Consider the following 57671-nt stretch of genomic DNA (forward strand, 5'->3'; position numbering starts at 1 on the left):
ATTGTGTTTTTCCTCAACGGCCTGACGAAGAATAACTGGACGGACGCCCTGCTCTTCGCCGTCTCCGTCGCAGTGGGCCTCACGCCGGAAATGCTACCGATGGTCGTAACCGCAAATCTTGCACGCGGCGCGGTAGCCATGGCCAAGCGCAAAACAATTGTTAAGCACCTGAACTCAATCCAGAACTTCGGCGCAATGGATATTCTCTGCACAGATAAGACCGGCACCCTGACACAGGACAAGATCATCCTGGAAAAACACCTCGATATTTATGGCGAAAAGAATCTGGACGTGCTGAAATACGCCTATCTCAACAGCTATTACCAGACGGGCCTGAAAAACGTGCTCGACGTAGCCGTCCTGAATTTTGGCGATGATTACGGTATGAATGCCATGCAGGTTGAATACCGTAAGGTGGACGAAATTCCGTTCGATTTCGTGCGCCGCCGCATGTCCGTCATCGTGCGCAGCGACGCTCCGCGCAACCTGCTTGTCTGCAAAGGTGCGGTGGAAGAAGTACTGTCCTTGTGTGTAGAAGCGGATGATTTCGGCAAACAGGAAGAGACCGACACCGCACATCTTGAGGAGAAGCGTAAAAATCCACGTTCGCCGAGCCTCACGCTGGATGAAGAAAAGCGCAAGGAAATCCGCAAAATCGCGCGCGAATTAAATGAAGAAGGTTTGCGCGTTCTGGCCGTTGCCTACAAATGGCTGCCACCGGAAGACCGCACCTACAATATTCAGGACGAAACCCAGATGGTCCTGGCAGGCTATATCGCTTTCCTCGATCCGCCGAAGGAAACAGCCCTGACCGCCATCTCTGCGCTGAAGGAACATGGCGTCGCCGTCAAGATCATTACGGGGGACAATGAAATCGTGACCCGCAAAATCTGTAAAGAAGTAGGACTCGATCACACCCATATCATCATGGGCAAGGATATCGACACATTCTCGGACGAAGAGCTTGCAGGCAAGGTGGAAGAAACCACCATCTTCGCCAAAATGTCTCCCATCCAGAAATCCCGCATCATCCGTTCGCTGCAAAGCCTTGGCCATACGGTGGGCTACATGGGCGACGGCATCAATGACGCCGCAGCGCTCCGCGACGCAGATGTCGGTATTTCAGTCGATACGGCCGTGGATATCGCCAAGGAATCGGCAGATATCATCCTGCTGGAAAAAAGCCTTATGGTACTGGAAGAAGGCGTGCTGGAAGGCCGCAAGACCTTCGGCAACATCATCAAATACATCAAGATGACCGCCAGCTCCAATTTTGGTAACGTCTTCAGTGTATTGATCGCCAGCGCCTTCCTGCCCTTCCTGCCGATGCTTGCCATCCAGCTGCTCGTGCAGAACCTGCTGTATGATATCTCGCAGATTTCCATTCCCTGGGACAATGTGGACATGGAATATATGGATAAACCGCGCAAATGGGAGGCAGGGGGCATCGCCCGCTTCATGATGCTGATCGGCCCGCTCAGTTCCATTTTTGACGTGATCACCTTCTGCGTCATGTGGTATGTCTTCAAGGCAAATACGCCCGAGCATCAGGGGCTTTTCCAGTCCGGCTGGTTCGTGGAAGGCCTGTTATCGCAGACGCTGGTCGTGCATATGATCCGCACACAGAAGATTCCCTTCTTCCAGAGCCGCGCCGCCCTGCCCGTCATCACACTGACGCTCGTCATCATGGCGATCGGTATCTATATTCCCTTCTCGCCGCTGGGTGAAAGCCTGAGGCTGGCAAGCCTGCCGCTTGCTTATTTCGGCTGGCTGGTGGCGATTCTGCTGGGTTATTGTATAGTGACACAAACGGTAAAAACGTGGTATGTTAAGAAATTCGGGGAGTGGATGTAACCGCCTATGCATGAAAAACGCCTGACCCAACGCCTGACCGAGTATTGGGACCGCTTACGCAATGAAGCTCCTCTTCCGCAGATTGAACGCTTCAATCACGGCGCCTTGGAAGATGTGATCGGCAAATGCTGCCTCTGGCGTGTGGAAATACGCGACCCAAGCGCCAAAACAAGGCTCTACACCTATGAGTTTGTCGGAGCGGAGATGCAGCAGATCATCGGCTCTTCGGATTTGATCGGCACGACTCTTTCACCACATTTCAAGGACTTCCCTGCCGCGCGCATTATGGGCAAAATAGGCAATGCTGTGGAAAATGCAGCTATCGTTGTGGATGAGGGGCAATTCGTCAATACGAATAACAAGGTCATTAAATACCGCTCCTGCCTCCTGCCCTTCGGCACACAGGATGGCCGCGTAACGAACGTTCTGCTCGGCATTTCCTGGAAAGCTTTTTAAGCAAATTCCAAACTACATCAGAAACAGAGGATACTATGAGACATAAATCGTCGGTTCCTTATCTGCGCCTTTTGCAAACCTGCTGGCATTATGCCGGACCGGGAAGAGGGCTCATGATCGTCTTTTACCTGATGACCATTGGCGCCAACCTCACTTCCATATGGCAGCCCTTCGTTATCGGCAAGCTGATCAACCGTTTGCAGCAGGGTGGCGGCGATTTGCTCCATGATGCCATATTCTGGCTTGCCGTCTATGTGCTGCTGACGCTCGGCTTCTGGCTCCTGCATGGCCCTTCGCGCCTGATTGAGCGCAATATCGCTTTCAATGTCAGGAACAATTTCCAGAAACATTACTACAACCTGATTACGCATCTGCCCATGCACTGGCATCAGGAGCACCATACCGGCAACACCGTCAACCGCATCAGCAAAGCCTCACAAGGGCTTTATAATTTCGCAGACGAGCAGTTCATCTATATTGAAAATATCGTAACGGCAATCTCCGCTTTCGCCATGCTTGCCTTCATCGCACACAGCATCGCACTGATCGAGATCGTATTCGCTATCGCCATCATCACCCTGCTGATCCGATACGACCGCGTACTGATTCCCATCATCCATACGCGCAATGAACGCGAGCACCAGTATTCTTCGCTCTTCTTTGACTTTGCGAGCAATATCGTAAGTGTCATCTCATTCAATCTCGCCGGATATACGCAAGTAAAGCTCAACAATGCCTTGCAGCATATAGCCGAGCCGCTCAAACGCGAGATCGTGATTAATGAGTTGAAATGGTTCACCATGATGATGCTGATCGTCATCGCCGAATTCACGATCATGGTGCTCTATATCTATAAGATCCTCTCCACAGGCAACAGCCTGATGCTCGGCAGCCTCGTTGCGATCTATCAGTATATGCACAATCTGAACCGGCTGTTTTTCAACCTCGCCTCCAATTACTCGCGCTTGCTGCAGCAGACCACCGATCTCGAATCAGGCGAGCCGCTCGTAAAAGCATTTGATTCATTGGCCATGAAGGATGAAGGAAAGCCGAGTCTTGCCGTGACGCAAGGCGAGATTGCGTTCGACCACATTAATTTTACCTATCCCAATGGCAGGCATGTGTTCAACAACCTCCATTTGACCATAAAACCGACGGAGAAAGTAGGCATTGTAGGACGTTCCGGCGCAGGCAAGACCACACTGATCCACCTGCTGCTGCGCTTCCATGAGACTTCCGGCAACGGCATATGGATCGACAAGCAGAATATCAATCAGGTCAGCTATGCGAGCCTGCGCGAGTCCGTTGCGGTTATCCCGCAGGATACTTCGCTGTTTGAAACCACACTGATGGAAAACATTCGTTGCGGCAGGCTGGATGCTACGGATGAAGAAGTGATCGCAGCGGCAAAAAAAGCCCATGCGGATGAATTCATTACCCAGCTTCCGGAAGCCTATCAGGCGCTTGTCGGCGAACGCGGCATTAAACTCTCAGGCGGCCAGCGTCAGCGCATCGCTATCGCCCGCGCCATTCTCAAGAACGCTCCCATTCTTGTGCTGGACGAAGCCACCAGCGCGCTCGATTCAGAATCGGAAAAACGCATTCAGGAAAGTTTCTCCGAACTCATGCGCGAAAAAACCGTAATCGCCATCGCCCACCGCCTCTCCACCATCGCGCATCTCGACCGGCTTGTGGTGATGGATAGCGGGCAGATTGTGGAAGAAGGAACCCATGCGGAGCTGCTGGCAAAGAACGGTTACTACGCAAAACTCTGGGCGATGCAGTCGGGAGGCTTTTTGCCGAACTAGAATCCACGCGCCATGGCGATCATGCAGAATAATACCCCGGCGATCATCACCAGCTGCAGTCCCGCTAGTTTCCTGATTTTCGCATAACCCGCAGTACCGATATCGCCCATCTGCTTCGCGCGAATAAGCTTTACCGTTGGATAAGCGGAGATTAATCCTGCTGCGAGAAACAGCGCCATCGCTGCATGAAAGAAGGGATTTTCGGAATAATATGCACCACCTTTCTCCAGAAATATCCGGGCTACTCCCGTAGCAATCATCAGACCGGCGCTGATGCCGTATCCGATGTCGATCCGCTTGAGCAGTTTAAACATGGCCTCATTAAGCGGACCGGCACACAGCAGAAAAAGTTCACCTGCCAGACATGCCACTAGAACCATCGCCCCCAGAAAATGCAGATAGGTAAACAGGAATGTCATAGGACTACCGTACGCTATAATGGCTCTCAATATACTGCTCAAGCATCTGCTGGAACTCTTCCGCGATACGGTCGCCACGCAGCGTCGCCGTCTTCTTGCCGTCTACGAATACCGGCGCGACCGGAGACTCACCCGTTCCAGGCAGGCTGATGCCGATATTGGCGTGCTTGCTTTCTCCCGGTCCGTTCACGATACAGCCCATTACGGCAACATTCATATTCTCGACACCTTTATATTGCGTCTTCCATACCGGCATCTGATCGCGCAGGAAGCTCTGGATCTTTCCGGCCAACTCCTGGAAATACGTGCTCGTCGTGCGCCCGCATCCGGGGCACGCCGTCACCATCGGCGTAAAAGAACGCAAGCCCGTTGTCTGTAAAATTTCCTGTGCAACCACGACTTCCTTCGTCCGGTCGCCACCCGGCTCCGGCGTCAGCGAAACACGGATCGTATCACCGATACCCTCCATGAGCAGCGTTGCCATCGCCGCCGTTGAAGCCACAATGCCTTTGCTGCCCATCCCCGCTTCGGTAAGCCCAAGATGCAACGCATAATCGCAATCCTTCGCAAGATCACGGTATACATGGATCAGGTCCTGCACGCGGCTGACCTTACATGAGATCACAATCCTGTCGGAAGGCAGTCCGATCGCTTCTGCCTGCCTGGCGCTGGAGAGCGCGGAATAAATGAGCGCCGCGCGCGATACTTCCTCCGCGTCTTTCGGCTCCGGCAATTTAGCGTTTTCATCCATCATGCGCGCTACGACCTGCGAATCCAGACTGCCCCAGTTCACACCGATACGCACGGGCTTATCATACTTCAATGCGCATTCGATCATCTGCGCAAACTGCGTATCTCGCTTATCCGAGAACCCGACATTGCCGGGATTGATGCGGTATTTCGCAAGCGCCTTCGCACAATCGGGGAAATCAGTCAGCAACCGGTGGCCGTTATAATGAAAATCCCCCACAATCGGCACATCGCACCCCTGCTTGTGGAGCGCTTCCACAATAAATGGAACTTGCGCAGCCGCTTCTTCATTATTGACCGTCACACGCACGATCTCGGAACCTGCACGCGCCAGGGAAAGAATCTGGCTGACAGTGGAGTCCCTGTCTGCCGTATCGGTATTGGTCATGGATTGAACGACAATGGGGGCATCGCCACCCATAGTTACATTTCCAATCTTGACTTTATGGCTTTTTCTGCGTGTACTCATGCAAAACCCCTATACCAGAGGAACGCCGCTTGTCAAAATCTTTAGAGCTTTCATTCGAGTTCTTCCCTCCCAAAACACCGGAGCTGGAAGGCAAGATGTGGGACGCTATTGAACAGCTTTCCTCCCTGGAACCCGCATTTGTTTCCGTTACATTCGGCGCAGGCGGCAGCACGCGCGACCATACGCACCGCATCGCTACGGATATCCTGAAACGTACCAAACTCAAAGCAGCCGCGCATTTGACCTGCGCCCGCGCGACCCGTGCGGAAGTAGATGAAATCGCCCGCTCCCACTGGGCGGCGGGCATAAACCATATCGTGGCGCTTCGCGGCGATCCTCCGCGCAATGTCTTTGAATATGTGCCGCCTAAAGAGAGTTACCGCTACGCGACCGACCTTATTGAAGGATTGCGGAAAATCGGCGATTTCGAAATCAGTGTTGCCGCTTTCCCGGAAAAACACCCGGAATCCCCGTCTTTCGAGCAGGATATCGAGGTGCTGAAGCGCAAGGAAGCCATGGGCGCCAAACGTGCGATCACGCAATATTTCTTCGATAACTCCCACTATCTGCGCCTGCGCGACCGTGCAGAGGCCGCAGGTGTTAAAATACCCATTATTCCAGGAATAATCCCCATCAACCATTTTGCCAATATCAAGCGCTTTTCCGAAATGTGCGGCACTTCCGTCCCTGCCAGCATGGAAAAACGCTTCATCGGGCTGGATGAAAATCCCGTTGCCCGTGATCAGGAAGCCATTGCATTTGCTGCCGAGCAGTGCCAATCGCTGATTGCAGAAGGCGCAACCCGATTCCACTTTTACACAATGAACCGCGCCGACCTGATACAGGGGGTTTTCGACGCGATAGGCAGTAGAAAATCTGCCGCATTCGCGTAAAATCTATCTAAAATATGGTTATATTCCGTGATTAAAGTTGTGTAATCGTTAAAAATATGTTTATATTAACCATTGCCATTAAATAATATTTAATTTGGGAGATAATAATGCGCGTCCTGCTCGTAGAAGACGACTCGTCAACCGCTAAGGCGATAGAGCTTTCACTCGCATCCGAAGGCATTATATGCGATACAACCGAGCTCGGCGAAGAAGGGCTGGAAATCGGAAAAATTTACGATTACGACATCATCATCCTGGATCTTATGCTCCCGGATATTGACGGATATGAAGTACTGCGCCGCTTCCGCGCCGCCCGTATCACCACTCCCATTCTGATTCTTTCCGGCCTCTCCGGCCCGGACCAGAAAATCAAAGGCCTCGGCTATGGTGCTGACGACTACCTCACCAAACCGTTCAATAAAGGCGAGCTTATTGCCCGTATTCAGGCAATCGTACGCCGCTCCAAAGGTCATTCCGATTCCGTCATTCGCACCGGCAAACTCTCCGTCAACCTTGATACACGCTCGGTTGAAGTGGACAGCAAGCCGCTGCACCTGACCAGCAAGGAATATGCGATCATCGAACTGCTTTCCCTGCGCAAAGGCTCCACGCTTACCAAAGAAATGTTCCTCAATCACCTCTATGGCGGGGTAGATGAACCGGAACTCAAAATCATCGACGTCTTCGTCTGCAAGCTACGCAAGAAGCTGACCATCGCTGCGGGCGGCGAAAACTATATCGACACTGTCTGGGGCCGCGGCTATGTGCTGAAAGAGTTCGACGGCAAGCCGGTCGATGTGGACGCTGAAGTGGAAGAAGAAGTATAGTTCCATGCGTCGTATTCTCATCCTATTTACAACTATCATAGCGGGGTTTCTCGTGGCAAAAACTGCATCTGCTGCTGACCTGGAAAACACCTTGTACATGGATCTCAAATCAGGCCGCGTCGTGATCCAGATGCGCCCGGATCTGGCTCCCAAAACCGTTGCGCGTATCAAAGAACTGACGCGCCAGAAATTCTACGATGGCATCAAATTCCATCGCGTGATCGAAGGCTTCATGGTGCAGGGCGGCGACCCGACCGGAACCGGCTTCAGCGGTTCGGGCAAAAAACTGAAAGCTGAATTCACCAACACTCCCGCCGTGCGCGGCGTAGTGGCCATGGCGCGTGCGAATGATCCGGACAGCGCAGACAGCCAGTTCTTCATCGTGACCAAAGATTCACGCTTCCTGGACAACCAGTACACCGTCTGGGGCCAGGTCACCAGCGGCATGGAATTCGTTGATAAAATCAAGAAAGGCGACCCCGCCCGCAACGGCGAAGTGTCCGATCCCGATACAATCGTAAAAATGCGCCTCGCATCGGACGAAAAAGCCGGGCTGGATTTTTAGTCAGATCACCGCTTCTTACACAACCATAACAGTGGTTAATCTGCGTGCATGATACGTTGATTCACTATATCCCCTATATCATAGGCGGAATACTGCTGCTGAATATTCTGACGTTTATCCTCTATGGAACAGATAAGCGCGCCGCGAGAAACGGTGGCTGGAGGATACCGGAAAGCACATTGCTATTTCTATCTTTATTAGGAGGTAGTCCCGCAGCGCTCATCGCAAGCAGATACTTTCGCCACAAAACGGCTAAGAACGCTTTCAGAGTAAGATTTATTTTGATCCTGCTGCTCCAGGCATGCCTGATAATATATTTTATATTGCGGCAATAATTCTCAGCGGCTGCGGCTCTGGTTCACTTGAACTCCCAGATAAACAGCCGTTGCTCCCAAAGCAACTGCAAGCACCGTTCTAAAAATGGAACCTGTTCTATCTGGTTTCCTCCCTCCCCCAAGCACAGCATTATTATATACCGCTTCCTTGTTTTCCTCCTCATAGGATTTACTCGCTCCTACTGCAGCGCCAACCGCAGCAGCACCGGCTGCCGCTGCCCACATATAGCTGGCATCATTATTCGATGTCTGATTCTGCGTAGAATTACGCCCCATTCTCTGACGCCAATTCTGCCCTCTGCCATTATTTGGCGGAGGCGGTACAGGCGATTGTGGCGGTTGTCCTCCAGAGGGAGGCTGTACAGGAGGTTGCGGAGGCGAACCGCCAAATGGAGGCGACACAGGAGACTGCGGAGGCGGACTGCCAACCGGGGGCGGCGAAGGAGGCTGCGGAGGCGAACTGCCAAACGGAGGAGGCGAAGGAGGCTGCGGAGCTGGACTGCTAAACGGAGCCGGTGCAGGAGACTGCGGAGGCGGACTGCTAAACGGAGCTGGCGCAGGAGACTGCGGAGGCGAACTGCCAAACGGAGGAGGTGCAGGAGGCTGCGGAGCTGGACTGCTAAACGGAGCCGGTGCAGGTGACTGCGGAGCTGGACTGCTAAACGGAGCCGGCGCAGGAGACTGCGGAGCTGGACTGCTAACTGGAGACTGCGCAGGACGCGCAGGTAATGGTGCTGAATTAGCTACATATGCCTCATTCCACCGGCTGCGATCAGGCATCGCAGAACGGTCGCCATTTTGAAAAACCGCCTCAAACCACCCTTGGAGTCCTTTGGGAATAAAAGCTTCATCGCGATGACCACGCTTTACACGCTTCGCAACATATTTATCTGCATCTTCGGCAGTCTGGTCTTTATATACAGAGCAATCATTCCGCATATATTCCAGAACTTCCTGATAGGGATGGTATCCGGCCAAAATGTTGAAGCTCAAGACCGCTAAAGAAAAATGGTCGCTTTCATCTGTGAATACCCCGTGTGCCGCCCGAGGATCCCTAATCTTTTCTTGAACTGTTTGTCCAAGCCACTCTTTTCCATTAGCTCTAATCTGGAAGGAATCCGTGTCAATGATTCTGGGTTCTAACTTTCCCGCTGCCGTGCGCACGACAAGTATATTATTCTCATTTAAATCACATGCCTGGACACCATTTGCATGTAAATATTCCACCGCTTCACTCAGAGAGCTTATAAAATGCTCTAAATCATCCCTGGTAATAGGAGGGTTTGCTTTTTCCTGTCCCTTAGGAGTCATTCGGGCAACGAGGCTTTCGCCTTGCTGGACCTGATCCATCCAGTATCCTGCCCTTTCGCCGTTTTCGTATACCACCCCTCGAGGCAAAACAAGGCAGCGATGCGATAACCCCTGCAGAGCAGCTATTTTACCCTCAATATCCTCATCAAAGCGAGTTTGGCGGACATTATGCCCATTGCCGTCATCTTCCTTATATAATTTTATAGCTTTGCCATCCCGGAAGAATACATCCGCTTCCAGTCCACTCGCGTCCGGTGTATCCATATTAACTTGATACTGGGACTGCGTGCCAACACCACTGCCTGTTAATTCTAATACCGCCATCCTGGTCCCTTTTACCCAGTACTTTTATCCCACTCTTTATATGGATATCATAAAACTATTACAGTTTAATGACATAACCGGACAATAATGATGACATTCGTGTTAAAAACCGTATTTGCACATTGTCATATAATATTCATATAAAACCCTTCCTGTCCCATGGTATAGTAAAGGCGATTACTTGTGTTCGCGCATAGATAGACTGAGACTCTCGAGTTGCATGTTGATTCTGCGGACCCTGTTATCGGTGAGTGTGTTACCTGACGCTCATCGCACCACCCGCAGAATCTCGCACAGCAATGCGCGAGCGAAGCTTTACCCGCGGTCCGATACCGCACCTGCGACTCACGACGACGAGCCGCATTCCATGTCAGAGCGCATCTAAGCGCCATCCCCCAGGGAGTAGCACATGTTCGGCAGCGAAAGCGTGTTCATGACGGGCTCGTACCTTCAGGACACCCTCAGCACCTCTGACCTCGGCGGCGTGTTCTCCGGCTTCCCGGCGCACTACACCATCGAGAGCGGTCAGATCACGGTCCTCTCCGGCAACCCGGCGTCCCAGTTCATCGAGAACGCCGACACCGACGGCATGGGGTCCACGATCTTCGGGCTCGACGTCAACATCGACGCCTCCGGCAGCATGCGCAGCTCGATCCGGCAGCTCATCGCGCTGGCCCACGCGCTCGTGCAGAAGATCGCCAACTCGCCGTACGCCGACGCCACGATCGTCCGGTTCAACCTGTTCAACGGGACCGGCATCCACAGCTCGGAGTACGTCCTGGCGAGCGAGATGAACCTCATCGTCGACACCCTGGACAAGCTCGTCACCGACGGCGGCGAGTCCATCGGGACGCTCGACGAGGTCGCCCAGATCGAGGAGATCATCCGCTCGGGCAAGATCCCCGTGGTGGGGTGCACCCCCACCAGCTTCATGCTGATGAAGACCCGGGGTGACGCCAGGGACATGGCCGCGTGCGCGCGCCAGATCCTGGGCCGTCACTTCGTCCACATCAGCGCGACGCTCACGGACGGCGGCGAGATGGGCAGCCCCCGGTTCACCGCCGAGGACGTGCGGGAGGACTTCGCCGAGGAGATCCAGCTCGGCGGCGACCTGCCGTTCAAGCTGATCGAGCGCAGCCACGGCCTGCTCGTCTACGTGGGCCGCACCGACGTCAGCGTCTGCCGGAAGTACGCCAAGGCCGCCGGGTTCGAGTTCGCCAGCTCGCTGGAGATCGACCCGGAGGGCATCGCCGACCTCATCGCGAACTTCGCGCTGACCAAGTCGGCCTACGCGGCGGCGAACCCGCCGGTGGCGAACTGACGCAAGTCCGGCCACGGTGTGGGGCGCGACGAGACGACCGAACGAACGGTCTCTCGCGCCCCACCCCGCGGCAACTACAAGTACGCGGGGGCGGAAGCATGCAACACGGCATCCGCCCCCCTTCGTCGTTTAAGGAGAGCAAGTGAAACGACACGGAATGGTCATGCGGGCAACCGCGAAGACCACCGCATGCGAAGACACGGGGTTTGGGATTAAAACCAACACCGGCGCCTTCGCGGGTGTGTTCGACGGCAGCAGCCTGTCCAATGTCTCACGCAAGCAGTTTCCGCTGTTGCGTACGGACATGGGAGCTGCCATCATCGGACGCGCCGCGGCAAACGCCGCAATGAGCGTGCTCGGCGGAGTCCAGGTGGACGACGTCGCACAGCACATCCAGCAGGAGCAGCTCAGTGCCCTCGACATCGTCGGACCGGTCCTCGGTTTCAACACGATGGAGTGGGCCGCAACCTCCGTGTGGGGTCTCGTGAACGACGGCTGCCTCTCCATGCACATGCGTGGTGACGGTGCCTTCGCACGGGAGATCCGGCACGGTGAAAAGCAGCTCCTCTGCCTGACCCGCTACGAGTTCAAGGGCAGCATGCCTCCGTACCTCAGCATGACCGAGGAGGAGTACATCGCTGCCATGGGAGGCGACGAGAACGCCGAACTCGTGACCGAAACACTCGCGTTCATCGAGCGTGGCGAGAACGGGTACACCGACAGCGGTTCAGTCAAGACCCGTACGCGTAAGCGTTCTCTCAAGTTCGCGGCGCACGGCGTCAACCGGACGTACCGCGACCTGAGCACCACCCTGTCCTACGGGGTCGCCACCGACGGTGTCTGCGACATCACCGGGATCGAGTGGTGGAAGGTGCTGGCGGCAGCATGGGACGTGCGTGTGAACGCGCTGCTCGAACCGCTGCTCGTCGAACGCCTCCGGAAGCTCATCGGCGGCGCCCCCCTCAACCTGGGGGACGACGTCGCGATCGAGAAGGTCGTTCTGTAGGAGGAAGCAGCATGATACGCTGTCATTCTCCCTGATCTCCCCCCGCGACAGTGGGTGGGAGGGGGCCAGAGGGGGCGGTTGGTTCGTTGAAACACGACCACCGTACCCTCCCTCCCCTCCAAACATACAAATTAATCAGCATATTCATAAATTTTTAACAATTCTGTGCTACTAATGATGATATTAAACCTTATCAGCAGAGGGATACCATCATGCAAGTTGCTACAGAAACACATAGCGTTTCCAACGGTCACAGGGCCAGTGCCGGAAAAACGCCTGCAAAAGGCAAGTCGCGCATTGCAACGATGAAGGACGCTGCCGTAGCCGCAGCCGTGGAAGGGCGTTTCCGCTTCGCCACCGAGCAGCAGGCACAGGAAGCACTGGATAAGATATGCAGCCGCTTCATCATTTCCAAGGATTCCCCTGCCCCGAATGCATCCGGCAAGCATACGGAAATAAAAATCTGGATCCGTGGCTATGATGTCACAGAGGAAGAAAAGGAAAAAGGCGCACGCGGTAATTATGCGCTGATTAAAATCAAGCGCGTCAATGGCGGACGGTATGCGCTGCTTGCGGAAAAACTGCATGTCGATGTCGGCCATCATCCCGAAAAGGAACGCCCGAAAACCCGCCATCCGAACTGGGGTCACCCTGTATTGCGCGCAGTGCTCGCGGAAAAGAAGTTCGATACGCTGGAAAAAGCCTACAGCCAGCTCATGGCACTGCATTATGAATATCCGGAAACCACGATTCCGGGCGCGGATACGCTGCATGTGATGGTCTATAGCCATAAAACCGACCATTCCATGCCGATCGAACGCGTAGTAATCAAAATCAAGGTACTTTCGGAAGGCGGCGTGCAGTTGTCGCTCAAGGGCAAAGGCCAGAAAAAGACGGAAATGAAGGAAGCTCCGCCGCTTGCCCAGAAAATTGAAGCAGCCTATGCAGCCAAACCAGCCACCCAGGTCGTGGAACATGGCGATGAGGCAGTGGAAGCCCCCTCCAAACCAGGAAGATTCACCTCCATGGTGGTTCAGCGCCGCAAGAAACGTGCCCCGGTAAGGAAGCCTACTACAAGCGAGAGCTAATCCCAGTATTTCAGCCATTGTGCGAGGAATCCATCCTATAGCGGTATGGTTCCTCTGCAACCCTTTTGCACCAAACACCCGCAACACAGAAAAGACCTTTGCATAATGGGTCATAATCGGCTTATATGGGCGCAAATTGCCTGTCGATTTCGGGGTGTATACCCGGATTCGCCGGACAGCATTAAGGGGCAAGCGCTGAACCTATGAAACAGCCAGTCATACTGCAGGTATTGCCACAGCTGCGGGCCGGTGGCGTCGAGCGCGGCACGATTGAGATCGCCGGAGCCATCGCCCGTGCCGGTATGCGCGCGCTTGTGGCATCCGCAGGTGGCTCCATGCTGCCCAATCTTGCTTACGCAGGTGGAGAGCACATCACCATTCCGCTCACAACCAAGAACCCGCTCACAATCTGGAGCAACGCGGCGGAGCTGGAAAAAATTATACGCAAACACAAGGTGGACATTATTCACGCCCGCTCTCGCGCACCCGCCTGGAGCGCGCTGATTGCCGCCAGACGCACCAAAACTCCCTTCGTGACAACATTTCACGGGGTTTACGGCCTGTCGCCTGAATTCAAGAAACATTATAATGCCGTGATGACCCAAGGGGACCGCGTGATCGCCATCTCCAATTTCGTCGCCGAGCATATCATAGCAAATTACCCGATCGATCCTACGCGAATGCGCATCATCCATCGCGGCGTCGACATCAACAGCTTCGCTCCTGAACGCATCCGCCATCAGCCGATGGTCGAACTGGCCGCAAAATGGCGCGTTCCTGATGATCTTCCGCTTATCCTGATGCCGGGACGCATTACGCGCTGGAAAGGCCAGCATGTGCTGGTGGAAGCGCTGGCCAAACTGCCCCACCGTAATTTCTTCTGCCTGCTGGTGGGTGACGATCTCGGCCATCCTGCTTATCGCAAGGAACTGGAAAAAATGATCTGCGATCTGGGACTGGAAAGCAACGCCCGTATTGCAGGCAATACCTCTTCCATGGCGGAGGCCTACACACTTGCGGAAGTCGTGGTATGCCCTTCCGTGGAACCCGAGGCATTCGGCCGCGTTCCGGTGGAAGCGCAGGCAATGGGCCGCGCGGTGATCTCCACCAATCACGGCGGCGCTTGTGAAACGATCATTGACGGCGTAACGGGACTGCTGGTAAAACCGGGCGATGCAGACGAACTTTCCAAAGCCATCGAGCGTATATTGGAAATGCCTGCGGAACAAAAACAGCAGCTGGCGGAAAACGCCATCTGGCATGTACGCAATAATTTCTCTGCCGAAATCATGTGCAGTAAAACCATAGAAGTATACCGGGAACTGTTATGAGCAGAATTCTTGTCATCAAACATGGTGCCCTGGGAGACGTGGTACTGGCCACAGGCGCATTCCAGGCCATACGCCAGCATCACAAAAACGATCACATCACGCTGCTGACGACACCGCCCTACGCAGGCATGCTGCGCGCAAGCGGTTATTTTGACGATATCTGGATCGATACGCGCCCGAAACTCTATCACCCGATCGACTTCTTCAAACACATAGAGAAAATACGCTCCGGCGGATTTTCACGTGTCTATGACCTGCAGACTTCCGAGCGCACTTCATGGTATTTCTATCTGATGCGCAAACCCGTGCCGGAATGGGTGGGAACCGCCAAAGGCGCGTCGCACCGTCATAATACACCGGAACGCCGCAGCCTTCATACATTAGAACGTCAGAAACAGCAGCTTTCCATTGCCGGAATCGAGAATATGCCCGCGCCGGATATAAGCTGGCTGAAATCGAGCATCGGCCACTTTAACCTCCCGGATGCATATGCCCTAATCATTTCCGGCGGCTCCGAACATCGCCCCGGCAAGCGCTGGCCCGCCCATAACTACGGCACGCTCTGCACCTGGCTCAAGGAAAAAGGCATTGCGCCAGTCCTCATCGGCACCCAGTCCGAAAAATCGGTCATCTCCATTATTGAAGCGATCTGCCCGGATACGATCAATCTGCTAGGCAAGACCAATCTGCTCGAAATAGCCGAACTTGCACGACACGCACGATTCGCCATCGGCAATGATACCGGCCCAATGCATATTATCGCGGCCACAGGCTGCCCATCGCTTGTGCTGTTTTCCCGCTTTTCCAATCCCGCGCTCTGCGCCCCGCGCGGCCCGAACGTCAGCGTCATGCAGAAAGAAGCGCTGAGTAACCTCGCCCTGGAAGACGTGCAGGAATGGGCCGCACGCCACATCCAGCCGGCTTAAACTGTAAACGGAGAATAGTATGACACATTTGAAGAGCGGCGACGCCGCACCTGCTTTCGATTTGCCGACGGACGGCGAAGGCCATGTAAGCCTGAAACAACTGAGCGGAAAAAATGTCGTCCTCTATTTCTACCCGAAGGACGATACACCGGGCTGCACGGTAGAGGCTAAGGAATTCCGCGACCATATGGCCGAGTTCGAGAAAACGAATACGGTGATTATCGGCGTTTCCAAAGACAGCGTGAAAAGCCACGACAAGTTCAAGCAGAAATTCTGCCTGCCCTTCATCCTGGCTTCGGATGAAGACATCAAGACCTGCAACGATTACGGCGTATGGGTCGAAAAAAGCATGTACGGCAAGAAATACATGGGCATCGACCGCGTCACTTTCCTGATCGACGGCAAAGGCAAAATCGCGCATGTCTGGGAAAAGGTCAAACCCGACGGCCATGCAGGCGCAGTGCTGGAAGAAGTGAAAAAACTGAGCGGAAAATAATTATCGTTATGGATGCAGCCCCTTTTCCTGAAACGGAAAACAGGGGCTGCTAATTGGGCGTTAGCCGTGGAAAGAATAGTAAACCAGCGTTCTTTCAACGAAGTTGAATATCAGGATCAGGATAACCGGAGAAATATCGATACCGCCAAGGTCCGGCATGTATTTGCGGATCGGGCGCAGAAGCGGATCGGTCAGTTTGAAAAGCGCGAGATTAATCTTCTGCACCGCAGGCTGGTAACGGTTCACAATATTGAAAGCGATCAGGAAACTCAGGATCATCCAGGCAAACAGCACATAATTATACAGGTGCATGATGGTCAGTATCAGATCGACAATCGGGTTCAGCATATATAACCTCTAAGGAATTTCGTCATAATATGAACAGTTTTCCGCTTTTATGCAACCTTGTTAGCAGGGTTAGGAGCGTTGTTTGGTAATCCAGCCACCACCCAGGACGCGATCTCCCGCATAGACAACGCAAGCCTGCCCCGGAGCCACGGCTTCGCGCGGATCAAGCAGCGTCACTTCCGCCGCCGCTTTACCCTCTGCGGCCTTAATAACCGCTTCCACCGGCATCTGGCTGGAGCGCACACGTACCTGTACTTCCGCTCCATGCTCCAGAAGTGTATTCCCTCCCAGCCAATTCAAATCACGCACCAGGAAACGCTTGGTCAGCAAAGCTTCACGCGGCCCCACCACCACCTGCTTCTTTTCAGCATCCAACCTGATGACGTACAGCGGTTCAGCAGCAGCAACCCCCAGTCCCCTTCTCTGCCCGACCGTGTAATGAATAATACCTTCGTGACGTCCAATCACCTGACCGTCTACATGGACAATGTCGCCCGGGTCGCATGCACCGGGCCGCAGTTTCTCAATCACCCCCGCATAATTACCGTTGGGCACGAAACAGATATCCTGGCTGTCCGGCTTTGCAGAAACCTGCAAAGCATATTTCTGTGCAAGCTCGCGCGTATATTCCTTATGAAACCCGCCCAGCGGAAAACGCAGGAAATCGAGCTGCTCCTGCGTGGTCGCAAACAGGAAATAGCTCTGGTCCTTATCTTTATCGATCGCGCGATGCAGTTCCGCCCCGGCGCTTCCCATTTCGCGGCGCACATAATGCCCCGTCGCCAGCGCATCTGCCCCCAGGTCACCCGCCGTGCCAAGCAAATCGCGAAACTTGACGGACTGGTTACACTTCACGCATGGCACTGGCGTTTCACCGCTCAAATAACTGTCCACGAAATCATCCATGACCGATTCACGGAATGTATTTTCGTAATTCAGTACATAATGGGGAATGTTGATTTGTGCCGCCACATTACGCGCATCCGCAATATCCTGCCCCGCGCAGCAGGCACCTTTTTTACCGATAGCCGCGCCGTGATCGTAGAGCTGGAGTGTGATGCCAACCACATCATACCCCTGATCTTTCAATAGCGCAGCCACGACGGAACTATCCACCCCGCCTGACATCGCCACCACGATGCGGGTATCCGCAGGTGCTTTATCTATACCGTATTCATTCATGTTGAATATATCTCTTCAAGCATTTACAATTCTTTAGACTTTAAGCAGGTCTATTAGCATAACTTCTGATATTCTGTAAATGATATGTCCAAAAAAATTAATGACGATATTGAACTAGAATATAAGAAAAAATTTCCTTTTTTTGAACTTTTACGTGACGAGGCAGAATTCATATTAAATAGGAAGATACAAAAAGAAAAAATAAAAGTTCATACAATTGAAAAGAGAATAAAAGATGTAAAATCACTACTAAGAAAATGTGACCGCCAAACTGACACAGAAAAGGTTTCAAATTTTGATCCCTTTATTCAAATTAAGGATATCGTTGGCTTAAGAATCATTTGCCTCTTCAGAGAAGACATCAATAAGATTGAAGAGTTTGTAAAGAAAGAATTTGATGTGGTATCTTATGAAGATAAGGTGAACCAAAGCACGGATTCTTTTGGTTATATGTCAGTACATTTTATTCTCCAATTAAAGAAAGAATTAAATGGCGCTCGCTATGATGATATAAAAAATATCCAATTTGAGTTACAAATACGAACAATCTCTATGCACGCATGGGCAGTGATTTCACACTTCATTGACTATAAAAGTGATGCAGATGTCCCTTCACATTTAAAGAAGTCTCTCAATGCATTAAGTGCATTATTCTATGTAGCAGACACACAGTTTGAGAATTTCATAAAAGACAGAAAAGCAGCCCTTATAGAATTAGAAAACAAGTCTCCTGAGAAACTAAGCCAGCAAGAAATCAATTTAGATAGTTTAAATACATTCTTGAATATTCAGTTCAGCAAAAGGATCAATCCTAATAATCATCCAAGTCAATCTGAATTAGTAGAAGAATTAAAACGTGCTGGTTATAACACTATACAAGAAGTGCATGCAGATCTTGAACGCGGCAAAAAAGCTTTTGAAAAATACGAAAAAGAACACCCCCCAGCAAATGATTCTAAATTTGCAGCAGTCGGCGTAGTAAGAGTAACCCTATCTATAGTTAACCCAAAATTTAGAGAAACACGCAATAAAAGTGATACACGTAAGAATCTATATCAGCAGTATGAAGAGTATATAACTTAATCTCTAAGCAACAAGCTCGCGCTTGACCTTCTCTGCATCTGCAGTATTCAGGAATTGCTTGATATTACGAATAGCCTGGCGCAGGCGCTGGCGGTTTTCCACCAGTGCAATACGCACATGGCTGTCACCATACTCGCCAAAACCGATGCCCGGCGCAACAGCGACCTCGGCATGTTTCAGCAGCAATTTGGAAAACGCAAGCGAACCCATATCGCGGTACGGCTCCGGTATCGGCGCCCACGCAAACATGGAAGCCTTTGGCTCCGGTATCTGCCAGCCCGCTTCAGCAAGGCCCTTGATAAGAACATCGCGGCGCTCTTTATAGAGGTTGCGCACCTGCAGCACACAGTCCTGCGGCCCATTAAGCGCCGCCGTTGCCGCAACCTGGATCGGCGTGAACGCACCGTAATCAAGATAAGATTTAATACGTGTCAGCGCCTGGATCAGACGTTTATTACCCACGGCAAACCCGATACGCCAGCCCGCCATGGAATAGGTCTTGCTCATCGTCGTAAATTCGATTGCGACATCTCTGGCGTTCTTGATCTGCAGGATCGAAGGCGGCGGATTACCGTCAAAATAAATTTCGCAGTACGCTAAATCGGAAAGAATAAATATCCCGTGCTTTCGGCACAATTCGACAATCGGCTCGTAGAATGCAAGATCAACTGTCTCCGCTGTAGGGTTACAGGGATAATTCAGCACCAGCGCCACCGGCTTCGGCGTGCAATGCTTTATGGCGCGCTCAAGCTGCGCCATAAAATCGACTCCAGGCCCTTTCGGTAGATGCCAGATAGACGCGCCCGCAATCACAAACCCGAACGGATGGATCGGATAGCTGGGATTGGGAACCAGTATAATGTCGCCAGGGCTGGTGATGGCTTGCGCAAGGTTGGCAAGCCCCTCCTTGGAACCGATGGTCACAACGACTTCACTGTCAGGATTCAGCTCTACACCGAAGCGGCGCTGGTAATAAGCAGCCTGCGCCTTACGCAGACCATAGATGCCCTTGGACTGGGAATAGCCATGCGTCGAACCGTCCGCAATCGTTTCGCATAATTTGTCCACGATGTGCTTGGGCGTCGGGGAATCAGGATTACCCATGCCCAGATCGATAATATCACGGCCTTCGCTGCGCAGTTTAGCTTTCGCCCCATTTACTTCAGCAAACACATACGGGGGCAGTCTCTTAATCCGGTAAAAATCTTCTTCAGCCATATTCGCGGGTTCTTAAACTTCGATGTTAGTTGTTGCCGAAAGAATCGTTCTGGTGCTGGGAAGCATAGCGCGAATTGTTGATATAAGCACCCGAAGCATCATCCCTCGGCGGGGTCAGCTTGACAGGCTTCTCGTCGGTAAGTTGCGAGATGTCAGGAAGCTGATTGCCTTCGATAGCGGCCGGATTATTGGCATTAGCAGGTGCACCGGCATCGGCTGCTGTAGCAGCAGGAGGAACAGGCGCAGCCGCGCTGTTTTTCGCTGGGGTAGCATTAGCCGCAGGTTTAGCACCGGTATTCTGTGCCTGCTGTTCGTTCATCCATGAACCATTGCCGGAACTCTGCTGCGCAGGAGCAGCACCTTCATTGACTTTCACAGGCGGCAGCATAACGGGAGCCGCATTGGCGGAAGTATTTGCCTGTGGAGTCATCAGGTCCATAGGCTGACGGGGAGCTTCTGCAACCGGAGCCGGAGCAGGTTGTGGCGCAGGCTGGTAAGCAGCCGTGGCCTGGGCCTCAGCCGGAGCAGGTGCGCTGCCTCCCGCAGTGGGGTAATGCAGCGAGGGGGCTACATCGCTCGACTGGATAGCCGCGTCAGATGCACCATTATTCATTGCCACAGGCTGCGCATTCCCTGCCGGCATTGGGCTGGTATCGACCTGCGCATTTTCAAGCGGTGCCTTCCTGACTTCCATCGTGGGTGCAGGCATAGGCGTTGCAGCATTCAGAGCATCCGCGTTGGTGGTTGAAGTCGCGGCAGTAGGAGCTTCGGGCTGTTTCTTCTTATCGGAGGAAAACAGGTTATGCACCCAGGAGACAAAACCCGGATCGCTTTTATCTGCCACTACGGGTTCAGCAGGCGCGGCTGCATTCTGTGCATCCATCGGAGCGGCAGCTGCAGACTGCGCTGCCATCTGCTGCGGCTGGGCAGGTGCAGCGAAAGGCTGCTGGGTTGGATCATTCAGCATCGGCACGGCACCGGCAGCAACGTCCGGATTGGTAACAGCCTGACCGGTCTGCGGCGAAGTCATGACCGTGGCATTCGGATCGTTCATCAGAGCCTGGCGCTCCGTGTCGGAAGCTTTCTGCTGCGAGGACAACGCGCCGAAATTATTTTTGATGTTGGTGCCCGATGGCGTCTGCGGCGTCTGCGGCACGCTGGAGAGTGACGGATAGGCGGAATTATCCGCTACCGGCGCAGGTGCTGCGGAAGGAGGCGGCACATCGGCAGCAGCCACAGGCACTACCGGCTCTTTCATCGTGGAAGGATAAATGGCAGACGGCGCAGCAGAACTGCCTACGACCGGTCCGCGCATCGGTGCGGGTGATTGCGCCATAACTGCAGCCGGCAGCCCCGAGCTGCCCAGATTCTCTTCCGCAGGAACGCGGCGCAGGCCAATCTTGCCTTCCACCGGATTCATCATCGGCGCATGGCGATTGCTGAAATCAACTGTCGAACCGTCCGGCACCCTGCGGTCAGGGGCGAAATAGCTGTCGACCTTCTGCATGTCGCATCCCGCAAGCGAATGCATGATCAGCAAAGAGCCTGAGAGCATCAACAATTTTTCTCTACGGTTCATAATAATTCGCCTCTATTCTTAAACATATCATTGCACTATGCGTGGGTGGCCGTTATGATTACCGAAATATAATATATGTTCAAGTTATTTGGATATATAAAACTGTAAAATGAAATAAAATATTTACCTACTATGTCCGAACCGCAAGCCGACGCGGCGACGTTCGCCGCAAATTTCGCTAAAATTGCCGAGCAGTCGCAAGCGATCTTCCAGGAATTCATGGCACGTAATTCCCAGTCCAACGCCTTTGGAACCGGGGATCCGCTGCATATCGGCAGCGCGTTTGCGGAATGGTTCACGCACATCATGAACAACCCTCAGAAAGTGGTGGAAATCCAGATGAATCTCTGGCAGGACACCCTGAATCTGTGGCAGCATACGATGCAGAAGTTCCTAGGCGAGGAAACCGCTCCCGTCATCCAGCCTGACAGCCGCGACAAACGCTTTAAGGATACGGCCTGGCAGGAAAGTGTTATTTTCGATTTTATCAAACAGTCCTACCTGCTCACGGCACGCTGGATGCAGCAGAGCGTAAGCCAGGCACAGGAAATGGACCCGCAGACACTGCGTAAGATCGATTTTTACACACGCCAGTTTGTGGACGCGATGGCACCGTCCAATTTCCTGCTGACCAATCCTGAAGTGCTCAAGAAAACATTGGAAACCGGCGGCGAGAATATCGTGCGCGGCCTCACCAATATGCTGGAGGACCTTGAAAAAAGCAAAGGCGCGCTCCGGGTCAGCATGACCGATCACAGCGCCTTTGAAGTGGGCAAGAATCTTGCCGTTACCAAGGGCAAGGTCGTCTATCAGAATGACCTCATACAGCTTATACAATACGCGCCGTTGACCGAGAAGGTCCATGCTGTTCCGATGCTCATCATTCCGCCCTGGATCAATAAATATTATATTCTCGACCTGCAGCCGGAAAATTCCCTGGTGCGCTGGCTGGTAAGCAAAGGCTTCACCGTCTTCGTTATCTCATGGGTGAACCCGGATGAAAATCTGGGCCATAAGCGCTTTGACGATTACATGCTCGAAGGCATTATTGCCGCGCTCGATGCCATTGAAAAAGCTACCGGCGAGAAACAGATCAATGCGACCGGCTACTGCCTTGGCGGCACGCTGCTGGCGATCACACTGTCCTACCTGAAGGCAAAGAAGCTTGCGGATCGCATCAAGTCCGCCACTTATTTGACTACGATGGTGGATTTCAGGGAAGCGGGGGAACTATCTGTCTTCATCGACGAGGAACAGCTTAAATCGCTCGAATCGCGCATGTCCGGCAAGGGTTATCTCGACGGCGACGATATGGCCGTCACTTTCAATATGCTGCGCGCCAACGATCTGATCTGGTCCTTTGTCATCAATAATTATTTGCTGGGCAAGGACCCCTTCCCGTTCGACCTGCTGTACTGGAACTCGGATTCCACACGCATGCCCGCGGCCATGCATAGCTTTTACTTACGCAATATGTATCAGAAGAACCTGCTCATCGATCCGGGCAAGATTACGATCGCAGGCGTACCGGTTAACCTGCAAACCATTGATACTCCTACCTATATGCTCTCCACTCGCGAAGATCACATCGCTCCGTGGAAGTCCACCTATGCCGCAACCCAGATATATAAAGGTATCAAGCGCTTCGTGCTGGCGGCCAGCGGCCATATTGCAGGCGTTGTAAACCCGCCTGCCAAGCAGAAATACAGCTATTGGATTGCCGACAGCCTGCCGCAATCGCCGGACGAGTGGTTCCAGAAAGCCTCTGAAATCAAGGGCTCCTGGTGGGATGACTGGGAAAAATGGCTCGAGACCTATAGCGGCGGGAGTGTTCCTGCGCGCGAACCCGGAAAGAGCGGCCTGAAAGCCCTGGAAGAGGCTCCCGGCAGCTTTGTGAAAGTCCGCAGCTAGGAAAGAAGCTTTTCACTTGACATACACCCGAAAATGAGTAGTTTTCCACGAAACCTGAGAGAATATTGAGTTAATGTTATGGCAAAGAAAAATATCGTTCTTGTAAAACTCGCTAGCACCGCTGACACCGGCTTCTTCTATGTAAAGAAGAAAAACCCGAAGAAGCAGACTGAAAAGCTTTCCTTCCGTAAATACGATCCGGTTGCGCGCAAGCACGTGGTTTTCAACGAAACCAAGCTGAAATAAGCTCGCGTCCGCCCTTCCTCTTTTACGCCCGCTTTCAAGGGAGTATACTATGTTCGTTTCGACTGCTCTTGCGGCTGATCCTGCAGATACCGCCGCTTCTGGTGGAATTCCCCAGCTTATGAGCGGCGCGCTGCCGATGATCCTCATTATGGTGGTGTTTTACTTCTTGCTCATTCGCCCGAACCAGCAGAAAATTAAAGAACATGACACTATGGTCAAAGCCTTGCGCCGCGGCGATAAGATCGTCACGTCCGGCGGCATTATCGGCACCATCAGCAAAGTGGAAGATGATAATATTGTCGTGCTGGAAATCGCCGAAAACGTAAAAGTCCGTGTCATGCGCGATACGATCTCCCACGTCCTCACCAAAACCATTGCCAACGATAACAAAGCCGAAGACAAGAATTCCGGCAGCAAACTGACGGAAAAATCTGGCGGCAAATAACATATAAGGATTTCCGGGATGCTGGATTTTTCGCGCGGGAAAATAGTTGCTGTATTTTGTGTCTGCCTGCTTTTCATTCTTCTAGCTATTCCCAATCTGCTTCCTGAAAAAACCCGCGAAACCATTCCGGGCTTCCTTCCTTCTCGCACCGTAAATCTGGGCCTGGATCTGCAGGGCGGTTCCTACCTGCTGCTGCAACTGGAACTTGACCGCTATATGCACGAGCAGCTGGCCGATATCGTGGACAGCCTGCGCACGGCGATGATCTCTAAGAAAGTCATGTACCGTGGATTGGGCATTACCGGTGCCGGCAATAATGAAACGGTAAGCTTCACATTGATTAACAACAGCAATGTGAATGTAAAAGACATGGTGCGCGAGATCAGCCCCGAACTGGAAATCGTGAGCCAGAAAGACGGAACCTATAATATCGGCTACTCACAGGAAGCGTTGAAGACCAAAAAACTGCACCTGCTGGAACAATCCATCCAGATCGTGAATCGCCGCGTCAATGAAACCGGCACGCGCGAGCCGATCATCCAGCGCCAGGGTGACGACCGTATCGTGCTGCAGGTTCCCGGCCTGCAGGACCCGGAAAGGCTGAAAGCCCTGCTCGGCAAAACCGCGAAAATGACTTTCCACCTCGTAGAGGAATCGCTCAGCATGAGCGATCTTGCCAGCGGCAAAGTGCCCGCCGGCGTTCACGTCATGTACGAAGACGAGCGCGGAGGCACGAAAGAAAAGCCGATCAGAATGCCGGTAGGTATCAAGACCAAGGTTATGTTAAGCGGTGACCTGCTGGTGGATGCTTCCGCAACCTTCGACAATCAGACGAACGAACCCGTCGTGAGCTTCCGCTTTAACACGGTCGGCGCACAGAAATTCGCAGAAATTACGCGAGAGAATGTTGGAAAGCGCTTCGCTATCGTCCTGGACGGCAAAGTCATCACCGCTCCTGTTATCCGTAGCGCCATTCTCGGCGGCAGCGGCATCATCTCCGGCAATTTCACCTCCGAATCCGCCAACGATCTCGCGGTTCTCCTGCGCTCCGGCGCCCTGCCCGTTCCTCTCAAAGTGGTGGAAGAACGCAGCGTCGGCCCGAGCCTCGGCGCGGACTCCATCAACGCAGGCAAACAGGCATCACTGCTGGGCGTCGTACTGGTCATGGGCTTCATGCTGATCAATTACGGCATCTTCGGAATCTTTGCTAATGTCGCCCTGTTCTTCAACCTCGTATTCATCATGGGCGCGCTCTCGCTCTTCCAGGCAACGCTGACGCTGCCCGGTATCGCTGGCATGGTATTGACGCTCGGCATGGCGGTGGATGCAAACGTGCTGATCTATGAACGTATCCGCGAGGAACTGCGCAACGGCAAAACACCATTTACCGCCATCGACCAGGGCTTCCGCGCTGCACGCGGGACCATCATGGATGCGAACGTAACCACGCTTATCGCAGCCATTCTGCTATTCTACTTCGGGACCGGAACGGTTAAGGGCTTTGCTGTCACGCTGGCCATCGGTATTCTGGCGTCGATGTTCACCGCCATCGTGCTGACCCGCCTGATGGTGTCGGTATGGCTGCGCCGTACACGTCCTAAGATCGTACCGATCTAAGCGATTGTTTATAGCTCTTTGATGCCAGCACCCGCGCGGGACACTGCATCCTTATCCCCACCACCCTATAGTGCAAACACCGTTTAGGTACTTAAAAAAACTCCAAAGCAGAAAGGTGGTTTCTTATGAAGAAAGCAATAACAGCATCGCTTGTTTCCGGTATCCTCTTGCTCGCAGCTTCCTCGGTATATGCATTGCCAAGCTCCAGCATGCCGGATGGCTCTACCTCCAACGGCGGCGTCAATGGCAGCGTTGACAGCGGTGCCAATGGTGACGGCGCGGATAGCGGAGCCAACGGCAGCATTGGCGCAACGAGCGGCGGCCGCTAAAACGAACATGGGCAGCGGTAAAAAACAACCGCTGCCCATTTTATTCAATAATTGTTATTTCCCCCAGCGCCTGTGCACCCAGAACCATTGCGACGGATATTCGCGAATCCAGTTCTCAAAACATGTATGTAACTCCTGCATCGCCACCACTGGATCCACATCCTGTGCATAATGACGCGGAGCTTCCACAGATACGTGGAAATGGACGCCATGCGTCCTTACCACACGCACCATGAACACCGGAACCTGCATTTTAGCCGCCAGGCTGATCACAGCGGTCGCCGTCATTGCTTCACGTCCGAAGAACTTCACCGGCAATCCATCATTCAGTTTCTGATCGACCAGCATTCCCACCGAACGCCCGCTCTTGATTTCCTTCAATATACTAAGCGCTCCGCCCCGCCCTTTAGGATACATCGCCACACTATAGGGCGAACGAATGCGGCGGATTACCTTATCCACAAACGGGTTATTCGCAGCCCGGTAAATAAGCGCCATTGGCATATTGTGTATTGCAGCCGTCAGCGGGATGATCTCCCAGTTTGCAAAATGGCCGGAGGCAAAAAACGCTCCCTTACCCGATTGTTTGATATCGCCAAGATATTCCAGCCCATCCACCGTAATGCGCCGTCTCATGATAGGCCGCGACAGATGCGGATATTCTCCGATCACACGCCCCATATTGTCCCACATGCCACGCAATATCTGATGCTTCCTGTAAGGTGATATATCAGGAAAAGCCATTTCCAGATTCTTCGCCGCCGTCCTATGCGCCCCTGAAAGCGGGCCTAATATGCGCGCGAGCCGTCCCCCGAGGGAGGATGCGACATCCAGCGGCAGCAGGCGAAAGAAAGCAAGTCCCAAAAGCAGGATAATCGCTTCAAATAAATAGCGGACTTTACGCAGCATCAAGCAAGCAGCACCTTGAGCAAGGCCTCCCTGTCACCGAATACGACTTCGATCGGCACGGTTGCCACTTCCGTTCGCATCTCGGCAGGCAGGCGGACATAATCTTTCTGGGTCGTCACCAACGTGGCTTCCTGTTCTGCAGCCTTTTCACGTAAAAAGCGTAGATCCTCAGACTTGAATACATAATGATCCGGATACGCCACATATTTGCGGATCGAACAACCAATCTCCTGCAGCGTCCGATAGAATTTACGCGGCGCGGCAAGACCGCAGAATGCGACCACAGCTTTATCTTTCAGTGTGTTTGCCGCTGCGGTGGGCTGCACCTTTGCATGCAGCACAGGCGTGCCCGGAAGCACATATTTCAGCACATTATGCTTATCTTCCCCGATCATAATGACGGCAGAAACGCGGCCCATCGCCTGTTCGATATTTTCACGCAATGGCCCGGCGGGAATCACGCGCTCATTGCCTAAACCGTAATGCCCGTCAATGACCAGCAGCGAAACATCCTTATGCAGGCTCGGATTCTGGAACCCGTCATCCATGATGATAATTTCCGCCCCGGCAGCCACCGCAGCCGCAGCGCCCGAAGCCCGGTCTTTGGCAACCCAGGTGGGCAACACTTCCGCAAGCAGAAGCGGTTCGTCTCCCACTTCAAGCGCGCTGTGCTTTGCAGGATCCACTCGTGTAACCCCCGAATGAGTACCCTTATAACCGCGTGACAGGTAATGCGCATTCTTACCCAATTCCTTAAAGATACGACCGATTGCAAGCGCCACCGGCGTTTTCCCCGCCCCGCCAGCCACCAGATTGCCCACGCAGATCACGCGCGCATCAAGCGTTTTGGGAGGAGTACGCGCAAGGCGTGCCTGAACTGCACAGCTATAAATAGCAGCCACCGGCAGCAAGAGACCGGACAATAATGTTTTATCTTTCCAGAAAATAGGGGCGCGCATGAGCTATTACTATATTACTTGAGATAAGTCTGCAACGCATTCATGACGGCCTGCACTGCTCCGTTATGGGTCTGGGCATGCTGCATGGCTGCTTCGCCAAGCGCATGGCGCTTTTGCGGGTCGCCAAGCAGCACACGTAAATGCGCCAGCAGCTCCTCTTCCGTTTGCGCTGTTACTATAGCCTCATCCGCTAGTAGCCCGTCAATCACGGCTGTAAAATTATGCGTATGCGGCCCGACCGCAATCGCACAGCCGACCCGGGCGGCTTCCAGCGGATTCTGGCCGCCATGCGGCACCAGCGTTCCGCCGATAAAAGCAACCCGCGCCAGACGGTAAAATAATCCAAGCTCACCCATTGTATCCGCAAGGTAAACATCCGTATCTAGCTTAATGGTTTCGCTAAGCGACCGACGCGCTATGCGTACTCCCTGCAATTCCGCAGCGATTTCCGCTCCACGGTTCGCATGGCGCGGGACGATAATCGTGAGCAATCCACCGAAATCCGCCTCAAGCGCCTTATGCAGCTTCGCGATAATCTGTTCTTCACCTTTATGCGTACTGGCTGCCAGCCATAGGGGACGCCCGTCGATAAGGGCAATCAGCCGCGTTAACTCCTGCTCGTCGCATGGAAGCGCCGGCGCATCGTACTTTAAATTACAGACGCCAGTTACCGCAGGGATGCCGAGCTGCAGCAGCCGTTCCTTGTCCTGCGCGCTCTGGGCGAAGCACAGACGGAAACAGCTCAGTATCTTACGGATGAAGCCTTTGGCGAATCGCCAGGAATGGAACGACTTTTCCGACATGCGCGCATTGATAACGCCCATGGTTATCCCACGTTTGGCGGTTTCCATGATAAGGTTCGGCCAGAATTCCGAATCCACCCACAGCGCCACATCCGGCTTCCAATGGGAAAGGAACCGGTCCACCGCGTCCGGTGTATCCACAGGGGCGAACTGATGGATTGCGCGCGGCGGCAATCTTCCGGCCATAAGCTTCGCGGAGGTAATCGTCACCGTCGTCAGCAGCACATGCAGGTTCGGATACGCCATCAGCACCTGCTCAATCAGCGGCAGGACGGAGTTAGCCTCCCCCACGCTCGCCGCATGAATCCACAGAAGCTTACCCACAGGACGCGCCATACCAGTGTTCCCGGTTCGCTCCGCAAGACGCGCGCCATCCTCCTTGCCGCGCGCCAGCCTGCGTTTCAGCAGTGCAGGCACAACCGGAGTGGCGATACTGGTAAGCATCCTGTAGAGGGAGTACATGACAGACCTGTTAGGTAGCGTAAGAGGATTCCAAGACACTGTATATACGCAAAAGACGCATTCCGGCAAGGTAAACGAAATCGCTTGCGTGTGATAGTTGACCTATGGTTTTTATGATAGTAGGTTGAAGAAAAATAAACCGGGAGTGAGAGACATTTATGACGAAGAAAAATGCGCTGGCCATAACCTTGCTGCTGTTGCTGCTGTCCGCATGCGCCAGGCCGTATGCCGACCTCAGAAGCCCCTGCGTGGGGATTGAAGGCAGCCCCTGTGCCCGCCACCCGGTGAACGACTGGTGGATGAAGGACAAGCAGGACAGCTAGTTCCTTCAGGCAGATATGCATCATGCTGCTCGGCCAACGCCTGAAATGTAGAAAATTTCAAGAAATTGTGATTAGCTGGAATAGCATTAACAGGTTCGGGTGTTGGGGGTTATGGCGGCACGTCGCATAAAATTGATTCCGGTGACAATGCTGGCGGCCTTTCTCTTGTTGGGCCTGAAAGTCGGAGAAACCTTGCGCGATGGTCGCAGGATCGCCCTTTCGTTTGAAGAAGCGCATGCGCAGCAGGCTCAGCCTCCCGCAACTCCACCTGCCACCCCTGCTCCTGCCGCTCCCGCTGCCCCAGCCGGTGAAAATAAAACCGCACCCGCGCCCGCGGCAGGCGGTGAAGGAAAAGCCGCCCCTGCGGAAGGCGCTGGCAATACGAATGAAGCAGCCGAAGAAGAATCTGCCAAGCATGAATTCTCCCAGGTAGAGATCGACCTGTTGCAGAGCCTCGCCAAACGCAGGCAGGAACTGGATGAATGGGCAAAACAGGTCCAGTTGCGCCAGAACATGCTCAATGCCGTCGAGGAACGTATCGACGAAAAGACGGAAAAGCTGGAAAAGATGAAGCAGGAAGTGGAAACACTGCTGGCAAAATATAACGAACAGGAAGATACGAAGATCCGCAGCCTCGTTAAAATCTATGAAAGCATGAAACCTAAAGATGCCGCACGCATCTTTGAAGAACTGGATATGCCCGTGCTGCTGATGGTAGTGGACAAGATGTCGGAGCGTAAGGTCGCCGGAATCCTGGCCAATATGTCCCCCGGCAAGGCCAAGGATGTGACCATCCAACTCGCCGAACAGCGCAAACTGCAGCGCAACCGCGTTGGCGCGGCACTGTCACCCAACGCTCCCGCACCGGCAGCCCCGCCCGCGCAAGGCGGCAGGTAATTTTCTAATTTAACGCGTTGATCTTTGCCGCAAGAATAAAATCATTCTCGTGCAGCCCGTTTATCGCATGGGTCTGCAACCGGAGATTCACATACCCCCATCCAAACGCAATATCCGGATGATGCCCCTCCTGCTCCGCCACCTCTCCCACTTTCTGCACGAAGGCAAGCGCCTGCTTAAAGTTCGTGAATGTATAAGAACGCAGTAGCCATTTACCGTTCGCATCCAGCGCCCATCCCGGCACTTGCTGCAGCAATGCACGCGCTTGTGCGACAGGAAGCGAAGGCAGATCGCCACGACACGCAATGCATGTTTTGTTTTGCAGTTCCATCATTAAGCTCCCCGGGAAATCGCTTCCGCCACATTGACACGGTACGCCATAAAGGCAGGAATAGCCGAAGCCAGCACGCTGCTGGCCACAGCAGCCAGTGCTCCCATCAACTCGTAACCGTTGAACCAGCTCCCTGCCAGGGTGATATGCTGAGTCGCCTCGATCCAGTGCCGGATGCAGAATGTCAGTATATGCCCGAGCACGAGGCCGCTCAGCGTCCCTGCGATACCAAGCGCCATTCCCTCCATCATGACATACGCGAACACTTTGCTGCGCGTTGCCCCAAGCACACGTAACAAGGCAATGTCATATTGCCGGTCGCTCACCGCATTGAACAATGCCATGAAAAAGCCGATAGCGGCAATAATCACCAGTGCCGCGCCGAATATACGGATCGCTTCCCCACCGACACCGAGCATCCTGCTCAGATGCAGCATCTCAAAAGCGGGGCTTGCAGCCTGCATCGTATTGCTGTGGTTGACAAGCTGGGGTAACACCGCCGCTGCCAACGGAGATTTATACGTCAGCAGCAATGCCGTAATCTGTTTATCCTCATGCACCACCTCCTCTTCATCCGTATCCTTATGGCCGGAATGGTGATGGCGGACCGAATGCGGCTGGGGATGCCATGTGCCCGGCACGCTGGTAAGCACAAGCCGGTCAATCACGGAATCCGTAGGCGCGAGGATGCCGGTCACCTCATACGGAAATTCTGCCTGTCCGTCACCGTCGATGATACCACGCTCGGCTTTCAACGTCTGCCCGACCTTGAGATGCATCGCCCGCGCCACATCGCTGCCGATCACGGCTTGCATATTCTGATTCCAGTATGCGCCAGAAGCGAGTTTCGCTCCATAATGCTGCGGATAATCTGGTGTCGTGCCCACAACCCGAAATCCCTGATAATTATCCCCTAACGCAATCGGAATCGACGAAGCCACCAGTGAATTCTTTTCTATCTTCTTTGCCTCTTCCAGATCGATATTTCCTACCGGCATATCAAGGTGGAAAATCGTGGAAAGAATCAGCTGCACAGGACTGCCCTTCGCGCCGATAACGAGATCGAACCCGGCAAGATCACGGTCAAAGCGCCGCTGCACCTGATCGCTGATATGGGCAACCGTAACGATGATGGCAACGCCGAATGCGAGCACCAGAATATTGAAAATGTTGCCCACCCGGTTATAGCGTAAACTGGCAAGGCTTAGCCTGACGATGTTCATGGGGCCTTCTCAAAATGAATAACGTTGCGAAAATGCGGCTTCACACGGCTATCATGCGTTGCAATCATGAGCGCGGCGCCTGTTTCCTCCGCCAGTTCACGGATGATTTCCAGAACCGTTTCGCAGTTCGCATCGTCCAGGCTTGCCGTCGGTTCGTCCGCCAGCAGCAGTCTCGGCATATGCATCACGGCTCTTGCGATCGCAACGCGCTGCGCCTGCCCGCGGCTGATCTGGGACGGCAGGTAATCCCTGCGCTCATAAATACCAAGCTTATTCAGTACATGCGTAATATACTGCATATTGGGCGGCATGTTCACCGCATAGCAGGCCAGCATCAGGTTTTCCATCACCGTGAGCGACGGCATAAGCTGCAACGTCTGAAAAATGACTCCAAGATTGACCCCGCGGAAACGATCCATCTCCGCTTCCTTGAGCCGCGTGATGTCGATACGATCGATAATAATGCTGCCGCTCAGCACGGGCACCAGCCCCGCAATAGCATAGAGCAGTGTCGTCTTCCCGCCGCCGGAAGAACCGGTTACAAGGCACTCGCCACGCTCCGGCAGGTCCAGGCTCGGTATCATCAGTATGGGTTTATTCCCATAACCGATCGATAAATTATCAATCTTCAGCACACATGATCCTATGTATTACTGTTTCAATATATCGGCGGCAATGCCGCGCGTTCCGTCGCGCTTTTGGAACGTACTGCAGGCATGATGTCATTAACACGCTAATCGCGCCTGCAACACTCACCGGCAGGCAGCACCGATTGAAAAGACGGAAGGCGCACTATAGGCAAGAACGTATACACGTTCAATACCATATTGGTTACGGAAGGAGAAAAAAACGCGAAAAGCAAAAACGGCTATTCTACCTGGACATACCGTGATTTTCTGCCTCATGCACATGAGTGCCATGCTCATGATGCCCAAAAGCCTCATTGACTCCGCGCGCGACCCGCTCTTCACGATGCTGGAACCGGTAAGGTACAGTGGCGCGGGCTCCCAGCAGCAGCGCATTGCTGACAACCGTGCCGAATATCTTGCCTGCGTAAAGCGTTTTGCGATTGGCAGTGCTGCCCATTTTTTTCTGCACCTCAACATTAGTCGCGGCGGACAACGTATTCCAGGTCATAACATCGCCCAGATGATTCATCTCATAATTATATAACTCTTCCTGCTTCGTCTGCGCCTCCGGTCCCAACGGATCAAGATTATGCTCGAGCGCCCAACTGCGCGCACCACGTTCTGCGCCCTTACGAAAATACCACCCCATCGTCGGCTCAGCGACTTTGCGAATTCCATTCGCCACCCACGGTGCGTAATGATGAACAGCAGCAGTCAGCGGGACGGCCGTCAAATCGCCTATGACTTCTCCGCTGAACCAATGCTTGACGTTCTGGACAAAACTGGGCTTATGCGCATGTTCATGACCGGGGCCATGGTGATCGTGAGACTCAAAGATACCGTTAAGCCATTTGGGAAGTTTATCGCTCTGAACGCGCTGCTGTATCCAGGCACCAACGAATGGCTGGATCAAAGAATCAGTAAAAAGACAGGATATGGCATGGTTAAGCGGATACAGCATATCCCTCAGCCACGAGTGCTTCTCGGGCTCCGGCTGCACCTGTGTTTCAGGCGCTTGTATATGAACGCTGCTTTCCTCTTCCGCCATCAACGTTACTTTCACGCATTACGTGTAATATTATATCAATCATAGCGGAATCAGGCAGCACAGTAAAGAAAACTACGCCCTGTCACAAAAACTTAACAGATCGATTATTCATCATTATCAGATGGTTCAGCAGGAGGCACCGGAGCAGCGTCTGCCGGAACAGTAAGGTTGAATACCTCCGGCGGCTTCATATCAGGCAACTGTATAGCGGCATTCAACTCAATAAAGCATCCGGATTGTTCACTATCCAGGCATGATGCCCACGCATCCGGTAAAGCCGGGACTTCATTATCCAATTTTGTTTCGACCGTCTTGTCAGGAACAGCGGCTTTTTCATAAATTCCGAAATACCAGTAACCGTAAACAGCCGCTATGCCCAGTATCCCGAACCAGACGATATTGCGTGAAGGAAGCTGTTGATGGGTATGCGCAGTGGGAACAAAAAATTTCTGGGAGTGATGTCCGCCGAACAGCTTTTCATAAGCTGCCACCACTTCATCCGCATTCAGCCGCAGATATTCGGCATAATTTTTGACATAGCCTCGTATATAAGCTTTGCCGGGCAGTCCGCTTAAATCGCCTTTTTCCAGATCATGAAGATATTTCGGCCGTATATGCAGGTCACGGGCAGCCTGTTCGACGGTCACTTTCAGGCTCTCGCGGACATCCCGCAGATAACGCCCTATATCAACATAATCATCGGCTTGCATAGTCTCACGAACAGGTAGGGGGAACACAGTAATATCTACACTGTTTTCCGCGATCACGCCAGAGAAAGCATTGTCATTAGGAGGAGATTTTTTGTGCCAAAATCAGATAGTGATCTGATGGTCGCGTGCATACTCTTCCAGCATTCTGCGAATGCTCGGCTCAGAGGAAGCGCACAGCATGTCTATATACTTTGTCAGTTCTGCAACATCAAGACTACGTACCATGGTTTTGACCGGACCGACAGCGGAAGGAGGCATGGAAAAAGCTCGCAATCCTACACCGATCAGGGCCATCGCTTCCAGTGGCTTGCTGGCCATTTCCCCGCAGAATCCTGCTTCGACACCCGCCTTGTTGCATTCTTCCAGAATATTACGGACAATCAGCAGCACTTCCGGCGCAAGCGTATCGTAGCGGTCGGATACACGCTGGCTTCCGCGGTCACAGGCAAAAATAAACTGCAGCAGGTCGTTACTGCCGATAGAGATGAAATCAACACGCTTCATGAGCGCCGGCAGCTGCCATAAGATCGCAGGCACTTCAATCATGGTTCCCACGCGAATCTTCCTGGGCAACGTTATGCCATCGGATTGCGCGCGCGCCAATTCCAGGTCGATCAGCTTGCGCGCTTCGTCGATCTCATTAACCTGCGTGATAAACGGCAGCATCACGTTAAGCTGACGGTCCGCCGCCGCATGGATCAGTGCGCGGAACTGGCGGCGCAGAATGGCAGGACGATCCAGGCCGATACGCGTAGCACGCCAGCCCAGAGCCGGATTCTCTTCACCGTCAATGGGGAAATAAGGCAGCTGCTTATCGCCACCAATGTCGAATGTGCGGAATATCACTTTCTTATCGCCCGCCTGGCGCAGAATCTTGGAATAGACACGCGCCTGCGATTTCACATCCGGCATGGACGGGGAAATCAGGTAAGGAAGCTCGGTCCGGTAAAGACCGATACCGTCTACATCATCCGCCTGCAGATGTTTAACATCCACAAACAGTCCGGCATTGATATTAAGCGAAACCTTCACTCCATCCTGCGATATTGGCAGCAGGTTCTGCTGTGCCGCATAAGCCTGCGTACGCATTTCATTGGAGCGTATATGCTCGGAAACGGTACGCTCGATACTATCGTTCGGGCGCAGATAGACTTCGCCATTATCCCCATCCACGATGACGGGATCGCCCGACTGAATAAGCCCGTAAGCCCCCGCGACTTTACCGACGACAGGAATTTCCATCGCACGCGCAATAATCACGATATGCGATGTCGCAGCCCCATCTTCCAGAATAATACCTTTGAGCCGTTTGCGCCCATATTCCAGCAACTCTGCCGGACCGAGGGTGCGCGCCACCAGTATGAACCGGGCGGGCAGATGCTGGGGCCCTTGTATACGGTTCTCACCGGAGAGATGCTGTAGCAGACGGTTGGAAACATCCTCAAGATCATGAATACGGTCGCGGATATATTCGCTCGAGACAAGATTCATGCGCTCGGTCATTTCTTCCTGCGCCTTGACGACCGCAGATTCCGCTGTCAATCCCCCATTGATGGCTTCGGCAATCCTGCTGATCCACCCTTTGTCATGAGCGAACATGCGATAAGCTTCCATAATATCGCGATGCTCACCGCCTTCTTCCAGCCCCGCTTGGTAAATAAGCTTATCGATAGAATCCTGCAATGAATCCAGCGCCGCCTGCAAACGCTGGTATTCTCGCGCCGGGTCTTCCGAAAGCGCAATCTTTACCTCAATGCGCTTGCGGTGCAGCACGGCAACGCCGCGTGCAAGACCGGGAGCAAATTTGAGTCCCACGAAATGTTGGGAGAACAAGGTGGTGCTGCTGCCTTCGCGCAGCTCCGATTTGCTTACGAGTTTCCCGGACTGGTTCAACTCCGCAAGCACCATGGCCACGGTCTGCAGCACCTCGATCTGGTCGTCGGAAAAATTCTTTTCCTGCTTGTCCTGCACTACGAGTACGCCTACGACTTTTCCGCTCTGCAGAATCGGCACGCCGACAAAGGCGTTATACATTTCTTCCCCCGTTTCCGGGCGGTAGACGAATTTGGGATGGTGCTGGGCATCGGCCAGATTAACCGGGATGGCAGTGGCTGCGATATCGCCGACCAGACCTTCCCCCACCTGCAGGCGCGTCAGATGCACCGAAGACGGATTGAGGCCGACATTGGCAAACAGTTCGAGCACATCCCCTGCCCGTAGCAAATATACAGAACACACGTCGCAAGCCATCTCGCTTGCAATCACACGTACGATTGCGTCCAGCCTGTCCTGGGCCGAAGCCGGGGATGCCATAACGTCGCGAATCTGGCGAAGCAAAACAAGCGGGGACGATTCAGTCTCTTTTTTCACAGTTCGTGGCATAATGTTCCGTTTTGCTGCGGTGCAATATAAGTCTATTGGCAAACCACCAACCCATTATATCAAAAAAAATCGGAATGGGAACCACGGAATTCCCATAGCGCACTGAACAAAGAACTGAGCTCTATCAATATTCCGATTTACTGGCGAATCCGAGCCGCTTGAAAGCGGCTGAAAGTTTGTGGCGCCCGACATTCTTGGCCAACGCAAAATCCGAGCTCAGCCAGTTGAACATAATGGAACGGCGCTGCCCTTCAAATTTATTATGGCCGTGCCAGGAATTTTCCGTACGCTTAAAACCGATAATGCTGCCCGCTTCAGGCGGCACTTCCGTAATCATATTATCCAGATTTTCACTATCCCTGAGCAGACGCAGCCTGCCGCCCGAAGCATCCCAGCTTTCATTCAGATAAAGCAGGCATGTGGCGATTTTATCCTTAGAGTCGTTATGGATGCGCCCGTCCTTGAGCTGGCACTGTCCGCGTACGGAAATCATCAGCGGCTTATCCGCCAGTTTCATGCCGAATTTTTCCCCCACGATCTCGGCGACCTCACGGCTCTGAATCGCATCGATCAGCTTTTTAAAAGCCGGACCGTATTCCAGATCGGAGATATAGAACACGCCCGGTTTGGTGATATTCGGGAAATCGGCGCTAATGGCCTTCATATCCTGCGAATCGATCAGCCCGCGCCCGACAAAGTGCGGAAACGGCTCGGTTTCAGCTTTGATATTCCGAAGCGCTTCCAGGTTAATCATGGCTTGCGCACCAGATCGCTGTAATCCTGCATCAGCTGCTTGGCAATCGGCCCAACCGTGAATTTATAGTCGCCGACAACACCCACCGGGGAGACCTCTGCTGCAGTGCCGCATAAAAAGACTTCGGAAGCATTTGCAAGCTCTTCCGGCTTAATCTGACGCTCAACGACTTTAATGCCGCGCGCCTTGGCCAGGTCGATAATGGTGCGGCGTGTAATTCCGTCCAGGAAACAATCCGGCACCGGCGTATGCAGTTCACCGTTGAATACCAGAAACACATTCGCGCCCGTCGCTTCGGCGATAAGGCCGCGATAATCCAGCATCAGCGCATCTTCATAGCCCTCTTTTTCCGCCGCATGCTTGCTAAGCGTACAGATCATGTAAAGCCCTGCCGCTTTGCTCGCCGTGGGAGCCGTATTCGGGGCCGGGCGCGCCCATTTGGAGATTTGCAGGCGCAGGCCGCGTTCCTTGGCTTCATTGGAGAAATAGCTGGGCCAGCTCCACGCCGCCACCGCCACATGGATTTTATTGTGCTGGGCGGAAACCGCCATCATTTCGCTGCCGCGCCATGCAACCGGACGCACATAACCGTTTTCAATACCGTTCTTGGCAACGACTTCTTTCGTGACAGCATCGAGCTGCGCAACGGAATAAGGCAGATCAAACCCCAGGATCTTCGCAGAGTTTGCCAGACGCTCCGTATGCTCGGTCAGCTTGAATACTTTACCGTTATAAACGCGCTCGCCTTCAAATACGCAGCTGGCATAATGCAATCCGTGATTCAACACATGCACTTTGGCGTCACGCCATTCCATCATTTTGCCGTTATACCAGATAAATCCGTCGCGATCGTCAAAAGGCACTATTTGCATGTCAGTCATTTCCGTATAAGTAGTTAAGGTTTCAGCATAATAGCTGAAATTTGTCTTCCGTAATCCGTTTCGCCGCGATGCGTTGCACGGCGGAAACTGAAGAACGCATCTTCTTCGATATACGTATCGTTTTCAAGCATATTTATATTGCCGATCCCGGTTTGTTTCAGCGTGTCGCGAACAAATGTTTTCAGATCGAACAGCCAGTGTTTTTCCTGCCGGGAGGGTATAAAATACACCTTATAGCCTGCGTCCCTCTGCAGAAAACGATCCCGAAACTCATCCCCTACCTCATAGGAGGGTTGGGCGATCGCCGGCCCGATGGCACAGGCAATGGCTTCACGCTTCGCCCCAAGCGCGATCATGGCTTCAATCGTATTCTGCAATACTCCGGAGAATGCGCCTTTCCAGCCGGAATGCGCAGCCCCTATCACACCGCGTTCTGCATCCGCAAACAGCACAGGCACGCAATCCGCCGTCAGGATGCCCAGCGCCACGCCCGGTCGGTTCGTCACCATGGCATCTCCTTGCGGCCTACCGCTGTTCTCCCAGCTTTCCGCAACGGTCACAACATCTGCGCTATGTATCTGCATGAGGCTGCACAGATGTTTTTCCTGCGTCCCAAGCGCGGCTGCAACCCTGCGCCTGTTTTCAATCACATGCCCGGCATTATCCGCTGATCCGAGACCGCAATTAAGCGATGCATAAACACCTTCGCTCGCACCTGCGTTGCGAGTAAAGAAACCATGCGCCAGCTCTGGCGCAGCGGACAAATTGGACGCGGTAAGAAACATAAGGGAAATATACACGAGATAATGCTGCAAACAACCAGATTATGGAGCTAGAAGGAAGACGGTAAATCTAGCGCACCGCAACCGGAGAAGAGTCCTGAGCCTTAACCTGCTCGACATGGCTGGCGGGTGCCGGCGGCATTTTCCGGTCGCTCTGACCGACCTTGGAGGCAAACTTACTGGATGGCGTGTGCACACCGGCCTGTTCGGCATTTTTTATCTCTTTTGACGCAAGATACTCATCATAAGTGATGCCGTTGCGTTCATCATTTTCCAGCAGGACGGCCAGCTCACGTTTGAGGGCTTCCCTACTTTCCATGCCAAGCTTCTCGCTGGCCCTGTGCGGGGGATGCTTGGTGCGTTCCGAGAATGCGCTTCTGACTTCTGAGATTCTGATATTGCGCGTAAGCGAAGCCATCGCTCCCATATAGGAAAGCGTTCCCACCACAAATCCTGTGAATGCCACCGCTGCGGTCTTGACTGCACTTTTGTCGGAAAAATGTTTCTTCGGCACCAGCGACATTCCTACCACAGCGGCTGCCGTAGCCGCAGTGCCGATCTGGCCTGCTTTTTTATAGATTTGGTTATTCTGCTCGACCAGTGCGTCTGACCGGTTCACCAGATCGGAATAATGCTCTTTCATCAATGTGTCGGGATCAATGCCATGATCTTTGAAATATTCTTTCTGCCTGTCCTGAGATTCAATAAGGTGATCGATGGCGCTGCCGTGTTTCTTGACAAGCGCAGCCAGGTCCATCGTATCGCCTTGGGTAGGCGGGTTCGCATTTTTCTCAGGCAATTCAGCCATTTAGAAACTCCATCCCCTAAACAGGCATTATTCAGCACTATTTATCCATGTTCACTATAACAATTTTCTGTTACAGAATTATTACATTTTCCATTTTTTTGGTAAAAAATATCGCAGGATATTAAGAGGCTCTTGAAAAGCCTTCAGGCATTGGGGATTTATGAACAAATTAGTGCAGTTTCCATCCATTACGCAAGCCTACCCCGCAAAATCCTCTCCGGAAGCACGCAAGCATAATTTTAAGGAAATATACAATCCTTTCAACCCCAAAGAAGCTTCCGCGCAGGCATCGCGCTGCTCGCAGTGCGGCGTTCCCTTTTGCCAGGTTCACTGTCCGCTTGGCAATAATATACCAGACTGGCTGAAACTCGTGGCTGAAGGCAGAATGCAGGAAGCCTATCAGGTTTCCTCCGCTACCAACACCTTTCCTGAAATATGCGGCCGCATCTGCCCGCAAGACCGTTTATGCGAAGGTAACTGCGTCATTGAAAAAGGCTATGAATCCGTCACGATTGGCGCGGTGGAGAAACATATCACAGAAAATGCCTTCGCAGAAGGCTGGGTCAAGCCCCCTCTTCCGGCACAGGAAAACGGTCTTTCTATCGGCATCATCGGCGCGGGCCCTGCCGGGCTTGCAGCCGCAGAGCTCCTGCGGCGCAAAGGTTACGAAGTTCATATCTATGATCGTTACGACCGTGCAGGCGGCCTGATGATATACGGCATCCCGGAATTCAAACTCGAAAAACATGTCGTCAAGCGCCGGCACGCTTTGTTCGAGCAGGCAGGAATAAAGTTCCATTTCAACTGCGAAATCGGCCGCAATATCAACCTGAACGAATTAAGAAGCCATCACTCCGCCATCCTTATCGCCACAGGCGTATACAAAGCCCGTACGGCGGAAACTCCAGGCTCAGACCTTCCCGGAATTTTGCCCGCGCTGACCTATCTCACGGCCAGCAATAAAGCCTGCCTTGGCGATGAAGCGGTAGAGCTCGAAAACGGACATTTGAATGCAGCGGGAAAGCAAGTTGTGGTGATCGGCGGCGGCGATACCGCCATGGACTGCGTACGCACCGCCGTACGGCAGGGAGCTACCAAAGTCACCTGCCTGTACCGCCGCGACCGGGAGAATATGCCGGGCAGCAGGCGCGAAGTGAAGAACGCAGAGGAAGAAGGCGTGGAATTTCGCTGGCTTTCGCTTCCTAAAGCCTTCGTTGGGAAAGAGAAAATAGAAGCCGTTACCGCTGTGCAAACCCGCATGGGCGCAACCGACGCTTCAGGCCGCGCCGCGCCCGAAGAAGTTCCCGGCTCAGAACTCACCCTGCAAGCTGATATGGTGATTAACGCGCTGGGTTTTGAAGCCGAAGACCTGCCCCATGCCTTTGGGGAGCCTGAATTAAAAATCTCGCGAAATGGCACGCTAGCTGTGGAAGAAAAAACCCTGATGACCTCCCTACCCGGCATTTTCGCCGCCGGAGACATTGTCCGCGGTGCTTCGCTCGTCGTCTGGGCCATTAAGGATGGCAGGGATGCTGCGGAAGCGATAGGCAAATGGATAGCATCCAAGCAGAGCAAGATTACTACACAGTAGAATTATTTAGAATAGCGATAACAGGCACTACCGAGCGAATTGGGATTCGGAAGGAGAAGAAGGAGTCTCAGCCTGCCTCCTCGCATGTCTGGCAGTATGCTTGCCATCTTTTTCCCGAGTGTTTTCTTTGAATTGTATTTCTAGCCGCGCCACATACTCCTCCGGCTTAAAATCTCTGTCTTCTAAATTGCAGACGCTGATTTTCTGATTACCTTCTGCAAGATTTCTCGCATATGTATTAATAGCGCCTCCTCTTACACCGATTGCAATACCGGTTAGATACCCTCTTCGGAGTATACGGCTTCCTCCCGCCTCATCAATCTCAGCCTGCAAAGTGTCACGATTATGCTTAATGGCGTCTTGCAAAGCCTGAGGAAGTCTATGATGGGGAATCGTACCTTTCCCCACATACTCTAACGCCACTTCAAGCAATTCCTTCTTGAACTCATCCGTATATTTACCTTGCTGCTCAAGCCATAAGATAGCCGCATCAGGTCTTTTCTCATTGGAAAAGATTTCTTTCAGAATCCTGTCGACACTGGTGTGATTGGCCGTTTCCCTTTGCGATGCCCGTCCTATGGCAAATTCACGAGGAAATCTATCACGTAACAATTTAATATATTCATCGGAGGGGACATCTGGCGGCGGAACCGGAGGGATATCCTTTTTAGGATCTTTATTGAACATATGTGAGAAGGCGACATAAAGCGCTGAGGTTTGGTTAAGGTTTGTATTCAGCATGTCCTCTCGTGCTTTGCAGATTGCATCGTGATTATCTCCCGGAACACTCTGAAGACTGTGTAATTGCGCCCCCTTCTCTGCCATTTCGCATTCAAGTTTGGTAAACAGGTTGGCAAACTTGAAGAAATCCTCTGTGGTAACGATGCCGTACTTCTCCAAGACTTCAAATGTTTCCGGAAAGTGCGCGCCGCAACCATTAGATTCAAGAGCCCGCTTGGTTAATTGCGAATAATCTCCACCGGCTTTCTCCAACTCCGCCAATAACTCTTCCGGAGATAATCTGCCTATATAATCGTTAAGCCCATAGCCGAGAAACTTGCATGAAGCAAGACAAGCGGAAATTAATTCCCGTGATTGCCCAAGATGTTCTTTTTTACTATCAGCATCTCTCAGGCTACTGCGAAACCGGGACACTACGCTCTTAGGGCTTATCTGACTATTGGCAACCACACCTGTGATAAGTACAGGCAGACGCACGCTTGAATTAGGTTGCCAGCTCATATTGGCACATGCATTTTGTATTGCAGTTGCCAATCTGCCATCTCTATCCATATTACATTCTTTCCGCACATATAGTTTATAAAAATTAACTATAATACAGAAAGTTTAAATAATGATTAATGACAAAAAATAATATATTACAACATATTAGATAGCATATCCACAACTAAGGGTTTGCGCTTTTGTAAACACAAGCACCCTATGCGAGTAAAATCACAATAGATTAAGAGTAAGCCTTGCTAACCCGCCAGCGAAGCGGCGATCTTGCTGTGGATATGCGGGTTGGAGACGAACAGCATTTTCTTATCTTCGTCGCTGCTCTCGGTAATCTTGCCGCCCGCTTCACGCACGAGCAGTTTACCTGCCGCAACATCCCAATGTTTCCAGGAGACAAAGCATGCACCGTCATAACGCCCGGCCGCTACATAGGCGAGATCGAGCGCCGTGGAACCGGTCGCACGCAGACCGAACGGATTGGAAGCTAGCGCCGTATAAACTTTTGCAGCATGCGGAGTGCGCGGCGGCGTAAACGTTGCTATCAGACATGTATCCAGTTCCATACGTCCGGAAACGGAAAGGCGCTGGTCGTTCATCGTCGCGCCCTGATAGAGCTCCGCGCAGAACAGCTCGTTCTGGATCGGGTCGTAAATCACGCCCGCCTGTGTTTCGAACTGGCCGTTGGCAAGCTTCTTTTCATACGCGATGGAAATGCAGAAATACGGCACCGCATGGATGAAATTATGCGTACCGTCGATCGGGTCGATCACAAAGCGCTGCGAGGGATCGCTGCCTTCAATGCTGCCGCCTTCTTCCATGACGAAGCTGAACGCAGGGCGCGCTTTGGAAAGCTCCTGATGCAGGATCTTCTCCGAACGGTTATCCGCATTCGTTGCAAAGTTCGCGATGCTCTTGCGTGAGACCTGCAGCTTGTCCAGCTCGCCAAAATCGCGCAGCACGGATTTACCGGCTTTCAGGGCAGCAGAAGTCATCACATTGAGTATCGCGGAACGTGGGGGCATTATTTCGCTCTTTCTACGTAAGCAACATCACGGGTGTTAACAACGATACGGGTACCGGTTTCGATAAACGGAGGCACCATCACGCGCGCGCCGTTTTCCAGCTTCGCGGGCTTATAGGAGGAAGAAGCGGTCTGGCCTTTAACGACCGGTTCCGTTTCCACGATTTCCATGATCACGGTTTCCGGCAGGGCCACGCTCAGCGCTTCGCCTTCATAGGATTCGATCATGACATTCATATTTTCCTGCAAGAAAGCGATGGACTCGCCCACCAGTTCCTTGTTCAGGTGAATCTGTTCATAGTTTTCATTGTTCATGAACACAAGCATATCGCCTTCATCGTAGAGATACTGATGCTCTTTCTGCTCAAGCTGCACACGCTCAACCTTCTCGTCGGAGCCGAAACGATAGTTCGTCTTCGTACCGGTCTTGATGTCCTTCATTTCCACCTGGTTGAAGGCGCGCAGGTTACCCGGAGTGCCGATCTTGATGTTGGTCACAAGCACGAGCCTGTTGTTATATTCCAGCACCATACCCGGGCGGATGGCAGAGCCGTCAATTTTCATATGATATCCTCTTTAGTAACCCATTTTTTAGTCGCGCAAGTTATCAGATTACAATATAAAAGCAACGGCTTTACAAACCAGGGAGTCTATTTATGGGAAAAACCGCGCCGGTCATAGGGTTTACACTCGATTTCGAGGAGGCGGGCGGCTATTCTAAAATGCCCTGGTACGCGATCCGTGAGAACTATATGAGCGCCGTCAGCGCTTTCGGGGCCATTCCCCTGCCCCTGCCTCATGAATTGGAACTGGTTCCCCAATATCTTGATATAATTGACGGATTGATCGTCACCGGCGGCGCGTTCGATGTCCCGCCAGAAATGTACGGCGAGAAAACCGTCCACGAAAAAGTCACCACCAAAAACCGCCGCACTGCCTTTGAAAAAGGCATGACCGAAGGCATGCTCGCGCGCAAGAAACCGATTCTCGGCATCTGCGGCGGCGAGCAGCTGCTGAACGTGATCCTGGGCGGCAGGCTGATCCAGCATATCCCGGACAGCATCCCGAACGCGCTCGCCCACGAACAGCCCAATCCGCGCACGGAAGCAGGTCACACCGTTTCCATCAAACCGGGCACGCTGCTGCATAAAATTATTGGCAAAGACGAAATCCCCGTCAACAGCGCCCATCATCAGGCCGTGGCCACTGTCGGCGAAGGCGTTGTAATTAACTCTACTGCACCGGACGGCGTGATCGAAGGCATTGAATACCCTGCCCATCCTTTCTGCCTCGGCGTGGAATGGCACCCGGAATACCATATCAGCCCTGCGGATACGGCCATATTCAAAGCCTTTGTGGAAGCTTGTAAAAACACATAGCATGCTTGTCACTCCTGTAGGCAGAGGCAAACATGACACTCGTGAAGCAATTAAATCACCGTTGAAGCTGATTCAGCAACTCTTCGTACGGCATCGGAGTAAGATTTATACGTTCACATGATACATTAAAATAACGGTTATCATCCGGCATCTCACCTTGATGCATATGACCGTGAATATTAAACTTGCACTGATATAGCTGTGCTGGATGAACCGGTATGTGTGATAGCAGAAATAATGGTTCTTGATAGCGTACCATACCGAATACCCGTTCAAAATACTTTGCATATTCTGCTGGTTTCCTCATATCGTGATTGCCAAGAATAAGATGCTTTTTACCGTTCAGACGTCCCGCTATGGCAATACTCCCCACAGCAAAGTCACCAATATGCCAGACAATATCCGTTTTTCCTACCACACCATTCCAACGCCTAACCAACTCTTCGTCATGTTCTTCTATACTGGAAAATGGCCGATGCACCGGATGGTATTCACAAATAGTTTTATCCCCGAAGTGCGTATCACTTATAAAAAAGGTGTCATTCATAATTCAGACTCATTGAAATACTCATCGAATTAAAAATTTTCTGTAGCATATAGGAAATGTATTACAGTTCAATGACAGCGCTGAAAATATTACGGTTTATATTGAACTAAGCCACCCAATTACTGGTTTTTGTAACCAACAGTCCCTGATACCACTAAACAGCGAAGTTCGACTATTCCGCTTACCTGAAGCTTGTAAAGGTAACATAAAAAACATATAATGCGCGTTCATTAACAATGACTGGAAGGCCGTCGGCAGACAGCCTCTTTAGTCGCAAAATGTTAGGTTCATCGCAAAGGCTAACAGGCCATAGCGGGAACAATCAAAAGGATTCTCATGACCGACATAGCCCTACTCGACGATCTGTTTTTCACCCGCACCGGCATGGACAAAAAGCGCGTCGGCAAGCTGACCGGTGAAACGCTGCGCGGCATGGATGACGGCGAGCTTTTTCTGGAATACTCGCAGTCGGAAAGCTTTGTCTTCGATGACGGGCAATTGAAGAATGCAAGCTTCAATACGGATCAGGGATTCGGCCTGCGCTCGGTGCTGGGCGAAGCCACGGGGTATGCCCATGCGGCGGATTTGAGCGAAGCGGCCATCAAACGCGCCGCTGAAACCGTACGTGCGGTCAATTACGGTCAGAAAAATGTAGTAGCGGAACATACCCCGCCCTTCGGCACGAATCAGGCTTTATATACGGATGTCAACCCGCTCGCACAGGTGCCGTTCGCCCAGAAGATCGGTGTGCTGCAGGAGATTGATGCGTATTTGCGCGGCAAGGACCCGCGCGTGCATCAGGTTTCCGTGTCCCTGCTCGGTTCATGGCAGGCTGTGCAGATCATGAAAGCAGACGGCAGCGTAGCCGGAGATATCCGCCCGCTCGTACGCCTCAATATCAGTGTCGTAGCCAAAGACGGCGACCGTATGGAAACCGGCTCACACGGTGCAGGCGCTCGCACTTCATACGCCGATTATATCACGCCCGACCGCTGGCAGGCACAGGCCGACAAAGCGCTCAAACAGGCGCTCACGAATCTCGAATCGCGCCCTGCTCCCGCAGGCGAAATGCCGGTCATTATCGGCAATGCATGGTGCGGTGTGCTGCTGCATGAAGCTGTGGGCCACGGACTGGAAGGTGATTTCAACCGCAAGAAAACCTCCGCATTCTCCGGTCTCATTGGCAAACAGGTCGCCGCCAAAGGTATTACTGTCGTGGATGATGGCACGCTCACAGACCGGCGCGGCTCGCTCTCCATCGATGATGAAGGCACTCCGACCAGCCGCACGGTACTGATCGAGGACGGTATCCTGACCGGCTACATGCAGGACAGGCTGAATGCAAGACTCATGGGCATGAAAGCCACTGGCAACGGCAGGCGCGAAAGCTATGCCTGCCAGCCCATGCCGCGCATGACTAACACCTACATGCTCGGCGGCAACGCGAAAGTGGATGACATGATCAGCTCCGTCAAACGCGGGCTATATGCGGTGAATTTCGGCGGCGGCCAGGTGGATATCACCTCCGGCAAATTCGTTTTCTCGGCTTCCGAAGCGTATATGATCGAGAACGGCAAGATCGCCTATCCCGTCAAGGGCGCAACGCTCATCGGCAACGGCCCGGACATCCTGACCAAGGTCAGCGCCATCGGTGACGATATGAGTCTTGATGACGGTGTCGGCACCTGTGGCAAGGCAGGACAAGGCGTTCCTGTCGGCGTCGGCCAGCCCAGCGTATTGATCGACCGCATGACAGTCGGTGGAACGGAAGTTTAAACAGGAATTCATTATGCGCAAAACCGCCCGCCCGCTTCTCTCCCTTTGTATGAGTCTGCTGGCGGGACTGCCGCTTTCTGCGCATGCAGCATGTACCGTAAACGATAAGCTGGTGAATAGCTGCAGGCCGTGGTTCGCCGTCGCAGCCGGGGGTTACACCGAAGCGCCCAACGGTACTAAAGGCCAGATCACCTATTTCGAGCAGCGCGCAGGTAGACAGGTGGATATCGTCCATACCTATCACCGCCCGAACAAGGATGCACTGACGGAAGACGAACTCTATTTCATCAACCGCCCCAACACCTATCTTGCGACCACCTGGAAACCGGCCAAGCTTTGGCAGGATGCAGGCGGCAGCAATGCGGAAACCAACGCCCATATCGACCATATGGCGCAAAGCATCAAAGCAGTCGCGCCGAAGAAAATATTTCTGACTGTATTTCACGAACCGGAAAATGATGTCACCGGTGGCGGCACCAACTGCCCCGCTAACATTTATAAAGGTAAAGCAGGCACGCCTGAGGAATACCGCGCAATGTGGCGCAATATCCGTAACCGTTTCGACGCGCAGCATGTGACGAACGTTGTCTGGGTGATGAACTATATGGGCTTCAAAAAGTGGGATTGTCTTGTGGATGATCTCTGGCCCGGCAATGACCTCGTAGATTGGGTAGTATGGGACCCATATGAACATCAGCATGCGCAGTGGCCCGAAAGTCCCATGCGGCTCTATAATTTCCTGACGCAGCACAGCAATGCGCAGCATGATTATCTGAGCAAACCCTGGGGCATCATGGAAACCGGTGTCATAGGTCCGCAGACACTTGCTGTTCAGCAATACGCCGATATGAAAGCATCACTGGACAATAACACGATGCCACGCCTGAAGATGCTGGCAATCTGGGATGATTACACCGCCAACAGCAAGGACATCCGTCTCGGCTACGACTCCGAAACGCACCAGCCCGACACGGTAAAGCAAAAAGCGTTCAATGCCTACTTTAACGATCCGCGCTTTACCGATACGTTCTATGAAAAATAATAAGATGGTTTAAATCATTACTATGTTGCCACACATTATTGTCGCGATCGTTAATAATATTGTTAACTTCGTATTGGCTATCGTCTTAGGGCTAATTGGCCTTGGAGTATATTCTGTAATAGCAGCACTACTACACTTTCCTATACCTCAGGGACATCAACAGCTAATGCAAGATCCTGCTTATCTGCATAATGCTCACTACATACTTTTCTTATCCATATGCCTGTCTACAACCATTGTCGGATGTATTCCCGGTCACCGGCGAATCATTGAGGGCGCGCTATCCTCTCTGGTTTTTCTAGCTATTTATTACGGTCATCTTATCGGAGCAGAGCAAGACTCACCCATATTGGAATTCATCGTATTCAATAGCTTGCCATTCTTCGGAATGTTGGGAGCCTATCTAAGACGGCATGCTGATTTTTCCATATTACGTTCCTGGCCTGGAGCATTCGGGGCTTTTATCGTTACACATTATTTTGTGACAGTAGTAGGCATGCTATGTGTGCTTATAATACCAAGCCAGATAGTAACAGAGCTAAGTGCTGCTCAGCTATTTGCAACCTGTCTGGCCATATTGGCAGCCACGACGATAATGCCAAAAGCACTACGCCCCAAAGCATTGAAAGTCTTTATGGCATTAGCAATGCTTTTTACAATCGTTCCCATCGTTTATCATATAACCATCTCCAAATACCGCCCTACCGATCTTCTTAATATGGTAGCCAGTATTTGGGGATGCTATTTCGCCTACAGCAAAGCGCATAGGGGAACTTTGCTCGGCAATCAAAACAAAGGAAGCAATATCACTGCTTCCGACTTGCCCTTGCCTGCCGCAGACTGATTCGCAGGATGTTATTGTGCCTACTTTTACTTCGCAGTATCTGGAATAATGCGTGCCTGCTCACCATACAGCACCAGCACATGCTGGCCAACTGCAAGCGGCGTATCCTGCTTCTGCGCAAGCGTGATCAGATCGCCGTTTGACTTCTGCAGAACATATTCATACGCCGTGGTTTTGCTCGCCTCATGCTGGATCACTGCACCCGCAGCGGCTCCCACCAGCGCACCGCCAACGGCAGCCAGTGCGCTTCCACCGCCCTGCCCTATCTGTGCACCGGCCACTCCGCCAGCTACGCCACCAACACCGGCACCAAGGCCCAGCGCAGGATCGCTTACATTCACCTGTCGGAAAGATTTCACCACAGCACGGTCCACTTTGCCGACCTGCTGCATGCCGGAAGCGTTATAGCTATCAGGCGAGTAATCATTGCACCCTGTAAGAAAGCAGGCTGCACATGTCGCTGCCATCAATCCACGAAAAATTTTGGAACCTGTATTATAAATCATACTCCCTCCTTTTTAGCGGCTGAGGCATGCACCGGCGCTGCCTTCGTGCCTTTACGTAATTCTTTAACAACTTTGATGATAGTTTCGCGCGCTTCCTTTGCTGCCACTGCAGTGGTAGTCGGCCCAAGTGCAAATTGAATCACTCCTCTCTCATCATAGGCAAGGAACTTGAGAAGCGGTGTCCCGCCAACATCATAGACCCTGCACCACGTATATAATGCATCATTTGCAAGAGGCCATACCGCAGCATAATATACGCCACATTTCATAGCGATATCCGCTTTCTCATGCGAATCTTCCACTACCTTATAACCAAAATTCGTCAGCTGGCTGACCATACTTGGTTTGGCAACGCTTAACATTTCCTGACTGCTTTTCGATGGCTTATCATCCGCTACCGGATCAACGCCAGGCTTCGTAAACGGAGCGGCAATATAGACTTTCTGTAAATAAATCGCATCGATATTAGCCGGAACATCAGCAGCGGACTTCCCTTCTTCATAAGGAGAAACACACCCGGCCAACAGCATCAGCCCCAAAACAGGCAAAATCTTCTTCATCAGGCACTCGTATAAATATTACATTCAAAATAATAAATAACCTATAAATAAAACATGGCAATGAAATACTGGCATACAGTGTATTTTGGCGATAAAATGAAATGGAATAGAGAACATACGCATGAAAAAACAGAAGAATAAGCACTCTATATCCCAACCGGCCATACAACCTGAAATAGCGCACGCCCTTCTTTCACGGGGCGTGGAGTTGCATCAGGCAGGCAATCTTAACGAGGCGGAAGCGATTTATAGCGAGCTGCTGGCCTCATACCCGCAGGATGCGCAATTGCTTTATCTGTTGGGCAGAGTCCACATCCAGCGCGGAAACCGAGACGAAGGCATCCGCCTGTTCAGCAAAGCGCTCTCCGCCAATCCCAATTATGCCAAAGCCTATAACAGCCGTGGTCTTGCTTACGCAGAACAGAATCTCACGGATAAAGCCATGGCAGATTACACAAAGGCCATTGCACTTGATCCCGCTTACGCAGATGCCTATAGCAACCGGGGGCTGCTGTTTTATAACCGGAAACAATATGACGAAGCACTGGCAGATTTTGATAAAGGTATCGCTGCCGCCCCCAATCATGCGCAGCTCTATAACAATCGTGGGCTGGTCTTATATGTTTTAAGCCGCTTCGATGCAGCAAAAGCCGATTACGATCACGCGCTCGCCTTGAATCCTGCTTACGCCGATCCCTACAGAAACCGTGGATTGCTGCTGAGCTATCTGAAACGCTATGAGGAAGCACTGGCCGACTATACCAAAGCCGCATCACTCGCAAACCATGCTGACACGCATAGCAATCGCGGGCTATTGCTGTATAAGCTCGGCCGTTATGAAGAAGCCAAAGAGGCCTATGATACCGTTATAAGCCTTACTCCCCGGGAACCGCAGGGCTACAGTAACCGGGGCCTCACCTGGTATCAGCTTAAAAAATACGATGAAGCACTGGCGGATTATAACAAAGCCATTGCACTCGATTCCAGCTATGCGGATGCCTATAATAACCGTGGCCTGCTCTCCTACAAACTGAAGCATTATGATGAAGCGTTGGCCGATTATAATAAAGCCCTCACACGTAATCCGAATTTTGCCGACGCTTATAACAATCGCGGCACCGTCCTGTTTCACCAACGCCAATATAATGAAGCACTTCCCGACTTCGACCGCGCCCTGAGCCTCAACCCCACCCACACTTCCGCATGCAATAACCGCGGAATCACACTCTTTCGTCTGAAACGCTATGACGAAGCACTGGCTGATTACGAGCGGGCCATTGCGATCGATCCCACTTACGCAGATGCCTACTGGAACAAAGGAAACCTTCTGCTCTTACGCGGAGAATATGAACAAGGCTGGCCCCTCTATGAATGGCGCTGGAAGAATAGCGATACGGAAGCTCCCCGTACATTCCCTGTACCTTTATGGCTGGGGGAAGAAGACCTGAATGGCAAAACCATTCTGCTGCACGCGGAACAGGGATTCGGTGACACGATCCAGTTCTGCCGTTACGCAGCACTGCTCGAAGAACAAGGCGCAAAGGTGATTCTGGAAGTGCAGAAACCGCTGGTTCCCTTGCTCGCCCGGCTTGAAGGTTCCTGCAAGGTAGTGGCACAAGGCGAAGTCCATGAAGGATTTGACTTTCACTGCCCCATCATGAGCCTGCCGCTGGCCTGCAAAACGTCTCTGGCCATTATCCCTGCTACTATCCCTTATTTATCCGCCGATCCGCAGAACCTGAAAACCTGGCAGAACAGCCTGGGTCAAAAAACAAAGCCAAGAATCGGCCTTGTCTGGTCGGGTTCCGCCACCCATGCCAATGATGGCAATCGCAGCATTCCGCTACAGATGCTGGCGCCACTGCTGGAATGCGATGCCGAATATCATATTCTCCAGAAAGATTTCCGCAAGGAAGATGCCGAGTATCTGGCGCAGACTTCCATGATTTCGCATGCAGATAATATCCATGACTTTCTGGATACGGCATCGCTCATTGCGGAAATGGATCTGGTTATTTCAGTGGATACTTCCGTGGCGCATCTGGCCGGAGCCATGGGAAAGAGATTATGGCTGCTGCTGCCCTTCGTGCCGGACTTCCGGTGGCTGGAAGATCGCACTTACAGCCCTTGGTATCCCACCGCGCATTTGTTCCGGCAACACAATATCAATGACTGGGGAAGTGTGATCGTCGAAGTAAAAACGGCGCTGGAGAAGTTCCTCAACAACTGAACTATGATTTAATCGCCTTCATCGTAATCTTATACTCGCTCACCACATTATTTTTCTCACGGATTGCAACCAGCAAATCTTCCATGGAAATTTTTTTCTCATTGAAGATCTGATGATAAGAAGGGTCCAGCACCTGCTCCACGTTCAGGATCTCAAAATCGACATTGAGATAAAGCCCCAGCGGTGTATTCGCCGCACCCGTCTTCTGCCACTCTTTATTCAAGGCTTTGCAGAAAAGACTCAGCAGCGCCGGTGTAATTATTCGTACATGGGTCGGATCGTTGATGAAATTATCATGCCTGGGATGGGGCACATTGATATTGATAATGGCCCCGTCTGCGCAGATACGATATAGCTCCTTAATAATCCCAAGAAATACCTCGGCTGAAGCGCCCATATGCTCAAGTGAGTGATTGAACAGCACCTCTGTCACCGAACCTGTTTCCCACGCCCAGGGTAACGCCTCCAGGTTGCAGACAATATCCGGGCTGCATTCCGCAAACATATCGACATTGATAAAACCTTCCAGTTTCCGGCTGCCGCATCCCAGATTCAGTTTCATAATCGTTCCTGCTAAATGATTGTTTTGCCTTAAAAGACAATTTACAAAATCTTACGAATCTGGCTATATAAAAATACTCTCCCTTATTATAAGCAGTATTATGAACTGATCCGCCCCATTCCTAACCGGGTGGTATTTTTACAACCACCCGGGATTTATGCTTTAAACAGAACATCGGGTCGCATTTCAGACCTGTTTTTACTATATTTTTTTGTTTTCCATTCCTATACTAATAAGCTGCTCGGCGTATCCGATCCCCAACCTAGGAGCTTGCTATGTCATGGCTGAATAACCGTAAAATCGTCGTTAAACTCATGCTGCTGGTAACGTTCATGAGCGCCGTCCTGATAGGAGTCGGCACGCTCGGCATACACTCACTTAAGATACTGGACACAAAAGCTAATGACATGGAAGAATCGGCGCAGGAAGCCTTACTCGGTGCCAAGTTGATCCAGAATATTCTGATGATCGAAAAGCTGAAGTTTCACATGGTGGCTGATCCCAGCCCGCAATCCATAGCCGATACACAGACTTCTATCCAGAACGAAGCGAAAAAGTTCGAGGATTTTGTAACGACGCTGGAAAAATCATCGGATAATGACCAGCATAACGCACTGGAGAAAATCCGGCAGGATTATGAAAAATATATGCTTGCTCTCAAAGAAGCGGGCGATGAAGCAGCTAAATTAAAGAATTTTACGCTTTCCGCCGAGCAGGAAAAAATAAAACAGGCTGCCCTGAACAGCGATGACGAGTCACAAGCCCTGCAGGCCATTGTAACCGCGTATTCAGATGACTCCATCAAGAATGTATCGAAAGTATCAGACGATATTACCGATGTTTACAATCAGATATCCCGCTCACTTATTGCAGCTCTCATATTGGGCACTTTCGTCGGTGTCATCGTCAGCGGCCTGATGGCGAAGTTTGAGATTGTAAACCCGATCGAAGCTATCGTAAATATCCTGCAGCAACTCGCCAAAGGGCAATTTGATGTGGATATCAAAGGTGCACACCGCAGAGACGAAGTAGGCGATATCGCGCGCACCGCGCTTGTGTTCAAGGAAAGCGGGCTGGAGAAGCTCGAGCTCGAAAAGAAACAGCTGGAAGCGGAAAAACGTGCCGCTGAGGAAAAACGCGCCATGATGCAGAAACTGGCTAACGACTTTGAAGCGGGCATTCAGGAAATCGTCAATACCGTCTCCACGGCTTCGACGGAGCTATACTACACCGCAGAAAACATGAAGAAGACCATTAACACCGTATCCTCGGAATCCGATACAGCTGCAACGGAATCACGCCAAACCTCCGCCAATATGCAGAGCGTCGCCTCCGCCGTGGAGGAAATGTCCGCCTCCATTAAGGAAATCGCCGGGCAGGTTGCCAAATCCTCGACTGTGGTGAACGAAGCAGTGGGTAAAACCACCCACGCGGACAATACCGTCCAGGTGCTGACCCAGAATGTTTCCCAGATCGGCAGCATCTCGGAACTGATCCGGAATATCGCGGGACAAATCAACTTGCTCGCGCTCAATGCCACGATTGAATCCGCCCGCGCAGGAGAAGCTGGCAAAGGCTTTGCCGTAGTGGCTTCCGAAGTCAAAAGCCTCGCAACACAGACATCCAAGGCGACCGGCGAAATCACGGCACAGATTGAAAGCGTCAGGAGCGTTTCAGTCGAGGTTGCCAGTTCATTGAAAGATATTCAGACGGCCGTGAATAATGTTAGCCATTACTCCAGCGGCATTGCATCCGCGGTGGAAGAACAGTCCGCCGCCACAACGGAAATTTCAACCAACGTGAATCAGGCAACAGGGCGCGTCGTCAATATCGATACCAGTGTTTCCTCTATTACCAAAAGCGCCGCAGACGCCAACACCAGTGCACATGAAGTGCTGAGCGCCGCCAAGATGCTTTCCGAACAGTCGGAGCGGCTGAATAAAGAGGTAAAGAATTTCCTGAGCAGCGTGCGGGCGGATGCGTAGCAAAAGCCTCCCTTTATAAGGATAATCCTTCTCCCTATCGAATCTTTACAGGATTCGTGATTTCTTTCTGCAGCTTGTAAGTGCTGCAGGAGTGTACATGTTTCCCATATTAGATAACCGCTATCTTTATCTGGCCGTGAACAACTGGTATAACGCCATGAAGGGGCCCTCTACCTTCTTTAAATTTGCCGCCGACCAATGGGATGAAAAAGTTACACCGCCGCTTTCGCAGCTTCTGGAACAGGATAACGTCCTGACTGCCCTGCTCCGGCGCAGCACTGCGGCAAGGTTCAGGCTATTGCAGCGCCTTACACAGAGCTACCGCAAACCCGCCTTCGGTATCTCTCAGGTAGAAGTTGATGAAAAGACGGTAGCGGTCCATGAGGAAACCGTATTCGAGACCCCGTTCTGCAAATTGCTGCATTTCCGCAAAGAAACTTCTAAGCATATGCCCCGCCTGCTGATGATCGCGCCCATGGCCGGTCATTATGCCACGCTTCTTCGCGACACTGTGCGAGACGCCCTTCCCTGTTTTGATGTTTACGTCACCGACTGGGTCAATGCCCGTGACGTCCCCATTAGCCATGGCGGATTCGACATGGACAGCTATATCGCCACACTGGTGCGCTGCTTCGAATATCTTGCACCGGACTTCCATATTCTGGCGGTCTGCCAGGCTGGCGTTCCTGCCTATGCCGCAGTCTCATTGCTGGAGGATCGCAAGGATGTGCATGAGCTGCTGCCAACTTCCATGACGCTAATGGGCTGTCCCATCAATGTCCGTTGCTCGCCTACTTCGGTAAATAATTTTGCCGCGAAATACGATGAGGACTGGTTTGAGCACATGACGCTTTCCATCGTTCCGGCCGGATATCCGGGAGAGCGCAGGCTGGTCTATCCCGGCTTCATGCAGCTCACCGCGTTTCTGAGCATGAACCCGGAGCGTCATCAGCAATCTATAGCAAATGCCATAGAGCACTATATTGAAGGGAATTTCGAAGGCGAGGAAAAGATCAGTTCTTTCTACGCGGAATATTGCGCTGTGATGGACCTGACAGCCGAATTCTACCTGCAGACCGTGCGCGTGGTATTCCAGGAAGCGTTACTGCCGCAAGGCAAGATGGTATCACGCGGGAAACTTGTGGATCCAAAAGCAATCCGCAAAACTGCCGTTTTCGCCATCGAAGGTGAACGTGATGATATTTGCGGTATAGGCCAGACAAAGGCCGCGCTGGATCTGGCGACCAATTTATCTGATAGTAAGAAGGAATATCTGCTGTTAAAGGATGCCGGGCATTACGGGATTTTTAACGGCCACCGCTTCCGTGAAGAAGTTTTGCCCGCCATGCAGGCATTCATAGCCAGAGCGCAAAACCGCACATCTGTGAACATTAGAAAAATGGAAAATGCTTAAGCTGCACGCCGCGTTTGCACCTGACGAGAAACTGTTTTGGGCGTCAGGCAAATGACACCTACTTTAGGAGTTTCCGTGGGCACTGCAAGCTCATGCGATGACACATCCACCGCAGGCTCTATACCATGAAGCCGTGACGCAAGTTCCGCAAACACTCCCTGCAAGGGCTGCAGCGCGTCTTTCACTCTTTCATCATCGATAAAAATGATGCGCTGCTCATATTCTATCACTTGCTGGGGCTCCGGCGTTGCCTGAGAGGCTTTTTCTGCATCCCTTGCTGTTTTCCGCTGTTCTTCAAACAGACGCTGCTTTTTCTCCAGCTCGCGCTGCTGCGCCGCCAAACGCGCGACAGAAGCATCACGGATAAGGCGTCCGGTATTGCTCTCGCTATCATTCTTACGGTTACTGTTATTTGCGCTGTTGCGCGTATCGCTATGATGGTTGTTATCATTACCCGTGGGCACCCCTGCGATATGCTCCATCGCCAGAATACCGTTCACTGTATCCATGAAAGCTTTATCGGTCCTAAGCTGGCGCACAAGATCTTCAAACAGCTCGTTGGACGCTGCAACATGATTGGCAGCAGGAACTTCCCCCCAATAATCCCCTGCGTAACTGCTGGGTAACTCCGCCGTTGCTGTACCGTAATCCATTACTTCCGCTGCTCCTTATCAAGCAGCCAATATAGCAGCTATAAAGCGCAGGGCGTGTGAATCTTTTATGACATTCCTAATCAAACTTCCCGGTCAGCGTAAATAACACCTGGCGTTCGACCGCAGGGAAAGGACTTTCCTTAATATACTGTCGGTTAACGTTTATGCCTGAAAGGGCAAGAGTATAAGTATCGTTGATATTATACCCGATTCTTCCCCCTAAAGTAGCATAGCCGCTTTGCTCCACCGGAACATTGGTAAGCTGGTTTGCCCGCATCATGTTA

The 57671-nt window shown here is 52.3% G+C and carries 57 protein-coding genes (2 of these 57 cut by a window edge); 28 read left to right on the top strand and 29 right to left on the bottom strand.

The annotated features are described in order from the left end of the window. The 3 genes in view from mgtA to VFT64_09730 are tightly spaced (at most 35 nt apart) and all read left to right on the top strand, a layout consistent with a single transcriptional unit that may run on beyond the window. Positions 1 to 1854, top strand: the 3' portion of a protein-coding gene (mgtA, locus tag VFT64_09720; protein HEU5048104.1) for a magnesium-translocating P-type ATPase. 855 nt of this gene lie to the left of the window's left edge; 1854 of the gene's 2709 nt are visible here — the last part of the coding sequence; the start codon falls outside the window, past its left edge; it ends in the stop codon at positions 1852 to 1854. 6 nt (positions 1855 to 1860) lie between these two features. Further along, entirely contained in the window at positions 1861 to 2310 is a 450-nt protein-coding gene (locus tag VFT64_09725; protein HEU5048105.1) for a PAS domain-containing protein, read from the top strand. 35 nt (positions 2311 to 2345) lie between these two features. After that, positions 2346 to 4118: an ABC transporter ATP-binding protein gene (locus tag VFT64_09730; protein HEU5048106.1), complete on the top strand. Its 1773-nt coding sequence runs from the start codon at positions 2346 to 2348 to the stop codon at positions 4116 to 4118. On the opposite strand, the gene VFT64_09735 is transcribed toward VFT64_09730, so the two are convergent. Continuing rightward, positions 4115 to 4537, bottom strand: a complete 423-nt coding sequence (locus VFT64_09735; GenBank protein HEU5048107.1) for a DUF2214 family protein — start codon at positions 4535 to 4537, stop codon at positions 4115 to 4117. The genes VFT64_09730 and VFT64_09735 overlap by 4 nt on opposite strands. 4 nt (positions 4538 to 4541) lie before the next feature. Beyond that, the gene (gene ispG, locus VFT64_09740) at positions 4542 to 5756 is read right to left on the bottom strand and encodes a flavodoxin-dependent (E)-4-hydroxy-3-methylbut-2-enyl-diphosphate synthase (protein HEU5048108.1); all 1215 of its coding nucleotides are present in this window, start codon (positions 5754 to 5756) and stop codon (positions 4542 to 4544) included. Positions 5757 to 5785: 29 nt separating this feature from the next. Here ispG and metF point away from each other — a divergent pair, with 29 nt between their 5' ends. The 3 genes from metF to VFT64_09755 all read left to right on the top strand — a co-directional run bounded on the left by metF (position 5786) and on the right by VFT64_09755 (position 8041). Further along, positions 5786 to 6649: a methylenetetrahydrofolate reductase [NAD(P)H] gene (gene metF, locus VFT64_09745; GenBank protein HEU5048109.1), complete on the top strand. Its 864-nt coding sequence runs from the start codon at positions 5786 to 5788 to the stop codon at positions 6647 to 6649. Between the two features lie 107 nt (positions 6650 to 6756). Further along, positions 6757 to 7476, top strand: coding sequence for a response regulator transcription factor (locus VFT64_09750; protein HEU5048110.1), 720 nt, complete (start codon positions 6757 to 6759; stop codon positions 7474 to 7476). Positions 7477 to 7480: 4 nt separating this feature from the next. Beyond that, entirely contained in the window at positions 7481 to 8041 is a 561-nt protein-coding gene (locus VFT64_09755) for a peptidylprolyl isomerase (GenBank protein HEU5048111.1), read from the top strand. Between the two features lie 338 nt (positions 8042 to 8379). Here the strand turns inward: VFT64_09755 and VFT64_09760 are convergent, their stop codons facing one another. Continuing rightward, complete coding sequence (locus tag VFT64_09760) at positions 8380 to 8652, bottom strand: hypothetical protein (protein HEU5048112.1); 273 nt, start codon at positions 8650 to 8652, stop codon at positions 8380 to 8382. 1768 nt (positions 8653 to 10420) lie between these two features. Here VFT64_09760 and VFT64_09765 point away from each other — a divergent pair. The 6 genes from VFT64_09765 to bcp all read left to right on the top strand — a co-directional run bounded on the left by VFT64_09765 (position 10421) and on the right by bcp (position 16179). Next, positions 10421 to 11332 carry a hypothetical protein gene (locus VFT64_09765; protein HEU5048113.1) on the top strand — a complete coding sequence of 304 codons (912 nt, stop codon included), beginning with the start codon at positions 10421 to 10423 and terminating at the stop codon, positions 11330 to 11332. A 142-nt stretch (positions 11333 to 11474) separates the two neighbouring features. Next, a complete protein-coding gene (locus VFT64_09770; GenBank protein ID HEU5048114.1) occupies positions 11475 to 12338 on the top strand; it encodes a hypothetical protein in 864 nt (287 codons plus the stop codon). 212 nt (positions 12339 to 12550) lie between these two features. Beyond that, positions 12551 to 13426, top strand: a complete 876-nt coding sequence (locus VFT64_09775) for a hypothetical protein (protein ID HEU5048115.1) — start codon at positions 12551 to 12553, stop codon at positions 13424 to 13426. A 203-nt stretch (positions 13427 to 13629) separates the two neighbouring features. Further along, positions 13630 to 14757 (top strand): glycosyltransferase family 4 protein, encoded by a 1128-nt coding sequence (locus VFT64_09780; protein ID HEU5048116.1) that lies wholly within the window; start codon positions 13630 to 13632, stop codon positions 14755 to 14757. After that, positions 14754 to 15683, top strand: coding sequence for a glycosyltransferase family 9 protein (locus VFT64_09785; GenBank protein HEU5048117.1), 930 nt, complete (start codon positions 14754 to 14756; stop codon positions 15681 to 15683). Before VFT64_09780 ends, VFT64_09785 begins: the two co-directional genes overlap by 4 nt. Before the next feature lie 19 nt (positions 15684 to 15702). Next, complete coding sequence (gene bcp, locus VFT64_09790; protein HEU5048118.1) at positions 15703 to 16179, top strand: thioredoxin-dependent thiol peroxidase; 477 nt, start codon at positions 15703 to 15705, stop codon at positions 16177 to 16179. A 60-nt stretch (positions 16180 to 16239) separates the two neighbouring features. Here bcp and VFT64_09795 read toward each other — a convergent pair whose 3' ends face one another. Then, positions 16240 to 16527, bottom strand: a complete 288-nt coding sequence (locus VFT64_09795; GenBank protein ID HEU5048119.1) for a YggT family protein — start codon at positions 16525 to 16527, stop codon at positions 16240 to 16242. A 69-nt stretch (positions 16528 to 16596) separates the two neighbouring features. Then, positions 16597 to 17709 carry a tRNA 2-thiouridine(34) synthase MnmA gene (gene mnmA, locus VFT64_09800; GenBank protein ID HEU5048120.1) on the bottom strand — a complete coding sequence of 371 codons (1113 nt, stop codon included), beginning with the start codon at positions 17707 to 17709 and terminating at the stop codon, positions 16597 to 16599. An 84-nt stretch (positions 17710 to 17793) separates the two neighbouring features. Here mnmA and VFT64_09805 point away from each other — a divergent pair, with 84 nt between their 5' ends. Continuing rightward, positions 17794 to 18792, top strand: coding sequence for a hypothetical protein (locus VFT64_09805; protein HEU5048121.1), 999 nt, complete (start codon positions 17794 to 17796; stop codon positions 18790 to 18792). A gap of 3 nt (positions 18793 to 18795) precedes the next feature. Here VFT64_09805 and VFT64_09810 read toward each other — a convergent pair whose 3' ends face one another. Continuing rightward, positions 18796 to 20010 (bottom strand): LL-diaminopimelate aminotransferase, encoded by a 1215-nt coding sequence (locus VFT64_09810; protein HEU5048122.1) that lies wholly within the window; start codon positions 20008 to 20010, stop codon positions 18796 to 18798. A gap of 25 nt (positions 20011 to 20035) precedes the next feature. After that, positions 20036 to 21589, bottom strand: a complete 1554-nt coding sequence (locus VFT64_09815) for a hypothetical protein (protein ID HEU5048123.1) — start codon at positions 21587 to 21589, stop codon at positions 20036 to 20038. Between the two features lie 132 nt (positions 21590 to 21721). Here VFT64_09815 and phaC point away from each other — a divergent pair, with 132 nt between their 5' ends. The 5 genes from phaC to VFT64_09840 all read left to right on the top strand — a co-directional run bounded on the left by phaC (position 21722) and on the right by VFT64_09840 (position 26137). Then, complete coding sequence (gene phaC, locus VFT64_09820) at positions 21722 to 23500, top strand: class I poly(R)-hydroxyalkanoic acid synthase (GenBank protein HEU5048124.1); 1779 nt, start codon at positions 21722 to 21724, stop codon at positions 23498 to 23500. Between the two features lie 78 nt (positions 23501 to 23578). After that, a complete protein-coding gene (rpmG, locus tag VFT64_09825) occupies positions 23579 to 23746 on the top strand; it encodes a 50S ribosomal protein L33 (protein HEU5048125.1) in 168 nt (55 codons plus the stop codon). Positions 23747 to 23795: 49 nt separating this feature from the next. Continuing rightward, entirely contained in the window at positions 23796 to 24191 is a 396-nt protein-coding gene (gene yajC / locus VFT64_09830) for a preprotein translocase subunit YajC (GenBank protein HEU5048126.1), read from the top strand. 18 nt (positions 24192 to 24209) lie between these two features. Next, a complete protein-coding gene (secD, locus tag VFT64_09835; GenBank protein HEU5048127.1) occupies positions 24210 to 25808 on the top strand; it encodes a protein translocase subunit SecD in 1599 nt (532 codons plus the stop codon). A gap of 125 nt (positions 25809 to 25933) precedes the next feature. After that, on the top strand, positions 25934 to 26137 hold the full coding sequence (locus VFT64_09840) for a hypothetical protein (GenBank protein HEU5048128.1): 204 nt from the start codon (positions 25934 to 25936) through the stop codon (positions 26135 to 26137). A gap of 54 nt (positions 26138 to 26191) precedes the next feature. On the opposite strand, the gene VFT64_09845 is transcribed toward VFT64_09840, so the two are convergent. The 3 genes from VFT64_09845 to VFT64_09855 are packed head-to-tail and all read right to left on the bottom strand — an operon-like array spanning position 26192 to position 29270. After that, the gene (locus tag VFT64_09845; GenBank protein HEU5048129.1) at positions 26192 to 27046 is read right to left on the bottom strand and encodes a hypothetical protein; all 855 of its coding nucleotides are present in this window, start codon (positions 27044 to 27046) and stop codon (positions 26192 to 26194) included. Further along, on the bottom strand, positions 27046 to 28005 hold the full coding sequence (gene lpxK, locus VFT64_09850; GenBank protein HEU5048130.1) for a tetraacyldisaccharide 4'-kinase: 960 nt from the start codon (positions 28003 to 28005) through the stop codon (positions 27046 to 27048). The genes VFT64_09845 and lpxK overlap by 1 nt, the downstream gene beginning before the upstream one ends. A 14-nt stretch (positions 28006 to 28019) precedes the next feature. Further along, the gene (locus VFT64_09855; GenBank protein HEU5048131.1) at positions 28020 to 29270 is read right to left on the bottom strand and encodes a 3-deoxy-D-manno-octulosonic acid transferase; all 1251 of its coding nucleotides are present in this window, start codon (positions 29268 to 29270) and stop codon (positions 28020 to 28022) included. Between the two features lie 158 nt (positions 29271 to 29428). On the opposite strand from VFT64_09855, the gene VFT64_09860 reads away from it, so the two are divergent. Together VFT64_09860 and VFT64_09865 are read left to right on the top strand one after the other, a co-directional pair. Further along, complete coding sequence (locus VFT64_09860) at positions 29429 to 29593, top strand: hypothetical protein (protein ID HEU5048132.1); 165 nt, start codon at positions 29429 to 29431, stop codon at positions 29591 to 29593. A 111-nt stretch (positions 29594 to 29704) separates the two neighbouring features. After that, a complete protein-coding gene (locus VFT64_09865) occupies positions 29705 to 30490 on the top strand; it encodes a hypothetical protein (protein ID HEU5048133.1) in 786 nt (261 codons plus the stop codon). A 4-nt stretch (positions 30491 to 30494) separates the two neighbouring features. Here the strand turns inward: VFT64_09865 and VFT64_09870 are convergent, their stop codons facing one another. The 10 genes from VFT64_09870 to VFT64_09915 all read right to left on the bottom strand — a co-directional run bounded on the left by VFT64_09870 (position 30495) and on the right by VFT64_09915 (position 40038). Continuing rightward, positions 30495 to 30824: a 4a-hydroxytetrahydrobiopterin dehydratase gene (locus VFT64_09870; GenBank protein HEU5048134.1), complete on the bottom strand. Its 330-nt coding sequence runs from the start codon at positions 30822 to 30824 to the stop codon at positions 30495 to 30497. Beyond that, positions 30824 to 32044 (bottom strand): ABC transporter permease, encoded by a 1221-nt coding sequence (locus tag VFT64_09875; protein ID HEU5048135.1) that lies wholly within the window; start codon positions 32042 to 32044, stop codon positions 30824 to 30826. The genes VFT64_09870 and VFT64_09875 overlap by 1 nt, the downstream gene beginning before the upstream one ends. Continuing rightward, positions 32041 to 32679, bottom strand: coding sequence for an ATP-binding cassette domain-containing protein (locus VFT64_09880; protein HEU5048136.1), 639 nt, complete (start codon positions 32677 to 32679; stop codon positions 32041 to 32043). Before VFT64_09880 ends, VFT64_09875 begins: the two co-directional genes overlap by 4 nt. Positions 32680 to 32917: 238 nt before the next feature. Further along, complete coding sequence (locus tag VFT64_09885; protein HEU5048137.1) at positions 32918 to 33736, bottom strand: hypothetical protein; 819 nt, start codon at positions 33734 to 33736, stop codon at positions 32918 to 32920. 89 nt (positions 33737 to 33825) lie between these two features. Beyond that, complete coding sequence (locus VFT64_09890; protein HEU5048138.1) at positions 33826 to 34431, bottom strand: helix-turn-helix transcriptional regulator; 606 nt, start codon at positions 34429 to 34431, stop codon at positions 33826 to 33828. Between the two features lie 102 nt (positions 34432 to 34533). Next, positions 34534 to 36813, bottom strand: coding sequence for a phosphoenolpyruvate--protein phosphotransferase (gene ptsP, locus VFT64_09895; protein HEU5048139.1), 2280 nt, complete (start codon positions 36811 to 36813; stop codon positions 34534 to 34536). A gap of 124 nt (positions 36814 to 36937) precedes the next feature. After that, entirely contained in the window at positions 36938 to 37567 is a 630-nt protein-coding gene (locus VFT64_09900; protein HEU5048140.1) for a 2OG-Fe(II) oxygenase, read from the bottom strand. After that, positions 37564 to 38439, bottom strand: a complete 876-nt coding sequence (locus VFT64_09905) for a branched-chain amino acid aminotransferase (protein ID HEU5048141.1) — start codon at positions 38437 to 38439, stop codon at positions 37564 to 37566. Before VFT64_09905 ends, VFT64_09900 begins: the two co-directional genes overlap by 4 nt. Before the next feature lie 23 nt (positions 38440 to 38462). After that, a complete protein-coding gene (gene pgeF / locus VFT64_09910) occupies positions 38463 to 39233 on the bottom strand; it encodes a peptidoglycan editing factor PgeF (protein ID HEU5048142.1) in 771 nt (256 codons plus the stop codon). A gap of 67 nt (positions 39234 to 39300) precedes the next feature. Continuing rightward, the gene (locus tag VFT64_09915; GenBank protein HEU5048143.1) at positions 39301 to 40038 is read right to left on the bottom strand and encodes a hypothetical protein; all 738 of its coding nucleotides are present in this window, start codon (positions 40036 to 40038) and stop codon (positions 39301 to 39303) included. A gap of 160 nt (positions 40039 to 40198) precedes the next feature. On the opposite strand from VFT64_09915, the gene VFT64_09920 reads away from it, so the two are divergent. Then, positions 40199 to 41629 carry an NAD(P)-dependent oxidoreductase gene (locus VFT64_09920; GenBank protein ID HEU5048144.1) on the top strand — a complete coding sequence of 477 codons (1431 nt, stop codon included), beginning with the start codon at positions 40199 to 40201 and terminating at the stop codon, positions 41627 to 41629. Between the two features lie 27 nt (positions 41630 to 41656). Here VFT64_09920 and VFT64_09925 read toward each other — a convergent pair whose 3' ends face one another. The 3 genes from VFT64_09925 to efp form a co-directional block, all read right to left on the bottom strand. After that, positions 41657 to 42922 carry a hypothetical protein gene (locus VFT64_09925; GenBank protein ID HEU5048145.1) on the bottom strand — a complete coding sequence of 422 codons (1266 nt, stop codon included), beginning with the start codon at positions 42920 to 42922 and terminating at the stop codon, positions 41657 to 41659. A gap of 188 nt (positions 42923 to 43110) precedes the next feature. Beyond that, entirely contained in the window at positions 43111 to 43890 is a 780-nt protein-coding gene (locus VFT64_09930; GenBank protein ID HEU5048146.1) for an inositol monophosphatase family protein, read from the bottom strand. Beyond that, positions 43890 to 44453 (bottom strand): elongation factor P, encoded by a 564-nt coding sequence (efp, locus tag VFT64_09935; GenBank protein HEU5048147.1) that lies wholly within the window; start codon positions 44451 to 44453, stop codon positions 43890 to 43892. Before efp ends, VFT64_09930 begins: the two co-directional genes overlap by 1 nt. A gap of 92 nt (positions 44454 to 44545) precedes the next feature. Here efp and VFT64_09940 point away from each other — a divergent pair, with 92 nt between their 5' ends. Next, positions 44546 to 45268 (top strand): gamma-glutamyl-gamma-aminobutyrate hydrolase family protein, encoded by a 723-nt coding sequence (locus tag VFT64_09940; protein ID HEU5048148.1) that lies wholly within the window; start codon positions 44546 to 44548, stop codon positions 45266 to 45268. A 55-nt stretch (positions 45269 to 45323) separates the two neighbouring features. Here VFT64_09940 and VFT64_09945 read toward each other — a convergent pair whose 3' ends face one another. After that, positions 45324 to 45815: a hypothetical protein gene (locus tag VFT64_09945; protein ID HEU5048149.1), complete on the bottom strand. Its 492-nt coding sequence runs from the start codon at positions 45813 to 45815 to the stop codon at positions 45324 to 45326. 336 nt (positions 45816 to 46151) lie between these two features. Between VFT64_09945 and tldD the strand changes: the two genes are divergently transcribed. From tldD to VFT64_09960, 3 genes are read left to right on the top strand one after another with little or no spacing between them, the layout of a single operon-like run. Then, complete coding sequence (tldD, locus tag VFT64_09950) at positions 46152 to 47591, top strand: metalloprotease TldD (GenBank protein HEU5048150.1); 1440 nt, start codon at positions 46152 to 46154, stop codon at positions 47589 to 47591. 13 nt (positions 47592 to 47604) lie between these two features. Continuing rightward, positions 47605 to 48633 carry a hypothetical protein gene (locus VFT64_09955; protein HEU5048151.1) on the top strand — a complete coding sequence of 343 codons (1029 nt, stop codon included), beginning with the start codon at positions 47605 to 47607 and terminating at the stop codon, positions 48631 to 48633. A gap of 22 nt (positions 48634 to 48655) precedes the next feature. Further along, positions 48656 to 49477, top strand: a complete 822-nt coding sequence (locus VFT64_09960; GenBank protein HEU5048152.1) for a hypothetical protein — start codon at positions 48656 to 48658, stop codon at positions 49475 to 49477. Positions 49478 to 49503: 26 nt separating this feature from the next. Here the strand turns inward: VFT64_09960 and VFT64_09965 are convergent, their stop codons facing one another. After that, entirely contained in the window at positions 49504 to 49983 is a 480-nt protein-coding gene (locus VFT64_09965) for a glycine zipper 2TM domain-containing protein (protein HEU5048153.1), read from the bottom strand. Then, positions 49980 to 50543 (bottom strand): hypothetical protein, encoded by a 564-nt coding sequence (locus VFT64_09970; protein ID HEU5048154.1) that lies wholly within the window; start codon positions 50541 to 50543, stop codon positions 49980 to 49982. The genes VFT64_09965 and VFT64_09970 overlap by 4 nt, the downstream gene beginning before the upstream one ends. 121 nt (positions 50544 to 50664) lie before the next feature. Between VFT64_09970 and VFT64_09975 the strand changes: the two genes are divergently transcribed. Continuing rightward, positions 50665 to 52773: a tetratricopeptide repeat protein gene (locus VFT64_09975; GenBank protein ID HEU5048155.1), complete on the top strand. Its 2109-nt coding sequence runs from the start codon at positions 50665 to 50667 to the stop codon at positions 52771 to 52773. Between the two features lies 1 nt (position 52774). Here the strand turns inward: VFT64_09975 and VFT64_09980 are convergent, their stop codons facing one another. Continuing rightward, a complete protein-coding gene (locus tag VFT64_09980; protein ID HEU5048156.1) occupies positions 52775 to 53335 on the bottom strand; it encodes a hypothetical protein in 561 nt (186 codons plus the stop codon). 275 nt (positions 53336 to 53610) lie between these two features. Between VFT64_09980 and VFT64_09985 the strand changes: the two genes are divergently transcribed. Both VFT64_09985 and phaZ read left to right on the top strand, forming a co-directional pair. Then, positions 53611 to 55320: a methyl-accepting chemotaxis protein gene (locus tag VFT64_09985; protein HEU5048157.1), complete on the top strand. Its 1710-nt coding sequence runs from the start codon at positions 53611 to 53613 to the stop codon at positions 55318 to 55320. A 97-nt stretch (positions 55321 to 55417) separates the two neighbouring features. Then, a complete protein-coding gene (gene phaZ / locus VFT64_09990) occupies positions 55418 to 56734 on the top strand; it encodes a polyhydroxyalkanoate depolymerase (protein ID HEU5048158.1) in 1317 nt (438 codons plus the stop codon). Here phaZ and VFT64_09995 read toward each other — a convergent pair. Then, complete coding sequence (locus VFT64_09995) at positions 56731 to 57387, bottom strand: hypothetical protein (protein HEU5048159.1); 657 nt, start codon at positions 57385 to 57387, stop codon at positions 56731 to 56733. The two genes, phaZ and VFT64_09995, sit on opposite strands and share 4 nt — an antisense overlap. A 76-nt stretch (positions 57388 to 57463) precedes the next feature. Continuing rightward, a protein-coding gene (locus VFT64_10000) for a TonB-dependent receptor (protein ID HEU5048160.1) crosses the window boundary here: on the bottom strand, positions 57464 to 57671 show its 3' portion. It continues 1832 nt past the right edge of the window; the window shows 208 of its 2040 coding nt (coding positions 1833-2040); its start codon lies off the right edge, out of view — the gene reads right to left on this strand; its stop codon occupies positions 57464 to 57466.

It is taken from the genome of Rickettsiales bacterium, assembly GCA_035765535.1.
GTDB lineage: Bacteria > Pseudomonadota > Alphaproteobacteria > Rickettsiales > JABCZZ01 > JABCZZ01.

Bases quoted from the DNA above. Each gene is read 5' to 3' on its own strand.
- VFT64_09965 (HEU5048153.1), bottom strand. From the start codon at position 49,983: ATGATTTATAATACAGGTTCCAAAATTTTTCGTGGATTGATGGCAGCG.
- efp (HEU5048147.1), bottom strand. From the start codon at position 44,453: ATGAAAATTGACGGCTCTGCCATCCGCCCGGGTATGGTGCTGGAATAT.
- VFT64_09735 (HEU5048107.1), bottom strand. From the start codon at position 4,537: ATGACATTCCTGTTTACCTATCTGCATTTTCTGGGGGCGATGGTTCTA.
- VFT64_09900 (HEU5048140.1), bottom strand. From the start codon at position 37,567: ATGATTAACCTGGAAGCGCTTCGGAATATCAAAGCTGAAACCGAGCCG.
- VFT64_09860 (HEU5048132.1), top strand. From the start codon at position 29,429: ATGACGAAGAAAAATGCGCTGGCCATAACCTTGCTGCTGTTGCTGCTG.
- VFT64_09795 (HEU5048119.1), bottom strand. From the start codon at position 16,527: ATGCTGAACCCGATTGTCGATCTGATACTGACCATCATGCACCTGTAT.
- VFT64_09755 (HEU5048111.1), top strand. From the start codon at position 7,481: ATGCGTCGTATTCTCATCCTATTTACAACTATCATAGCGGGGTTTCTC.
- VFT64_09780 (HEU5048116.1), top strand. From the start codon at position 13,630: ATGAAACAGCCAGTCATACTGCAGGTATTGCCACAGCTGCGGGCCGGT.
- tldD (HEU5048150.1), top strand. From the start codon at position 46,152: ATGACCGACATAGCCCTACTCGACGATCTGTTTTTCACCCGCACCGGC.
- VFT64_09875 (HEU5048135.1), bottom strand. From the start codon at position 32,044: ATGAACATCGTCAGGCTAAGCCTTGCCAGTTTACGCTATAACCGGGTG.
- VFT64_09870 (HEU5048134.1), bottom strand. From the start codon at position 30,824: ATGATGGAACTGCAAAACAAAACATGCATTGCGTGTCGTGGCGATCTG.
- VFT64_09760 (HEU5048112.1), bottom strand. From the start codon at position 8,652: ATGGGGCGTAATTCTACGCAGAATCAGACATCGAATAATGATGCCAGC.
- VFT64_09840 (HEU5048128.1), top strand. From the start codon at position 25,934: ATGAAGAAAGCAATAACAGCATCGCTTGTTTCCGGTATCCTCTTGCTC.
- phaC (HEU5048124.1), top strand. From the start codon at position 21,722: ATGTCCGAACCGCAAGCCGACGCGGCGACGTTCGCCGCAAATTTCGCT.
- pgeF (HEU5048142.1), bottom strand. From the start codon at position 39,233: ATGTTTCTTACCGCGTCCAATTTGTCCGCTGCGCCAGAGCTGGCGCAT.
- phaZ (HEU5048158.1), top strand. From the start codon at position 55,418: ATGTTTCCCATATTAGATAACCGCTATCTTTATCTGGCCGTGAACAAC.
- VFT64_09805 (HEU5048121.1), top strand. From the start codon at position 17,794: ATGTCCAAAAAAATTAATGACGATATTGAACTAGAATATAAGAAAAAA.
- VFT64_09995 (HEU5048159.1), bottom strand. From the start codon at position 57,387: ATGGATTACGGTACAGCAACGGCGGAGTTACCCAGCAGTTACGCAGGG.
- VFT64_09985 (HEU5048157.1), top strand. From the start codon at position 53,611: ATGTCATGGCTGAATAACCGTAAAATCGTCGTTAAACTCATGCTGCTG.
- VFT64_09750 (HEU5048110.1), top strand. From the start codon at position 6,757: ATGCGCGTCCTGCTCGTAGAAGACGACTCGTCAACCGCTAAGGCGATA.
- lpxK (HEU5048130.1), bottom strand. From the start codon at position 28,005: ATGCGCGCCCCTATTTTCTGGAAAGATAAAACATTATTGTCCGGTCTC.
- VFT64_09940 (HEU5048148.1), top strand. From the start codon at position 44,546: ATGGGAAAAACCGCGCCGGTCATAGGGTTTACACTCGATTTCGAGGAG.
- VFT64_09810 (HEU5048122.1), bottom strand. From the start codon at position 20,010: ATGGCTGAAGAAGATTTTTACCGGATTAAGAGACTGCCCCCGTATGTG.
- VFT64_09725 (HEU5048105.1), top strand. From the start codon at position 1,861: ATGCATGAAAAACGCCTGACCCAACGCCTGACCGAGTATTGGGACCGC.
- VFT64_09765 (HEU5048113.1), top strand. From the start codon at position 10,421: ATGTTCGGCAGCGAAAGCGTGTTCATGACGGGCTCGTACCTTCAGGAC.
- yajC (HEU5048126.1), top strand. From the start codon at position 23,796: ATGTTCGTTTCGACTGCTCTTGCGGCTGATCCTGCAGATACCGCCGCT.
- VFT64_09945 (HEU5048149.1), bottom strand. From the start codon at position 45,815: ATGAATGACACCTTTTTTATAAGTGATACGCACTTCGGGGATAAAACT.
- VFT64_09775 (HEU5048115.1), top strand. From the start codon at position 12,551: ATGCAAGTTGCTACAGAAACACATAGCGTTTCCAACGGTCACAGGGCC.
- mnmA (HEU5048120.1), bottom strand. From the start codon at position 17,709: ATGAATGAATACGGTATAGATAAAGCACCTGCGGATACCCGCATCGTG.
- ptsP (HEU5048139.1), bottom strand. From the start codon at position 36,813: ATGCCACGAACTGTGAAAAAAGAGACTGAATCGTCCCCGCTTGTTTTG.
- VFT64_09970 (HEU5048154.1), bottom strand. From the start codon at position 50,543: ATGAAGAAGATTTTGCCTGTTTTGGGGCTGATGCTGTTGGCCGGGTGT.
- VFT64_09815 (HEU5048123.1), bottom strand. From the start codon at position 21,589: ATGAACCGTAGAGAAAAATTGTTGATGCTCTCAGGCTCTTTGCTGATC.
- VFT64_09960 (HEU5048152.1), top strand. From the start codon at position 48,656: ATGTTGCCACACATTATTGTCGCGATCGTTAATAATATTGTTAACTTC.
- secD (HEU5048127.1), top strand. From the start codon at position 24,210: ATGCTGGATTTTTCGCGCGGGAAAATAGTTGCTGTATTTTGTGTCTGC.
- VFT64_09930 (HEU5048146.1), bottom strand. From the start codon at position 43,890: ATGCCCCCACGTTCCGCGATACTCAATGTGATGACTTCTGCTGCCCTG.
- VFT64_09955 (HEU5048151.1), top strand. From the start codon at position 47,605: ATGCGCAAAACCGCCCGCCCGCTTCTCTCCCTTTGTATGAGTCTGCTG.
- VFT64_09785 (HEU5048117.1), top strand. From the start codon at position 14,754: ATGAGCAGAATTCTTGTCATCAAACATGGTGCCCTGGGAGACGTGGTA.
- VFT64_09845 (HEU5048129.1), bottom strand. From the start codon at position 27,046: ATGCTGCGTAAAGTCCGCTATTTATTTGAAGCGATTATCCTGCTTTTG.
- VFT64_09925 (HEU5048145.1), bottom strand. From the start codon at position 42,922: ATGGATAGAGATGGCAGATTGGCAACTGCAATACAAAATGCATGTGCC.
- rpmG (HEU5048125.1), top strand. From the start codon at position 23,579: ATGGCAAAGAAAAATATCGTTCTTGTAAAACTCGCTAGCACCGCTGAC.
- VFT64_09905 (HEU5048141.1), bottom strand. From the start codon at position 38,439: ATGCAAATAGTGCCTTTTGACGATCGCGACGGATTTATCTGGTATAAC.
- VFT64_09865 (HEU5048133.1), top strand. From the start codon at position 29,705: ATGGCGGCACGTCGCATAAAATTGATTCCGGTGACAATGCTGGCGGCC.
- VFT64_09915 (HEU5048143.1), bottom strand. From the start codon at position 40,038: ATGGCTGAATTGCCTGAGAAAAATGCGAACCCGCCTACCCAAGGCGAT.
- VFT64_09855 (HEU5048131.1), bottom strand. From the start codon at position 29,270: ATGTACTCCCTCTACAGGATGCTTACCAGTATCGCCACTCCGGTTGTG.
- VFT64_09730 (HEU5048106.1), top strand. From the start codon at position 2,346: ATGAGACATAAATCGTCGGTTCCTTATCTGCGCCTTTTGCAAACCTGC.
- VFT64_09920 (HEU5048144.1), top strand. From the start codon at position 40,199: ATGAACAAATTAGTGCAGTTTCCATCCATTACGCAAGCCTACCCCGCA.
- VFT64_09890 (HEU5048138.1), bottom strand. From the start codon at position 34,431: ATGCAAGCCGATGATTATGTTGATATAGGGCGTTATCTGCGGGATGTC.
- bcp (HEU5048118.1), top strand. From the start codon at position 15,703: ATGACACATTTGAAGAGCGGCGACGCCGCACCTGCTTTCGATTTGCCG.
- VFT64_09980 (HEU5048156.1), bottom strand. From the start codon at position 53,335: ATGAAACTGAATCTGGGATGCGGCAGCCGGAAACTGGAAGGTTTTATC.
- ispG (HEU5048108.1), bottom strand. From the start codon at position 5,756: ATGAGTACACGCAGAAAAAGCCATAAAGTCAAGATTGGAAATGTAACT.
- VFT64_09975 (HEU5048155.1), top strand. From the start codon at position 50,665: ATGAAAAAACAGAAGAATAAGCACTCTATATCCCAACCGGCCATACAA.